The organism is Clostridium sp. YIM B02551 (genome assembly GCF_022324735.1).
Taxonomy (GTDB): domain Bacteria; phylum Bacillota; class Clostridia; order Clostridiales; family Clostridiaceae; genus Clostridium_T; species Clostridium_T paridis.
This window is the reverse complement of the sequence record NZ_JAKGTF010000004.1, coordinates 1-57,671: the sequence shown is the minus strand read 5'-3', so window position 1 is coordinate 57,671 and position 57,671 is coordinate 1. Positions and strand designations below refer to the sequence as shown.

At 29.6% G+C, this 57,671-nt stretch carries 65 protein-coding genes, 1 tRNA gene and 1 riboswitch (1 of these 67 running past the window's edge); of the genes, 10 read left to right on the top strand and 56 right to left on the bottom strand.

All coding sequences use genetic code 11. The features are described from left to right. From L1S47_RS06040 to pta, 3 genes are all read right to left on the bottom strand, one after another. Positions 1–218: the start of a DUF177 domain-containing protein gene (locus tag L1S47_RS06040; protein WP_238882558.1), read on the bottom strand. The gene continues 280 nt to the left of window position 1, outside the view; the window shows 218 of its 498 coding nt (coding positions 1–218); the start codon lies at positions 216–218; its stop codon lies off the left edge, out of view. A 163-nt stretch (positions 219–381) separates the two neighbouring features. Continuing rightward, positions 382–1,572, bottom strand: a complete 1,191-nt coding sequence (locus L1S47_RS06035) for an acetate/propionate family kinase (RefSeq protein WP_238882557.1) — start codon at positions 1,570–1,572, stop codon at positions 382–384. 22 nt (positions 1,573–1,594) lie between these two features. Further along, a complete protein-coding gene (pta, locus tag L1S47_RS06030; protein WP_238882556.1) occupies positions 1,595–2,596 on the bottom strand; it encodes a phosphate acetyltransferase in 1,002 nt (333 codons plus the stop codon). Between the two features lie 205 nt (positions 2,597–2,801). On the opposite strand from pta, the gene L1S47_RS06025 reads away from it, so the two are divergent. Together L1S47_RS06025 and ylbJ are read left to right on the top strand one after the other, a co-directional pair. Then, complete coding sequence (locus tag L1S47_RS06025; RefSeq protein WP_238882555.1) at positions 2,802–4,034, top strand: nucleotidyltransferase; 1,233 nt, start codon at positions 2,802–2,804, stop codon at positions 4,032–4,034. Positions 4,035–4,121: 87 nt separating this feature from the next. Beyond that, complete coding sequence (ylbJ, locus tag L1S47_RS06020; RefSeq protein ID WP_238882554.1) at positions 4,122–5,162, top strand: sporulation integral membrane protein YlbJ; 1,041 nt, start codon at positions 4,122–4,124, stop codon at positions 5,160–5,162. Here ylbJ and L1S47_RS06015 read toward each other — a convergent pair. The 6 genes from L1S47_RS06015 to L1S47_RS05990 form a co-directional block, all read right to left on the bottom strand. Then, positions 5,146–5,685: an ATPase gene (locus L1S47_RS06015; protein WP_202766222.1), complete on the bottom strand. Its 540-nt coding sequence runs from the start codon at positions 5,683–5,685 to the stop codon at positions 5,146–5,148. The genes ylbJ and L1S47_RS06015 overlap by 17 nt on opposite strands. Before the next feature lie 11 nt (positions 5,686–5,696). Beyond that, positions 5,697–6,179, bottom strand: a complete 483-nt coding sequence (gene coaD, locus L1S47_RS06010; protein WP_202766221.1) for a pantetheine-phosphate adenylyltransferase — start codon at positions 6,177–6,179, stop codon at positions 5,697–5,699. Position 6,180: 1 nt separating this feature from the next. Further along, positions 6,181–6,738 carry a 16S rRNA (guanine(966)-N(2))-methyltransferase RsmD gene (gene rsmD, locus L1S47_RS06005; protein ID WP_238882553.1) on the bottom strand — a complete coding sequence of 186 codons (558 nt, stop codon included), beginning with the start codon at positions 6,736–6,738 and terminating at the stop codon, positions 6,181–6,183. A 66-nt stretch (positions 6,739–6,804) separates the two neighbouring features. Beyond that, on the bottom strand, positions 6,805–8,838 hold the full coding sequence (gene recG / locus L1S47_RS06000; protein ID WP_238882552.1) for an ATP-dependent DNA helicase RecG: 2,034 nt from the start codon (positions 8,836–8,838) through the stop codon (positions 6,805–6,807). A gap of 122 nt (positions 8,839–8,960) precedes the next feature. Continuing rightward, entirely contained in the window at positions 8,961–10,589 is a 1,629-nt protein-coding gene (locus L1S47_RS05995) for a DAK2 domain-containing protein (RefSeq protein ID WP_238882551.1), read from the bottom strand. Positions 10,590–10,602: 13 nt separating this feature from the next. Then, the gene (locus L1S47_RS05990; protein ID WP_238882550.1) at positions 10,603–10,950 is read right to left on the bottom strand and encodes an Asp23/Gls24 family envelope stress response protein; all 348 of its coding nucleotides are present in this window, start codon (positions 10,948–10,950) and stop codon (positions 10,603–10,605) included. 195 nt (positions 10,951–11,145) lie between these two features. Here L1S47_RS05990 and rpmB point away from each other — a divergent pair, with 195 nt between their 5' ends. Continuing rightward, positions 11,146–11,337: a 50S ribosomal protein L28 gene (gene rpmB, locus L1S47_RS05985; RefSeq protein WP_202766216.1), complete on the top strand. Its 192-nt coding sequence runs from the start codon at positions 11,146–11,148 to the stop codon at positions 11,335–11,337. A gap of 138 nt (positions 11,338–11,475) precedes the next feature. Here the strand turns inward: rpmB and spoVM are convergent, their stop codons facing one another. The 18 genes from spoVM to L1S47_RS05900 all read right to left on the bottom strand — a co-directional run bounded on the left by spoVM (position 11,476) and on the right by L1S47_RS05900 (position 27,487). After that, positions 11,476–11,547, bottom strand: a complete 72-nt coding sequence (gene spoVM, locus L1S47_RS20725) for a stage V sporulation protein SpoVM (RefSeq protein WP_373689038.1) — start codon at positions 11,545–11,547, stop codon at positions 11,476–11,478. 58 nt (positions 11,548–11,605) lie between these two features. After that, positions 11,606–12,241 (bottom strand): thiamine diphosphokinase, encoded by a 636-nt coding sequence (locus L1S47_RS05980; protein ID WP_238882549.1) that lies wholly within the window; start codon positions 12,239–12,241, stop codon positions 11,606–11,608. Position 12,242: 1 nt separating this feature from the next. Beyond that, positions 12,243–12,893, bottom strand: a complete 651-nt coding sequence (gene rpe, locus L1S47_RS05975) for a ribulose-phosphate 3-epimerase (RefSeq protein WP_238882548.1) — start codon at positions 12,891–12,893, stop codon at positions 12,243–12,245. Then, positions 12,887–13,750 (bottom strand): ribosome small subunit-dependent GTPase A, encoded by an 864-nt coding sequence (gene rsgA, locus L1S47_RS05970; RefSeq protein WP_238882547.1) that lies wholly within the window; start codon positions 13,748–13,750, stop codon positions 12,887–12,889. Before rsgA ends, rpe begins: the two co-directional genes overlap by 7 nt. A 122-nt stretch (positions 13,751–13,872) precedes the next feature. Beyond that, positions 13,873–15,777 (bottom strand): Stk1 family PASTA domain-containing Ser/Thr kinase, encoded by a 1,905-nt coding sequence (gene pknB / locus L1S47_RS05965; RefSeq protein ID WP_238882546.1) that lies wholly within the window; start codon positions 15,775–15,777, stop codon positions 13,873–13,875. 1 nt (position 15,778) lies between these two features. Continuing rightward, positions 15,779–16,495: a Stp1/IreP family PP2C-type Ser/Thr phosphatase gene (locus tag L1S47_RS05960; protein WP_238882545.1), complete on the bottom strand. Its 717-nt coding sequence runs from the start codon at positions 16,493–16,495 to the stop codon at positions 15,779–15,781. An 11-nt stretch (positions 16,496–16,506) separates the two neighbouring features. Further along, a complete protein-coding gene (gene rlmN, locus L1S47_RS05955; protein ID WP_238882544.1) occupies positions 16,507–17,541 on the bottom strand; it encodes a 23S rRNA (adenine(2503)-C(2))-methyltransferase RlmN in 1,035 nt (344 codons plus the stop codon). 2 nt (positions 17,542–17,543) lie between these two features. Further along, on the bottom strand, positions 17,544–18,866 hold the full coding sequence (rsmB, locus tag L1S47_RS05950) for a 16S rRNA (cytosine(967)-C(5))-methyltransferase RsmB (protein ID WP_238882543.1): 1,323 nt from the start codon (positions 18,864–18,866) through the stop codon (positions 17,544–17,546). A gap of 7 nt (positions 18,867–18,873) precedes the next feature. After that, positions 18,874–19,557 carry a zinc metallopeptidase gene (locus L1S47_RS05945; RefSeq protein WP_202766208.1) on the bottom strand — a complete coding sequence of 228 codons (684 nt, stop codon included), beginning with the start codon at positions 19,555–19,557 and terminating at the stop codon, positions 18,874–18,876. A gap of 11 nt (positions 19,558–19,568) precedes the next feature. Further along, a complete protein-coding gene (gene fmt, locus L1S47_RS05940; protein ID WP_238882542.1) occupies positions 19,569–20,504 on the bottom strand; it encodes a methionyl-tRNA formyltransferase in 936 nt (311 codons plus the stop codon). Between the two features lie 11 nt (positions 20,505–20,515). After that, positions 20,516–20,959, bottom strand: coding sequence for a peptide deformylase (gene def, locus L1S47_RS05935; protein ID WP_238882541.1), 444 nt, complete (start codon positions 20,957–20,959; stop codon positions 20,516–20,518). A gap of 9 nt (positions 20,960–20,968) precedes the next feature. Next, entirely contained in the window at positions 20,969–23,170 is a 2,202-nt protein-coding gene (priA, locus tag L1S47_RS05930) for a primosomal protein N' (protein ID WP_238882820.1), read from the bottom strand. Between the two features lie 49 nt (positions 23,171–23,219). Beyond that, positions 23,220–24,416 carry a bifunctional phosphopantothenoylcysteine decarboxylase/phosphopantothenate--cysteine ligase CoaBC gene (coaBC, locus tag L1S47_RS05925; protein WP_238882540.1) on the bottom strand — a complete coding sequence of 399 codons (1,197 nt, stop codon included), beginning with the start codon at positions 24,414–24,416 and terminating at the stop codon, positions 23,220–23,222. Position 24,417: 1 nt separating this feature from the next. Next, positions 24,418–24,636, bottom strand: a complete 219-nt coding sequence (gene rpoZ, locus L1S47_RS05920; protein ID WP_202766204.1) for a DNA-directed RNA polymerase subunit omega — start codon at positions 24,634–24,636, stop codon at positions 24,418–24,420. Further along, positions 24,617–25,255: a guanylate kinase gene (gene gmk, locus L1S47_RS05915; RefSeq protein ID WP_238882539.1), complete on the bottom strand. Its 639-nt coding sequence runs from the start codon at positions 25,253–25,255 to the stop codon at positions 24,617–24,619. The genes rpoZ and gmk overlap by 20 nt, the downstream gene beginning before the upstream one ends. Beyond that, positions 25,255–25,524 (bottom strand): extracellular matrix/biofilm regulator RemA, encoded by a 270-nt coding sequence (gene remA, locus L1S47_RS05910; protein WP_202766202.1) that lies wholly within the window; start codon positions 25,522–25,524, stop codon positions 25,255–25,257. Before remA ends, gmk begins: the two co-directional genes overlap by 1 nt. A gap of 14 nt (positions 25,525–25,538) precedes the next feature. Next, positions 25,539–26,420, bottom strand: a complete 882-nt coding sequence (locus L1S47_RS05905; protein WP_238882538.1) for a YicC/YloC family endoribonuclease — start codon at positions 26,418–26,420, stop codon at positions 25,539–25,541. A 92-nt stretch (positions 26,421–26,512) separates the two neighbouring features. Next, entirely contained in the window at positions 26,513–27,487 is a 975-nt protein-coding gene (locus tag L1S47_RS05900) for an asparaginase (RefSeq protein WP_238882537.1), read from the bottom strand. A 152-nt stretch (positions 27,488–27,639) separates the two neighbouring features. Between L1S47_RS05900 and L1S47_RS05895 the strand changes: the two genes are divergently transcribed. Beyond that, positions 27,640–27,942 carry a hypothetical protein gene (locus L1S47_RS05895; RefSeq protein WP_238882536.1) on the top strand — a complete coding sequence of 101 codons (303 nt, stop codon included), beginning with the start codon at positions 27,640–27,642 and terminating at the stop codon, positions 27,940–27,942. A 139-nt stretch (positions 27,943–28,081) separates the two neighbouring features. On the opposite strand, the gene L1S47_RS05890 is transcribed toward L1S47_RS05895, so the two are convergent. Both L1S47_RS05890 and L1S47_RS05885 read right to left on the bottom strand, forming a co-directional pair. Then, positions 28,082–29,290, bottom strand: coding sequence for an EAL and HDOD domain-containing protein (locus L1S47_RS05890; protein WP_238882535.1), 1,209 nt, complete (start codon positions 29,288–29,290; stop codon positions 28,082–28,084). A gap of 79 nt (positions 29,291–29,369) precedes the next feature. Further along, positions 29,370–29,966 (bottom strand): hypothetical protein, encoded by a 597-nt coding sequence (locus L1S47_RS05885; protein WP_238882534.1) that lies wholly within the window; start codon positions 29,964–29,966, stop codon positions 29,370–29,372. Between the two features lie 208 nt (positions 29,967–30,174). Here L1S47_RS05885 and L1S47_RS05880 point away from each other — a divergent pair, with 208 nt between their 5' ends. Beyond that, positions 30,175–30,756 (top strand): hypothetical protein, encoded by a 582-nt coding sequence (locus L1S47_RS05880; RefSeq protein WP_238882533.1) that lies wholly within the window; start codon positions 30,175–30,177, stop codon positions 30,754–30,756. A 54-nt stretch (positions 30,757–30,810) separates the two neighbouring features. On the opposite strand, the gene L1S47_RS05875 is transcribed toward L1S47_RS05880, so the two are convergent. Beyond that, positions 30,811–31,887, bottom strand: a complete 1,077-nt coding sequence (locus L1S47_RS05875; protein ID WP_238882532.1) for a diguanylate cyclase — start codon at positions 31,885–31,887, stop codon at positions 30,811–30,813. 380 nt (positions 31,888–32,267) lie between these two features. Here L1S47_RS05875 and L1S47_RS05870 point away from each other — a divergent pair, with 380 nt between their 5' ends. Continuing rightward, on the top strand, positions 32,268–32,657 hold the full coding sequence (locus L1S47_RS05870; RefSeq protein ID WP_238882531.1) for a hypothetical protein: 390 nt from the start codon (positions 32,268–32,270) through the stop codon (positions 32,655–32,657). 39 nt (positions 32,658–32,696) lie between these two features. Here L1S47_RS05870 and L1S47_RS05865 read toward each other — a convergent pair whose 3' ends face one another. After that, positions 32,697–32,912: a hypothetical protein gene (locus L1S47_RS05865; protein WP_238882530.1), complete on the bottom strand. Its 216-nt coding sequence runs from the start codon at positions 32,910–32,912 to the stop codon at positions 32,697–32,699. Between the two features lie 220 nt (positions 32,913–33,132). Continuing rightward, complete coding sequence (locus tag L1S47_RS05860; RefSeq protein WP_238882529.1) at positions 33,133–33,687, bottom strand: GNAT family N-acetyltransferase; 555 nt, start codon at positions 33,685–33,687, stop codon at positions 33,133–33,135. 163 nt (positions 33,688–33,850) lie between these two features. Between L1S47_RS05860 and L1S47_RS05855 the strand changes: the two genes are divergently transcribed. Together L1S47_RS05855 and L1S47_RS05850 are read left to right on the top strand one after the other, a co-directional pair. Beyond that, positions 33,851–34,171, top strand: a complete 321-nt coding sequence (locus tag L1S47_RS05855) for a hypothetical protein (protein ID WP_238882528.1) — start codon at positions 33,851–33,853, stop codon at positions 34,169–34,171. Positions 34,172–34,193: 22 nt separating this feature from the next. After that, a complete protein-coding gene (locus L1S47_RS05850) occupies positions 34,194–34,511 on the top strand; it encodes a hypothetical protein (protein WP_238882527.1) in 318 nt (105 codons plus the stop codon). Between the two features lie 46 nt (positions 34,512–34,557). On the opposite strand, the gene L1S47_RS05845 is transcribed toward L1S47_RS05850, so the two are convergent. The 4 genes from L1S47_RS05845 to murI all read right to left on the bottom strand — a co-directional run bounded on the left by L1S47_RS05845 (position 34,558) and on the right by murI (position 38,378). After that, the gene (locus L1S47_RS05845; protein ID WP_238882526.1) at positions 34,558–36,351 is read right to left on the bottom strand and encodes a cell wall-binding repeat-containing protein; all 1,794 of its coding nucleotides are present in this window, start codon (positions 36,349–36,351) and stop codon (positions 34,558–34,560) included. A gap of 153 nt (positions 36,352–36,504) precedes the next feature. After that, complete coding sequence (sugE, locus tag L1S47_RS05840) at positions 36,505–36,825, bottom strand: quaternary ammonium compound efflux SMR transporter SugE (protein ID WP_238882525.1); 321 nt, start codon at positions 36,823–36,825, stop codon at positions 36,505–36,507. A gap of 56 nt (positions 36,826–36,881) precedes the next feature. Then, positions 36,882–36,986, bottom strand: a riboswitch (guanidine-I (ykkC/yxkD leader). A gap of 54 nt (positions 36,987–37,040) precedes the next feature. Beyond that, complete coding sequence (locus L1S47_RS05835) at positions 37,041–37,559, bottom strand: GNAT family N-acetyltransferase (protein ID WP_238882524.1); 519 nt, start codon at positions 37,557–37,559, stop codon at positions 37,041–37,043. A 30-nt stretch (positions 37,560–37,589) separates the two neighbouring features. Continuing rightward, positions 37,590–38,378 carry a glutamate racemase gene (murI, locus tag L1S47_RS05830; RefSeq protein WP_238882523.1) on the bottom strand — a complete coding sequence of 263 codons (789 nt, stop codon included), beginning with the start codon at positions 38,376–38,378 and terminating at the stop codon, positions 37,590–37,592. 179 nt (positions 38,379–38,557) lie between these two features. Here murI and L1S47_RS05825 point away from each other — a divergent pair, with 179 nt between their 5' ends. Then, positions 38,558–38,857 carry a hypothetical protein gene (locus tag L1S47_RS05825; RefSeq protein ID WP_238882522.1) on the top strand — a complete coding sequence of 100 codons (300 nt, stop codon included), beginning with the start codon at positions 38,558–38,560 and terminating at the stop codon, positions 38,855–38,857. 208 nt (positions 38,858–39,065) lie between these two features. Here the strand turns inward: L1S47_RS05825 and L1S47_RS05820 are convergent, their stop codons facing one another. The 4 genes from L1S47_RS05820 to spoIVA all read right to left on the bottom strand — a co-directional run bounded on the left by L1S47_RS05820 (position 39,066) and on the right by spoIVA (position 41,941). Next, entirely contained in the window at positions 39,066–39,896 is an 831-nt protein-coding gene (locus tag L1S47_RS05820; RefSeq protein ID WP_238882521.1) for a histidinol-phosphatase HisJ family protein, read from the bottom strand. A 233-nt stretch (positions 39,897–40,129) separates the two neighbouring features. After that, positions 40,130–40,205: transfer RNA gene (locus L1S47_RS05815), tRNA-Pro, on the bottom strand. A gap of 55 nt (positions 40,206–40,260) precedes the next feature. Further along, positions 40,261–40,386: a hypothetical protein gene (locus L1S47_RS20550; RefSeq protein ID WP_274601334.1), complete on the bottom strand. Its 126-nt coding sequence runs from the start codon at positions 40,384–40,386 to the stop codon at positions 40,261–40,263. A 76-nt stretch (positions 40,387–40,462) separates the two neighbouring features. Continuing rightward, positions 40,463–41,941 (bottom strand): stage IV sporulation protein A, encoded by a 1,479-nt coding sequence (gene spoIVA, locus L1S47_RS05810; protein WP_202766184.1) that lies wholly within the window; start codon positions 41,939–41,941, stop codon positions 40,463–40,465. Positions 41,942–42,157: 216 nt separating this feature from the next. Between spoIVA and L1S47_RS05805 the strand changes: the two genes are divergently transcribed. Next, positions 42,158–42,604 carry a GNAT family N-acetyltransferase gene (locus tag L1S47_RS05805; protein WP_238882520.1) on the top strand — a complete coding sequence of 149 codons (447 nt, stop codon included), beginning with the start codon at positions 42,158–42,160 and terminating at the stop codon, positions 42,602–42,604. A 50-nt stretch (positions 42,605–42,654) separates the two neighbouring features. On the opposite strand, the gene L1S47_RS05800 is transcribed toward L1S47_RS05805, so the two are convergent. The 16 genes from L1S47_RS05800 to L1S47_RS05725 all read right to left on the bottom strand — a co-directional run bounded on the left by L1S47_RS05800 (position 42,655) and on the right by L1S47_RS05725 (position 57,467). Then, entirely contained in the window at positions 42,655–43,647 is a 993-nt protein-coding gene (locus tag L1S47_RS05800) for an NAD(P)H-dependent glycerol-3-phosphate dehydrogenase (RefSeq protein ID WP_238882519.1), read from the bottom strand. A 2-nt stretch (positions 43,648–43,649) separates the two neighbouring features. After that, positions 43,650–44,966: a ribosome biogenesis GTPase Der gene (gene der / locus L1S47_RS05795; RefSeq protein ID WP_238882518.1), complete on the bottom strand. Its 1,317-nt coding sequence runs from the start codon at positions 44,964–44,966 to the stop codon at positions 43,650–43,652. A 2-nt stretch (positions 44,967–44,968) separates the two neighbouring features. Then, on the bottom strand, positions 44,969–46,303 hold the full coding sequence (locus L1S47_RS05790; RefSeq protein ID WP_238882517.1) for a DUF512 domain-containing protein: 1,335 nt from the start codon (positions 46,301–46,303) through the stop codon (positions 44,969–44,971). Positions 46,304–46,456: 153 nt separating this feature from the next. Continuing rightward, entirely contained in the window at positions 46,457–47,113 is a 657-nt protein-coding gene (phoU, locus tag L1S47_RS05785) for a phosphate signaling complex protein PhoU (protein WP_202766179.1), read from the bottom strand. Between the two features lie 24 nt (positions 47,114–47,137). Continuing rightward, positions 47,138–47,887, bottom strand: coding sequence for a phosphate ABC transporter ATP-binding protein PstB (gene pstB, locus L1S47_RS05780; protein ID WP_238882516.1), 750 nt, complete (start codon positions 47,885–47,887; stop codon positions 47,138–47,140). Positions 47,888–47,899: 12 nt separating this feature from the next. Further along, positions 47,900–48,784 carry a phosphate ABC transporter permease PstA gene (pstA, locus tag L1S47_RS05775; RefSeq protein ID WP_238882515.1) on the bottom strand — a complete coding sequence of 295 codons (885 nt, stop codon included), beginning with the start codon at positions 48,782–48,784 and terminating at the stop codon, positions 47,900–47,902. Position 48,785: 1 nt separating this feature from the next. Further along, positions 48,786–49,676 (bottom strand): phosphate ABC transporter permease subunit PstC, encoded by an 891-nt coding sequence (gene pstC, locus L1S47_RS05770; protein ID WP_238882514.1) that lies wholly within the window; start codon positions 49,674–49,676, stop codon positions 48,786–48,788. A 71-nt stretch (positions 49,677–49,747) separates the two neighbouring features. Beyond that, positions 49,748–50,638: a phosphate ABC transporter substrate-binding protein gene (locus L1S47_RS05765; protein WP_238882513.1), complete on the bottom strand. Its 891-nt coding sequence runs from the start codon at positions 50,636–50,638 to the stop codon at positions 49,748–49,750. Between the two features lie 228 nt (positions 50,639–50,866). Beyond that, complete coding sequence (pnpS, locus tag L1S47_RS05760) at positions 50,867–52,564, bottom strand: two-component system histidine kinase PnpS (RefSeq protein WP_238882512.1); 1,698 nt, start codon at positions 52,562–52,564, stop codon at positions 50,867–50,869. Positions 52,565–52,566: 2 nt separating this feature from the next. Then, on the bottom strand, positions 52,567–53,265 hold the full coding sequence (locus tag L1S47_RS05755) for a response regulator transcription factor (RefSeq protein ID WP_238882511.1): 699 nt from the start codon (positions 53,263–53,265) through the stop codon (positions 52,567–52,569). 15 nt (positions 53,266–53,280) lie between these two features. Further along, positions 53,281–53,994, bottom strand: a complete 714-nt coding sequence (pgeF, locus tag L1S47_RS05750) for a peptidoglycan editing factor PgeF (RefSeq protein WP_238882510.1) — start codon at positions 53,992–53,994, stop codon at positions 53,281–53,283. Between the two features lie 193 nt (positions 53,995–54,187). Further along, the gene (gene nrdR, locus L1S47_RS05745) at positions 54,188–54,643 is read right to left on the bottom strand and encodes a transcriptional regulator NrdR (protein ID WP_202766597.1); all 456 of its coding nucleotides are present in this window, start codon (positions 54,641–54,643) and stop codon (positions 54,188–54,190) included. Positions 54,644–54,702: 59 nt separating this feature from the next. Further along, positions 54,703–54,963 (bottom strand): YlmC/YmxH family sporulation protein, encoded by a 261-nt coding sequence (locus L1S47_RS05740; protein WP_202766171.1) that lies wholly within the window; start codon positions 54,961–54,963, stop codon positions 54,703–54,705. A gap of 127 nt (positions 54,964–55,090) precedes the next feature. Next, complete coding sequence (gene sigG / locus L1S47_RS05735; RefSeq protein ID WP_202766170.1) at positions 55,091–55,864, bottom strand: RNA polymerase sporulation sigma factor SigG; 774 nt, start codon at positions 55,862–55,864, stop codon at positions 55,091–55,093. 78 nt (positions 55,865–55,942) lie between these two features. Further along, a complete protein-coding gene (gene sigE / locus L1S47_RS05730) occupies positions 55,943–56,650 on the bottom strand; it encodes an RNA polymerase sporulation sigma factor SigE (RefSeq protein WP_202766169.1) in 708 nt (235 codons plus the stop codon). 13 nt (positions 56,651–56,663) lie between these two features. Beyond that, complete coding sequence (locus tag L1S47_RS05725) at positions 56,664–57,467, bottom strand: sigma-E processing peptidase SpoIIGA (protein WP_202766168.1); 804 nt, start codon at positions 57,465–57,467, stop codon at positions 56,664–56,666. Between the last annotated feature and the right edge of the window lie 204 nt (positions 57,468–57,671).

The window sequence follows — 57,671 nt, the reverse complement described above, 5'->3', positions numbered from 1 at the left end:
TTTTCTAAACACCTGGAACATGAAGCTTCTAGAACTGTCTTAATATCTAAATGAAGCTCTAATATATCTCCATATGCCTTAACTAATCCACTAACCTTAATGGATTCTAAAGGAGTAATTATTTCTCCTTCAAAATTAAATGGTTCATGAGTAAATTCAAAGCTAATATTCTTAACCTTATCATTTTTACTTGATAAATCTAAAAGATTAATAATCATAAATAAGACTCTGGAATTTCTTCCTCACACCCATAAGGTGCATTATGTTTTACATAGCTTGAGCCAAAGCTTCTTTTCACTCTCCTTAGTTAGAAATTAGTCCATAACCACAATTTATTATATAGAGGAGATGATTAAAAGTCAAGGGTACTTGGCAAATATTTTAAAGAAATGCTAAAGTATCCTTTGCAATCATAAGCTCTTCGTTAGTAGGAATTAAGAAAGCTTTAACCTTAGATTCAGGTTTTGTAATCTCAGTTAATTTACCTCTAACCTTATTTGCTGACGCATCAAATTGAACACCTAAGAAATCTAAACCTTCTAAAATGCTCTCTCTCATTTCAGGTGAGTTTTCACCTACTCCAGCTGTAAATACTATAGCGTCTACACCACCCATTATAGCAGCATAAGAACCAATATATTGTTTAACTCTGTATGCAAACATATCAAGAGCTAAGATAGATCTATGCTCATTTCTGTTCCATGCAGCATCTTCTACATCTCTAAAGTCTGAGCTTACACCTGAAACTCCAAGTATACCTGACTTTTTATTTAAGATTTCATCTACTTGTTCTGCAGTATACCCTGCTTCTTTAATTAAGTATGTAATTACTGCTGCATCTATATTTCCAGTTCTAGTACCCATTACTAATCCTTCTAATGGTGTGAATCCCATAGAAGTATCAACTGATTCACCGTTTTTAACAGCGGCAACAGATGCACCATTACCTAAATGACAAGTTATGATTTTAAGATCTTTTATATCTTTTCCTAAAGCTTCTGCAGCTTTTAATGATACATATCTATGTGAAGTTCCATGGAATCCGTATTTTCTAATATGTTTTTCTTCATATAATTCATATGGAATTGCATATAAATACGCTTTTTCTGGCATAGTTTGATGGAAAGCTGTATCAAAAACAACAACCATAGGTGTATTTGGCATAAGTGCTTTACAAGCATTAATTCCAATTATATTTGGTGGGTTATGAAGTGGTGCTAGTTTAGCACAATCTTCTAAATCTTTCATTACTTCGTCAGTAATTAAAACGGATTTAGCATAATTTTCTCCACCATGAACAACTCTATGTCCAACTGCTTGGATTTCGTCCATTGATTTAATAACGCCATGAACATCATTTACTAAAGCATCTAAAACAAGCTTAATAGCATCCTTATGATCTTTCATTGGTGATTCAACAACATATTTTTCACCATTAGCTTTTTGAGTTAGTATTGAACCTTCAATTCCGATTCTCTCAACTAATCCAGTTGCTAATGAATCCTCAGTTTTCATATTTATTAATTGATATTTTAAAGATGAACTTCCACAGTTAATTACTAATATATTCATAGTACAATCTCTCCTTGTGCAATTATTTATTTGTTATTGCTTGAACAGCAGTAAGCGCTACAACATTCACTATATCATCTGAGCTACAACCTCTTGATAAGTCGTTGATAGGTTTAGCAAAACCTTGACATATAGGGCCTATAGCTTCTGCATTAGCAAATCTTTGAACTAATTTATAACCAATATTTCCAGCTTGTAAATCCGGGAATACTAGTACATTAGCATTACCAGCTACTGGACTGCTTGGTGCCTTTTGATCAGCAACTTTTCTTACAATAGCAGCATCTAATTGCATTTCTCCATCAATTAATAAATCTGGTCTTAATTCTTTAGCTTTAGCAGTCGCAGTTCTTACCTTATCAACAAGTTCATGGTCAGCTGAACCCATAGTTGAGAATGAAAGCATTGCAACCTTTGGATCTATATTACATAATTTTTTAGCTGTATCTGCTGTAGCAATAGCTATTGCTGCTAATTGATCAGCATTTGGATTAGGATTTACAGCACAGTCAGAGAATAAAAGCATACCACTCTCTCCATACTTAGATCCTGGTACCATCATTATAAAGAAACTTGATACTACTGATACTCCAGGTGCATTTTTTATTATTTGAAGACCTGGTCTTAATAGATCACCAGTAGTGTGAACAGCTCCTGAAACCATTCCATCTGCATCATCCATTTTCACCATCATAGTTCCGAAATAAAGTGGATCTCTAACTATTTTTTCTGCTTTTTCTAATGTCATTCCTTTATTTTTTCTTATTTCATAGAATGCATTAATGTAATCATGAAGTTTAGCAGAAGTCTCAGGATCTTCAATAGATATTCCATCTAAATTAACTCCTATACTTTCAGCTTTCTCCTTTATTTTACTAATGTTACCAACAAGGATTACATCAGCAAGCCCAAGTTCTTTTATTTTTTGAGCTGCTACGACTGTTCTTTCCTCGTCTCCTTCTGGAAGGACAATTCTTTTTCTATCTGTTTTTGCCATCTCCCATATTTTTTTCATAAGTTCCATGTTCATTTCTCCTTTCAAAGCGTAGATATACTACACCTTATAATATACTCCTATTCATATAATCATTTCAATATTTTAAAGATAAAAAATGCCTAGATTATTATAATTTAATTATTATAAATAATATTAATTTTCTAACAATTCAATATGATTTTGATATTTTATGGAATTATAATGTATAATACCTATTGTAAGAGGTGAAATTATGAAAATTGCTGGAATTATAACTGAATATAATCCCTTTCATTTAGGGCATAAATTACATTTAGAAAAAACAAAAAAATTGACAAATTGTGATGCTGTAGTTTGTTTAATGAGCGGCCATTTTGTTCAAAGAGGTGCGCCAGCCATAATTGATAAATGGACTAGAGCCCAAATGGCATTGGATAATGGTATAGATCTTATATTAGAACTTCCAACAGTTTATGCTGTATCTTCAGCAGAATTTTTTGCATCTGGCGCAGTTTCTATACTAAACTCACTTAATGTAATAGATTCAATTGCTTTTGGAAGTGAATGTGGAGATATTAATTTACTAATGCAAATATCTTCTATACTATCTAACGAAAGTAACGAATTTAAAGAAACTATAAAGAAATTTTTAAATGAAGGATATCCTGTTGCAGTTTCAAGGAGCAAAGCAATACTAGAAATTATGCAAAGTTTAAATTTATCTTATGATGAAGACTATTTAAAGAAACAACTAAATTCATCAAACAATATACTTGGTATAGAATATTTAAAAGCACTACTTAGGCTTAAAAGCAATATAATACCTTACACTTTTAAAAGGGAAGGTGCATTATATAATGATAAGGAATTAAATAAGGATTTTTCTTCTGCTTCATCAATAAGAAATTACCTTAAGGCAAATAACGTTGTTGATGATTTAAAATCTCATCTTCCAATGGAATCATATAATATTTTAAGTAAACTTTCATTAGAAAATTATGATTTCGCCTTTGAAGAAAAGATCTTTTCATATGTTAAATATAAAATATTGACTGATCCAAAATCCTTAAGCTTAATTCCAGATGCCTCTGAGGGATTGGATAATAAAATAATAAATGAACTTCAGAATTCAAATAACTTAAATGAATTAATATTGAACTGCAAAAGCAAAAGATATACTTATACTAGAATAAGCAGAATATTAACCCAATTTTTTATCGGTCTTGAGAAGTATCCTCTAAAGGAACTGAGAAAAAAACAGCCTGATAAGGTAAGAATTCTAGGGTTAAATCAAAAAGGTGCTGAAATAATTAAACGAATTAAAAAAGAGAGTTCAATTGAATTTATAAATAAACCTAAAAAACCCTTTAGTGATATCTACACAATAGATATTCAAGCATCAAAAGCTTATAGTTTAATTTGCAAAAATATAAAAATGGATAACGAGTTTAAGCAGTCACCACTAATTAAAATGAATGAAATATAAAATAATAAAGGTTAATTAGAATATTCCCACTTAATATTCTAATTAGATACTAAACATAATATAAATACTATATATGGGGGTGTTCTTATGTATAGTATTTATATTTTATATGGATTAATAATCATCTTAACGATTTCGTTAATCATTCAAATAAAGGGAAAAATAACAATAATGCCAACTGTATTATTGTCTATTTTAATAATATATTTTTTACTAAATCCAAAGCTATGTATTGATGCATCCTTAAAAGGTGCTGAGCTATTTGTACAAGCTGTTTTACCTACAGTCCTTCCTTTTATGGTTCTATGTAATTTGCTCATTGCTTATGGTGGAATCTCAGTATATAGTAAGTTATTTGGTAGATTTTTATGCACTCCTTTTAAATTGAGTAAAAACTGTAGTTTTCCCATTATAGCAAGTATTATATGTGGCAATCCTATTGGTGCTAAATATTCATCTGAACTATATGAAAAAGGTCATGTGCAATTTGATGAATATGTAAGATTAATATATATAGCATCAAATACAGGTCCATTATTCTTAATTGGTTCAGTAGGAAGTGTAATGTTACAAAACAAAACCTATGGATACATACTTTTATTAGGAAATTATATTTCAATGATTTTAATAGCATTTATTACTAGAACTAAAACTATTTCTAGCTATAAAAAAAATGATTCCAAAATCAACATAACCGCTAATTTTGGAACCATTTTTAAAAACTCCTTAGAAAATGCCATTATAAGCACCTTAAATATTTCGGGATACATTATAATATTTTCCGTTATTATATCCATAGTAAGTAATTCCTACTTTTTTAATCTCTCATTAAATAGCATAGCTTCGCTTTTTGGTGTTCCATATGAAATAATGAAAGGAACAGTTCTAGGCATGATCGAAATAACTAATGGATGTAAAATCATTTCTTCAAGTAGCCTGTCCATAAATATGAAGTTATGTATTATTAGTTTTCTAACATCTTTTTGTGGTTTTTCAGTTTTAGCACAAATTAGTTCTTTTTGTAGTCAACATGGAGTCAAATTAAAAAAATATTTTATGTACAAATTACTTCAAGGGAGTTTTGCAACTATTATTACTTATGTATTTTTAACTATTTCATACTTCTAAGCTCTTTAATATTTTCCTTAATAGTTCCACCTATATTTTGCAAAGTACCATCAAGACCTTGTGCAAATGTTTCTACAGAGGCTTTTAGTTCATTCATAAGGGCCTCTTTTTTAATTTCAACTTGCTTATCTAAATCACTTAAAATTTCATCTGCATAATCTCTAGCCCCTAATCTAATAGATTTTGCTTCTCTTTGAGCTTGAGCAATTATTTCTTGAGATCTAACCTTCGCTTCCTTTACGTAATCATGATTTTCTATGTTCTTACGCATTAATTCAGCAGTTTCTTTTCTTGCTGTTTCAAGTTCTACATTGGCTTCTTGTAGTATTCTTTCTCTCTCATTTACAACCCACTGAGCTTTTTTAAATTGATCTGGTAAATAATGAACAATTTGTTCAATTACATCAATCACTTCTTTTTTATCAAGAACTACTTTGCCTGTTATTGGAACCTTAGCAGAATTTTCAACTAAATCTTGTAAGTATTCCAATAGTTCAATAATATTAACATCCATTTTTTCCATTTTAACACCTCTTATAAACTTAGTATTTTTGAGTATACATCATCAATTACCTCATCTGGTACTAATCCCTCAATACGCCCGCCAAATTTAGCTACCTGTTTTACTGCTGAAGAACTTAAATAAGAGTATTGTGCTGAAGTCATCATAAATACAGTCTCGACCTCTGGATCTAACTTATTGTTCATAAGCGCCATTTGAAATTCATATTCAAAATCCGAGAAAGCTCTTAGACCTTTTAAAATTACGCTAGCCTCTTCTTTTTTCATAAAATCAATAAGTAAGCCTTCAAAACATCTTACTTCAACATTTTTATATTTTGCAGTTACCCTTTGTATAAGTTCAACTCTTTCAGGATAGTCAAATAAACCTTTTTTATCTACATTAACTAAGACTCCTACTATAAGCTTATCAAAGACCTTTGATCCTCTTTCGATAATATCTAAATGACCATTTGTAATAGGATCAAAGCTTCCAGGATATACTCCTATTTTCATATTAGTCCTCCTTGTACTTATATAAGCATACAGTAGTATTACCATACTTCCTTGTATCTACTAGCTTAATATCTTTGTATCCATCGCAGATTTCTTCGCTTGTATCAATTTTAGTTACAACGATTCCTTCTGGATGCAGCATATTTTTTTCTTTAACAATTTCTAATGCTTTTGGGATCATATCCTTTAAATAAGGTGGATCAATAAAAATAATATCAAACACCTTATTTTTATCGGCTAAAAAATTCAATGCTGCATAGGCATCTTTATTTAAAGCATAACAAAAATCATCAAATTTTAAAGCTTCAATATTTTGTTTTAGAATTGGAAATGTAACAGGACTTTTATCAACTAGAAATACTTCCTTTGCGCCTCTACTTGCTGCCTCTAAACCAAGAGAACCAGTACCTGCAAATACATCTACAACTGTAGCATCTATTAAATAATTCTGAATAATACTAAACATTGATTCTTTTACGCGGTCTAAAGTAGGTCTTGTTTCATATGTGGCTGGAGAAAGTAATTTACGTCCTTTTGCCTTACCTGCTATGATTCTCATATAAGAACCTCCTCCTATTTATTTCTTTAACATTTTAACACATTGATATATTTTCTACAATTTAATTTAATTAAAACATATATATTTACTGCTATTTTTTAGGGTTTTAAGTATTTCCATACACAAATTCTTATATTCTATATCATTACATAAAATAGCATTTTTAGCCTCATAATTTGCATATTTTAATATGTTAATATCTTCTATAATATCTGCAAGAAGCAAATCTGTTTCTCCGCTTTGGCTATATCCAAACATCTCACCTGAACCTCTAATTTTAAGATCTTCTTCTGCTATATAAAATCCATCATTACTTGAAACCATTATCTCCATTCTTCTTTTAGTTACGGGATTTTTTGCATTTCCTATGAGTATACATTGAGATTGAAATTGACCTCTTCCTACTCTACCTCTTAACTGATGTAATTGAGCTAATCCAAATCTTTCAGAGTTTTCAATAATCATTATTGTTGCATTTGGAACATTCACTCCAACTTCTATTACTGTAGTAGAAATCAAGAGCTTAACTTCATTATTTTTAAAAGCATTTATAATGCTATCTTTTTCTTTTGAAGGCATTTTGCCATGAAGTATTCTTATTTCTGTTTCTTTAAATATTCCATGAGATAATTCATTATAGACTTTTTCAACAGAGTTTAATTTTCCATTCTCATCTTCTTCAATAAGAGGACAAACAATATATGCTTGGCGTCCTTTATCAATTTCTTCTTTAGCAAGTCTATATGCAAGATTTCTTTTTTCCATAGAATAAAAGCTGGTTTTGATTTCTTTTCTTCCTGGTGGTAGCTCATCAATTATTGATACTTCTAAATCAGAATAAAGATATAACGCTAGAGTTCTTGGAATTGGCGTTGCACTCATTACCATGCAATCAACTTCTTTACCCTTATTAATTAACTTACTTCTTTGTTCTACACCAAATCTATGTTGCTCATCAGTTACTATAAAACCTAAATTTCCAAACTCTACATCTTCTTGTATTAAAGCATGTGTTCCTACTACAATTAATGGTTCATTGCTTTTTATTTTTTCTTTTATTCTTAACTTTTCTTTATTAGTTGTACTTCCAGTTAATAATTCAATATCTACATTAAAATCACCTAGTAATTTTTGTGCTTCTACAAAATGTTGATTAGCTAAAATCTCTGTTGGAGCCATTAACACGCTTTGATAGCCATTTTTATAAACGTTAAACATAGCAATTAATGCTACAATGGTTTTTCCACTTCCTACATCCCCTTGAACTAATCTATTCATCGGAATCTTTTTCTTCTGATCTAAAAGAATTTCTCTTACAACCTTACTTTGTGCGTTTGTTAAGGTGTAGGGTAGTTTCTCTTTTAACTTTACTAACTCCTCGCTCATAGTAAATTCAATTCCTGTGGAATTATTCTTCAAATGATATTTTAACATTGATAATTTTAGTGAAAATGTAAATAATTCTTGAAACTTTAGTCTATCTGTAGCCTGTTTCAAGATATCTTTTTCAGTTGGAAAGTGTATGTTTCTTATACTCTCATCTAAAGATGAAAGTTTATATTTCTCAATTATCTCTTTTGGTAAGTTATCTTTAATCTTTATAGAAAATAAGATTTGATTAATTAGCTTAACAATAACAGCATTATTAATATCACCTTTTAAGTGATATTTAGGTATGATTTGGGACTTTAAGGTTTCATTAGAAGTAACTAATGGATTTACAACCTCAAGAACATCTTTATTCTTCTTAAATTTACCTAAAAGATTATACTCTTTACCGATAATAAAATTTCTTTTTATGTAAGGTTGATTAAACCATATTCCTAAAACTATTTGATTTTCATATTTAAAAATGACGGTAGATAATATTTTACGATTTTTAGTACGAACATCACTTTTAAATCCAGTTACTGTGCAAGTAAGAATTTGCTTCTCTTCTTTATTCATATCTTCAACACTTTTATTTCCGTTAACAAATTCATAATCTCTAGGAAAGTATAAAAGTAAATCCATTATTGAAAATATGCCACATTTATTTAGTTTTTCTTTTAGTTTTGGCCCTACTCCTTTTAAAGTAGAAATATCACTATATAGATTCATTTTTCCTCCTAAAAATAGGCCTCAAGATTTTTTAAAAGAAAAAAGCGACATGGTCGCTTTTCCCTTTAAAGTATATGCATAAGGCTTAATAAAACCCTATTAAGTCTTTTGATAAAATACGCTTACTCAACTGACATAATGAAATAGTAAAGAGGTTGATCTCCACTATATAATTGGATATCTAAATCTTCATACTTTTCTTCTAATGTTGAAACAAACTCCTCAGCTTTTTCTTTAGTAATTTCCTCACCATAAAATAAAGTAATTAACTCAGAATCTTCGTCAACCATGTTACTAAGAACTTCTTCTGTAACTTTGAAAATATCTTCTCCAACTTGATTGATTTTTCCTTCTAAAAGCCCAAGTATATTTCCTTCTTTTATCTCTATACCATCCATTTCAGTATCTCTAACTGCATAAGTAATTGAAGCTGATTTAACCATACCTAATGCTTCTATCATAGCTGCTTCGTTTTCTTCTACATTAGCTTCAGGATTGAACATTGTAATTGCTGTTATTCCTTGAGGAATAGTTTTTGAGGCAATTACACGAACATCTTTATCTGAAATTTCTGCAGCTTGTGTAGCCGCCATTTGAATATTCTTATTATTTGGTAAAATAAAAATGTGTTCGGCATTTATCTTGTTTATTGCTTCAACCATATCCTGTGTAGAAGGGTTCATAGTTTGACCACCTTCTATTATATAATCAACGCCTAAGTCTTTAAAAATATCACTGATACCGCTTCCCATAGCAACTGAAATAAATCCATATTCTTTATTTTCAGCAACTGATGCAACTTCTTCTTCACCTTCTGAAGATTCAGTTAATAAACTCCTATGCTCTTCTCTCATGTTATCAATTTTTATTTTAGATAATTCTCCAAATTGAACAGCATGAGTAAGAACTGCACCTGGATCATTAGAATGAATATGAACTTTAATCACATCCTCATAACCAACTACAATCATTGAATCCCCAAGAGAAGATATCTTTTCCTTTAAAATATTAGCTTTAGATGCATCACCCAATACAATAAATTCAGTACAATATCCAAATTTAATATCTTGACTTACAAGTTCTTGAGCTTTTACATTCGCAGCTGGAGCTTTACTTACTGCTCCTATTGTTGGTTTTATATCTTCAGCTAAAGCTTCATACATTCCTTTTAATATTATAAGTAGTCCCATTCCACCAGAGTCTACAACCTTAGCTTGTTTTAATGCTGGAAGCATATCTGGAGTTTTATTAAGCATTATTTCAGAGGCTTTGCATATTTCATTCATAAGTGAAGTTATATCACTTTGAGAAGATGCTACTGCGGATTCTGCAGCTGCTCTAATAATAGTTAATATTGTTCCTTCAGTTGGCTTCATAACAGCCTTATACGCTGATTTTGAACCTTCTTGAAATGCAATAGAAAGTTCTTTTGACGATACCTCAATCTTACCCTCTAAACCTTTTGATATTCCTCTTAAGATTTGAGATAGAATAACACCTGAGTTACCTCTAGCTCCCATAAGGGCACCTTTAGCTAATTTTTTAGAAACTTCCCCAATATTATCTGAGTTTATATTTTCAATTTCTTTTGCGGCAGCTTTAAATGTCATTGACATATTTGTACCTGTATCTCCATCAGGAACTGGAAAGACGTTTAGCGAGTTTACATAGTCACTTTGCTCCTCTAGTTTATTACTAGCATGTATAACCATGCGATAAAATTCATGTCCGTTAATTTTAGTATACTTCATTGTATATTACCTCCTAGACCCTAACTGCCTGAACGTTAACAGTTATAGAAGAGACCTTTAATCCTGTGTAGTTCTCAACATTATACTTGATCTTTTGTATTATGTTATTTGAAATAGTTGATATATTAGTTCCGTATTCTATCATTACGAAAACCTCTACATCTAATTTCTCTTCCTTATAAGAAATCTTAACGCCTTTACTTAAGTTCTCAATTCTAATTAATTCCCAAAAACCTTCACTAGCATTTTTAGAAACCATACCTACTACTCCATAACATTCCATTGTAGATAGGCCAACAATTTTAGAAATGACTTCTTCATTGTATGTTATATTTCCATTATTATTTTCAAATCCTAACATATAATTATCCTCCTAATCATTATCCATATAGTATATTCTATATTAATTAATTACATTATTCAAGGATTTCATTTCCTTTCTTCTTCTTCTTTCCATTTTCTTTGATAATTTACTTGATTTTTATATAAACTCTATGCTAGAATATAAAGGTCTTATTTAGAAGCCTATCTTCATGAAGCAGGGAGGTGTTTTCGGATGTCAAGAAAGTGTGAAGTTTGCAATAAGGGTGTTATCGCTGGAGTACAATTCAGCCATTCTCATAGACAATCTAAGAGAACTTGGGCTCCAAACATAAAAAAGATTAAAGCTATAGTTAATGGAACTCCAAAAACTGTACATGTTTGTACTAGATGCCTTAGATCAGGAAAAGTTCAAAGAGCTATTTAGTATAGAAAGCGTCAATTGGCGCTTTTTTTCTTTGTAGAAAAAAGAGATGGTATTACCATCTCTTTTTTTGAATTGTAATTTAATTTAAGTAAATTTTAGCCCTACTCTTAAGTAAAATTTTATGTTCTTGCCCTAGTTCTAATGACGTCTATAAAAGATTTTAACTATCTTAGAAAGAAATTTAGGTAGTTTTATTGTAACAATCTTCATTTTACCTCCAAGCATAAATAGTTCTATATTATTCTATGAGGTTTATAAAAAATTGTTACTAATCTTTTGAAAAAAATATTAAAACTAAACCTTTATTAAAAGTTATTTTAATATCTTCATCTAAAAATTCATTTGACACGGTAAGACCATCAAAAGGAATTAGTTTATGGTTAAACAGTTCATATTTAGCTCCATAAATACAAAAATCTTCAACAACCTTTTCATATGCATAGAAAGAAATAAGTTGTCCTCTTTTTCCTTTTAAAGTCATTGGCTTGTTTGTTAGCTGAATTACATTGTTATTATCAATAATTTTACATAGAATATTATTCTCAATGGCTTTTTTGAGAAGGCCTATATTAGAAAACAAATGATCAATTCTTGTTCCAGTACATCCAAGTAGTGTGATTTCTGTAGCTTTAAGCTCTTTAGCTTTATTAAATGCACTATCAGTATCCGTAAAGTCCTTAATAGGATTATGTTTAATGATATTAACTTTTTTCAATGACAAATCATCTAAAAATTTTTTATCAATGGAATCAAAATCACCTAATACATAATCAGGTACAATGTTATTAGTTAATAATACCTCAGTCCCTTTATCTGCAGCAATAATGTAGTCAGCATCTTTAACAGATTCTAATAATAACTCTTTAGAAGGAGGGGTACCTCCTGCAACAATAATTATTTTCATTTTATATACTCTCTCTAAGTAAAGCTATATTTTCTTTAAGTTTTCCATCTTTAAATATTGCTGAACCAGCCACAATTACATTAGCTCCTGCATCAACAACACTTTTAATATTGGTACTATCTATTCCACCATCTACTTGAATTAATAAATCTTTGTTAGCATTCTCGCTAATTTGTTTTACTTCTTTTACCTTATCAATTGAATAAGAGATGAATTTTTGTCCACCAAAACCTGGGTTAACGGACATTATAAGTACCATATCAAGTGATGGGATTAAGTCTTTAATAAGTGATACAGGAGTTCCAGGATTTAATGAGATTCCTGCTTTAATTCCCTTGCTTTTTATGTAATTAATGGTTCTATCTATATGTTTATCTGCTTCATAATGAACTGTAATTAAATCAGCTCCAGCAGAAATAAAATCATCGATAAATTTAGAAGGTTCATCTATCATTAAATGTAAATCAAAAACCTTTTTAGTGTAGCTTCTAATTGCTTTTATTACTGGCATACCAAATGTAATGTTTGGAACAAAACTACCATCCATCACATCTATATGTATAAAATCTGCTCCGGCCTCATCTACTTTTCTAACTTCTTCTCCTAATTTAGCAAAATCTGCTGATAAAATTGAAGGTGCTATTTTTACCATTTGTTTTTCCTCCCTATTTCTTCTAATGTTTTAATATAAAAATCGTATCTAAATTCATTTATTTTTCCTTCTTCTAAAGCTTTTTTAACTGCACAATTTGGTTCTTTATGGTGTAAACAACCTGTAAATTTGCAATTATCATTGTATTCCTCAAAATCAGGGAAGTAGTACATTAATTTTTCTTTTTCTATAAAAGATATATCTAAAGTTGAAAATCCAGGTGTATCAACCACATATCCATTTTCAATTGTTAGTAATTCACTATGTCTTGTTGTATGTTTTCCTCTACCTATCTTTTCACTAACTTCTCCAGTTTCCATTTTGGTTTCTTGACTAAATACATTGATTAATGTAGATTTGCCAGCTCCTGATGGACCACATAAAACAGTAACATTATCATTTAATCTTTCATTTAATTCCGAGATTCCTTCATTAAACTTTGCTTTGATAAATATTACTTCATAACCTATATTATTAATTTTGGTTTTAATGTACTCTCTTTCTTCACCATTAATTAAATCACTTTTGTTTAAGCATACTATAGCCTTAATATTGTTATATTCGCAAAGCAATAAAAATTTATTTAATAGATCATAATTAATATCAGGGTTCTTAACAGCAAAAACTACAAAAGCCTGAGTTACATTTGCAACTGTTGGTCTAATTAATTCTGAAGTTCTATCATATATCTTCTCAATTACACCTTTATTGTTCTCAACTTCAATCTCTACCCAATCGCCCACCATAGGCTTTAAGTCGTTATGTCTAAACTTACCTCTGGCTTTACATTCAATTATACCTTCATTTGTTTTTATATAATAAAAGCCGCCAATACCTTTAATTATTATTCCCTTCATATATCCTCCAATTATTTTATTCACATATCTATAATAAACACTTTTACTAATAAAATGCAATAAAATAATAAGAATTATAAAAAAAGAAAGAGCCTCAAAATGAAACTCTTTCTAAAAAATTATTAATGTGTTGTTGGTTGTGATTGAATAACATAAATAACTATCGCTTCGCTTGGCTTAGCAGATGTTTTATTTAAACTTGATACTTTGTCACCATTTCCTTGAATTGTTACATTATTAAATCCTTTTGATTGAATAAACGCTTTTGCATCTGCTGGTGACATTGATAATGCTGGTGTTAAATCTACATTTGCCTCAACAAATCTTCCTACATTTATTGTAACAGTTGTACCTTCTTTAACACTAGTTCCTTCTGCTATATTACTTGAAGTTACTTTTCCATTATCACTTTGCTTATCTGTATCTACATAGTTAACCTTAACTTGAAGCTTTGCTTGAGATAATGCGTTTCTAGCATCAGCTTCTGATAATCCAATTACTGGTGGAACATTTGTATTTTTTATTTCAGGCCCTTTACTTACTACTAAATTAATCTTATCATTTTCTGACATGTCTGCATCTTTCTCTGGACTTTGCTTAATTACTTGGTCCTTTGGATCTGTATCAGAATATTCATAAGTTACATTACCTAATTTAAGATTTTGATTATCTAAATATTTCTTTGCATCATCTAATGTTAAACCTACTAAACCAGGAGCTTTAAGCTTATTTTCTTCACCACTTATTACTACTCTAATATGATCGTTCTTTTTAACAGTTGAACCTTCACTTGGAGTAACACTTAATACTGTACCTGCTGGCTTATCACTCTTCTCTTCTCCGCCTATATCCATAATTAAGCCTAAAGCTTCTAATTTTTTCTGAACATCTTCTTTTGGAGAATTAACTAAGCCTGTTGGGACAGTTATGCTTTGATTTGAGGTCGTATTTCTAGTTATAAAATATGTTCCTACTCCAGCAGCAACTAATATTAAAGCAAAAACTAAACCTAATATTATACGAATCTTAGTCTTTTTGCCCTTATTTTCTTCGTCATCTTCATCATCCCACTCATCCTCTTCGTCATCTTCCCAATCATTGTTAGAAATTTTTGAAGCAGTTGACTTTGGTGTTGGTGGTACATTTACTGGTGCCATAACTCTAGTAAACTCATCTTGATTCACTGGTATGCTTCCAATAACAACATTTGGATCATTTTTTATTTTTTCTAGATCACCAATTAATTCTTTAGCAGATTGGTATCTTTTTATTTGAGCCTTTTCCATTGCTTTTAAAATCAATTTATTTAATGATTCTGGAATTGTAGAATTTATATTTTTTGGTGGAACTACATCCTCTTGTATATGTTTAAGAGCTACTGAAACTGGTGAATCAGCATCAAAAGGAAGTCTTCCAGTTACCATTTCATAAATTACTACTCCTAATGAATAAAGATCAGTTCTAGAATCTATATAGTTTCCTTTAGCTTGCTCTGGCGAAAAATAGTGTGCAGAACCAATTATATTTGAAGTATTTATTATGGTTGATGAATTTGTTGATTTAGCTATTCCAAAATCAGTTACCTTAATAGTACCATCTTCTGTGACTAAAATATTTTGTGGCTTTATATCTCTATGAATTATATTATTTTTATGTGCGCAATCAAGAGCTTTTGCAACTTGGATAGCTATATTAATGGATAAATCGTAAGGCAATCTACCTTTATCTCTAATAAATTCTTTAAGCGTACTTCCTTTTACATATTCCATTACAATGTAATGAGCTTGATCTTGAGTTCCTACATCAAGAACATTAACTATATTTGGATCGCTTAAATTAGCGATTGCAGTAGCTTCTTTTTTAAATTTTTCTACAATGTCTGCATTGTTAATAAAATCTTTTTTTAGTATCTTCACTGCTACAAATCTGTTTAATTTTTTATCTCTTGCTTTATAAACAAAAGACATTCCACCTTCACCTATTTGTTCAAGCAGTTCGTATCTTTCCCCCAACAATATAGTTTCCATACTAATTCTCTCCTCCAAACACTAATACTGTAATATTATCTCTTCCTTCTCTTTCATTAGCCAAAATAACTAATTGTTTTGCTGCTTCTTCATTATTATACGAAATTAATACATTTGTAATTTCCTCTTTATTTACTTCATTTAATAATCCATCTGAGCAAATAAGAAATTTATTTTCCTTCCTATCTGGAAGTTTAAAAATATCAACTTCTAACACTTCATAAGCACCTACAGCTCTAGTTATTACATTTTTTCTTGGGTGATTCCTGGCCTCTTCCTCTGTAATTGAACCACTATCTAATAATTCTTGAACCAAAGAGTGATCTTTAGTAATTTTTACTAGTTGTTCATTTTCAAGAACGAAGCATGCACTATCACCTACGTTAGCTATATAGGTATATCCCCCTAATACTAAACATGCTGTTACAGTTGTACCCATACCATTTAATTCTACGTTGTTACTTGCGTATTCTAGAACTTTCTTATTAGCCGCAAGAATTGCATCTTTAAGTAACATTCCATCACTATGGTTATTCCAGTTCTCTTTTATATATTCTTTAATAACATCTACAGCTATTTTACTAGCTACTTCTCCTGCGTTATGTCCCCCCATACCATCAGCTACAATATAAAGCTCATAGTTAGGTGAAATAAAATAATCTGCATAATCTTCATTGATCATGCGTTTTTTACCCACATCACTTATTACTCCAATCATGAGTATTCCCCCTAATTTGAATTACGAGTTTCTAAATAGCTTCTTCTTAATTGCCCACAGGCTGCATTAATATCAGAACCCATTTCTCTTCGAACTGTTGCTTCAATTCCATGAGATTTAAGTATTGCTTCAAAAGCTTTTATATCTTCTTTTGAAGATTTCCTATATTCTTTCTCTTTAATCTCATTTACTGGAATTAAATTAACATGACAAAGTACTCCTCTTAATAAGCTTGCTAAAGCTTTCGCGTCTTCCTTTGAATCATTCACACCCTTAACTAATGAATATTCAAATGTGATTCTTCTATTAGTTTTATCAATATAGTAAGCACAAGCGTCCATAATTTCCTTTATGGAATATTTATTTGCAATAGGCATTATTTCTCTTCTTTTTTCATCTGAGAAAGCATGAAGAGAAATAGCTAAAGTTATACTTAAATCTTTATCTGCTAATTCATAGATTTTAGGTACAATCCCACAAGTTGAAAGTGTAATATGTCTTTGACCAATATTTAATCCATATTCAGCATTCACAAGCTCTAAAAACTTCATAACATTATCAAAATTATCTAATGGTTCCCCACTGCCCATTAAAACCACATTTGAAATTCTCTCTCCAAGTATTTTTTGAGCTAATAAAATTTGTCCTATCATTTCTCCAGAAGTTATATCTCTTATAACTCCACCAAGGGTTGATGCACAAAACTTACACCCCATTCTACATCCTACTTGTGTTGATATACAAATTGTGTTTCCGTGGATATACTTCATAATAACACATTCAATCAAATTACCGTCTTCCAAAGAAACCAGCAGTTTTTTTGTGCCATCATTTGAAGTATACTCTTCAACTACTTTAGGAATTCCAATTTTAAAACCATCCTTAAGCTTATCTTTAAGGGCTTGTGGAATGTTTTTCATATCATTATAATCAAATACTCCTTTGTATATCCAATCAAAAACCTGCTTAGCTCTAAAGCCACTTTCTCCTAGAGAAATTAATTCGCTTTTAAATTCATCTAGAGTTAAATCTAATAGATCTTTCATCTTTACACCTGCCTTTTTCTTAGTTTTCCAATGAAAAATCCGTCCATGTATTCATTTGGTAAAATTGTTAAAGTTCCATCTACATTATATATAAAATTCGGAAGAGTACCAATATATATTTTTTCAATTTGACAATCTTCATTATTATTTAATAAATACCTAACATTTTCTTCATTTTCTTCCTTGTTTAATGTACATGTAGAATATACCATTACTCCGCCAGGCTTTAAGTACTTCCATGCATTATCTAATATTTTTTTCTGAATGCTTTGGATTTCTTTAAGAGATTTTAAATCTTTTTGCCACTTAATTTCAGGCTTTTTTCTTATTATTCCTAGACCTGAACAAGGAACATCAAGTAAAACTCTATCAAAAGCATTTTCTAAAGATGAATTATATTCTGTAGCATCTTGTTTTTCTGTTTTTATTATTTCTATTCCAAGTCGTTTAGCATTATCTTCTATAAGTGAAAGTTTATTTGAGTGAATATCAAAAGAATATACTTCCCCCTTGTTATTCATTAATTCTGCCATATGCGTTGATTTTCCGCCCGGAGCAGAACATAAATCAGCAACTTTCATGTTTTCCTCTAATTCTAATAATGAGGATACAAGCATTGCACTCTCATCTTGAACAAATATTTTTCCATCCCTAAATGCTTTATTTCCTTCAATAGAACTTCCCCTATTAATCACTATAGCATCTGGTGAAGCAAACCCCTCTGAAACATCATAACCCTCAGTTTCTAATTCCTCAAGAAGCTCCTCATAACTTGACTTAAGGGAATTTACCCTTACAGTTAACTTAGGTGTCATATTTAATCCTTTTAGAATATCTAAGGCTTTATCTTCACCATATTGCTTAGTAAAAAACTCAACAAGCCATTTAGGAAAAGAATACTCAAAAGCTATTTTAGACTTATTGTCTTTAAATCTAGGTTCCTTTTCTTTATTTCTTAAAAAGTTTCTTAGCACACCATTTACAAATTTTGATGAACCCATGGAATGCTTTTTTGCAATATTAACAGCTTCATTTACTGCTGCATATGGCGGAATTTTATCTAAATATTTTATTTGATAAATCGCACTTCTTAGTACATTAATTATTTCTTTATCAATTTTGTTTATGTCCTTAACATATAATGCTATGATATCATCTATTGATTGTTTATATTTAATTGTACCATAAACAATTTCTGTAACTAGACCCTTGTCTTTTACATCTAAATCAGCTGTTTTAAATGCATTATTTAACGCTATATTAGAATAAGCGCCACCATTTAAAACTGAGTCCAATACCTTAGTTGCAAGTTTTCTACTATTCATTTTTACCTCAATCATCATTTCTACTTACAATCGCAAGTAATCTAATAAGTTGTAATATTGCATTTGCTGCAGCAGCTACATAGGTCATAGCAGCAGCTTTAAGAACTTTCTTAGCTCCATTAATTTCATCACCAATAAGTAGATTTCTACCTTCAAGCTGAACTATTGCTCTTCTAGATGCATCAAATTCAACTGGTAAAGTTATAAGTTGAAATATTACAACTGCAAGGAAGAAAACTATTCCTAGATACATAAGATTAGTAGCAGCAAAGAAAATACCTATTAATATTAATATCCAAGAAAAGTAGTTTCCAAAGTTTGCTACTGGAACTATTGCATTTCTTATTAATAGTGGCGCGTACTTCTCATTATGTTGAATTGCATGACCAACTTCATGAGCAGCTACTCCAATTGCTGCTACAGAAGTACTGCTATATACATCTTCAGATAATGCTAAGACTTTTGTTCTTGGATTGTAGTGATCAGTTAATGAACCTCTAACTTGTTCAATAGATACATCAAATAAACCAGCTGAATCTAATATACTTCTTGCTACTTCTGCTCCTGTGAGTCCATTAAAGCTACGAACTCTACTGTATTTATTAAAGGTTGAAGAAACTTGACTTTGTGCCCACATTGCTAAAATAATCCCTGGTATTAAAATTATCATAGTTGGATCAAAATAAAACATTTAAATCACCTCTATATTCCTAAAATTATATTTTTATTTATTTCATTACCATTAAGATATTGCTCGATAGTAAGAGGTTTTCCATTAGGAAATTGTACTTTCTTTATAAGCAAAGTTCCTTTCCCGCAATTTACCTTAAGTCCAGTTTTACCTACTTCAATAATTTCACCGACTTTTGAGTTTGTTTTTTCATTTTCTAAAACTTCACTTTCAAAAATCTTCATATTTTGATTATCTAAAGTTGTAAAAGTTATTGGCCAAGGATTTAATCCTCTTATCATGTTATGAATATCAAGTGCACTTTTATTCCAATCTATTTTAGCTAAATCTTTATTTAACATTGGAGCATGGCATGTGTTTTCGTTATCCTGCTTTTCAGGAATTATACTGCCATTAGCGAATCCATCAATTGTATCAATAAGTAACCTAGCTCCTCTTTCCATTAATATATCGTGTAAATCACCTGCAGTCATATTTTTTGTAATTTCAACTGAATCCTTTATTAGCATATCTCCTGTATCTATCCCAACATCCATTAACATTGTTGTATTACCTGAACACGTCTCACCATTTACTATTGCCCAATTTATAGGTGCTGAACCTCTATACTTTGGTAAAAGAGATGCATGTAAATTTATACAAGCATATTTAGGTATATCTAATATTTCTTTTGTAAGTATTTGTCCATATGCAACTACTATTATAAAATCAGGTTTTAAGTTTTTTAAATACTCAATAGCTTCTAAATCTTTTCTTAGCTTTTCAGGTTGAAATATTTTCACATCATGTTTAATTGCTTCTTCCTTAACAGCTGACATAGCTAATTTTTTACCTCTTCCTTTTGGTCTATCAGGTTGAGTAAATACAGCTTTCACATCATAATTTTCTATAATCGCCTTTAGAGAAGGAACAGCAAAGTCAGGGGTTCCCATAAAAACAATATTCATTCTATTCCCTCCTAATTTTTTTTAATTTTATCAACAAATAGAACACCGTTTAGATGATCATTTTCATGTAAAATAGCTCTAGCTAATAGTTCTTCTGCTTCAAGTATAAATTCTTCTCCCTTTTCATTTAAGGCCTTAACCTTTACTTTAAAAGGTCTTTCAACCATTTCTTGTCTATTAGGGAATGAAAGACATCCTTCCACATCAGTTTGAGAACCTTCTGTCTCAAGTATTTCTGGGTTTATAAAAACTAGTGGATTGTCACCAGTATCTACTACAAATAATCTTTTCAAAATACCAACCTGAGGTGCTGCAAGTCCTACCCCATAGCTATCATACATAGTTTCAAACATATCTTTTATTAAAGTTAAAATTCTTTCATTAATTTCATCTACAGGTCTGCTTTTTTTTCTTAAAAGTTCATCTCCTGCAAATCTGATGTTTCTCTTTGCCATCTTTTCCTCCTAAATTAAACTATTTGGATTAATATCAATAGATATCTTTATATCATTATATACATTTGAGCCTAATTGATAAACCCTATCTTTTATATTTCTACATAGATTTAAGTCTAAATTTCCCTTAAAAACTAGCTGCCATCTGTAGTTTTCTTTAATTTTTCCTATTATACATGGACTTGGTCCTAAAATGTCAACATCATTTTTATCAATTAATGCGCTTACTTCCTTATTTACTGTCCTCATAAAATCCTTTAACAATGCTTCATTTTTTGATGTACATTGCACTAAAAGTATATCTCCAAAAGGAGGATATTTTAGAAGCTTTCTTGCACTTATTTCTTCATTATATAAATTATCATAATTTTCATTTAAAGCATTTGTTAAGGAATAATGCTCTGGAGAATAACTTTGAATAATTACTTCCCCTAGCTTATCTCCTCTTCCAGCTCTACCTGCTACTTGTGTTATTAATTGATAAGTTCTTTCTCCAGATCTATAGTCTGGAAGATTAAGAGTAGTATCTGCTGCTACCACTCCTACTAAGGTCACGTTTGGGAAATCAAGCCCTTTAGATATCATTTGAGTACCTATTAAGATATCAGCTTCTCCATTTTTAAAACTATTGTATATTTTTTCATGAGAATCCTTGTTTCGTGTAGTATCAACATCCATTCTTAGAACTCTTGCATTTGGAAATAATTTTTTAATTTCCCCTTCAACCTTTTCAGTACCAGCACCGAAATGCTTTATATATTTGCTACCACATTTAGGACATAATTTTTCTATCTTTTTAGCAGTACCACAATAGTGACAGATTAAATATCCATTATTATGATAAGTCATAGAAATATCGCAATGCGGACATTTGTATACATAACCACAACTTCTACAGGATACAAAGGTAGAAAAACCTCTTCTATTTAAAAATATTATACTTTGCTCTTTTTTATCTAAATTATGAGAAAGTTTTTCAAATAATTCTCTAGAAAACATATTCCTATTATTATTTTTAAGTTCTTGTCTCATATCAATAATTTTCATTTTAGGCATTGGTTTGTTATTTACTCTATTATTTAGTTGAATTAACTTATATTTACCGTTTAATGCATTATAATAACTTTCCACAGAGGGAGTTGCCGACGCATATACTACTTTACAGTTATTTATTTGACTTATAAAATCTGCAACTTCTTTAGTTTGATACTTAGGATTTTGCTCTGATTTATATGTTCCTTCATGTTCTTCATCTATAACAATTAAGCCTAGGTTTTTAAAAGGCAAAAAAATTGCACTTCTTGCACCAACAATCAGCTTAACCTTACCTTCTTTTACTCTGAACCATTCATCATATCTTTCACCTAAGGACAGCTTAGAATGAAAAACAGCTACATCTTTTCCAAATCTTCCTTTAAATCTTTCAATCATCTGAGGTGTTAATGAGATCTCTGGAACTAATATTAAACTAGTTTTATCTTTACCGAGCATTTCTTTCACTAACTTCATATAAATTTCCGTCTTTCCACTGCCAGTAACACCCTTTATAAGAAATAATCTTTCATCCGAATTAATTATCTCATCATATGCTTTTCGTTGTTCTTCATTTAATTCAAACGAATTGTAGAAGTTATAATTCTTGTCATTGTATCTTTCAATTTTTTCTTTAGTTACTGAAAGATATCCTTCCTTTAATAACTTACCAAGCATATATGAAGATAGATTGAATTTTGAAATTAATTCACTTCTTGTGTATAGACCTTCATTTATAGAAATGAAATTTATAATAGAAATATACGCTTCCTTTTCCTTGAACTTTCCATCTAAATTTTTTCCTAATATGACTACTTCCTTGCTTTTTTCCTTAATGCCCCTCATAACTCCAGTAGGTATAATTAAACGAATTGCTTCGATTCTTCTGCACAAATAATTATTAACTAAATAATTAAATAATAATATACCTTTTTCGTCTATAAGAGGTTTATCATCTAGTGCTTTAATAATACTTTTTAGATTTTTAAATTCAGTATCTGGCTCGTAAGATAGGCTTAGAACAAATGCTTCATAGGCTCTATTTCCCATGCCAAAAGGTACTAAGACTCTTGAACCCACGAAAATATTTTGAATAATGTCTTCAGGAATCTTATAAGTAAAAAGCTTATCAATACTAACTGCATCACTATTTATAACAACTTTTGCATACAAATAAATCACCCTTTATAAAAAGACTCCCTACGAATACATAGAGAGTCTATAGTACTTAATTTTCACTAATCTTCATTACTTCATCTAAAAGTTTTTTACTAATTTCACGCTTACTCATTTTATCTAAAACGGTACTTTCATTACTTTTAGTGATAAATATGACTCTGTTATCATCAGATGCAAAGCCAGTCTCATTAGAGGTTATATCATTTGCTACAATTAAATCAAGATTTTTATTTGCAAGTTTTCTTCTTGCATTTTCAATTAAATCATGACTTTCAGCAGCAAATCCTACTAATATTTGACTTTCTGATTTTTTTTCACCTAAGATTTTTAGTATATCATTATCTCTTGTGAATTCAAGATTTAGATTACCTTCACCCTTTTTAATTTTCTTATCAGAGTATTCAGCAATCTTGTAATCAGCTACAGCAGCTGCCTTAATTACTATATCACTTGTAACAAAATTATCTAAAACAGCATCCTTCATTTCTTCATTAGTATTTACTTTTATGAATTTTATTCCGTAAGGCGGTTTTATATTTGTTGGACCTGAAACCAAAACTACTTCAGCTCCACGATCTCTAGCTTCCTCAGCAATTGCATAACCCATTTTACCAGAACTTCTATTCGTAATAAATCTAACAGGATCAATAGGTGAAATTGTAGGTCCTGCAGTAATTAGTATTTTCTTTCCTTTTAAATCTTCATTTTTATTTAGAAGACTTAAAGTAACTTCAAGTATATCATCTACAGCCGCAAGCTTTCCTGCTCCTACATCACCACAAGCTAGTCTTCCGCTATCTGGATTTATAAAACCGTATCCATACTCTTTTAGTTTTGAAATATTTCCTTGAACTATTGGATTCTCATACATATTTGTGTTCATAGCTGGTGCAAAATACACAGGTGATTTAGTTGCCATAATAGTAGTAGATAACATATCATCTGAAATACCATTAGCTACTTTCCCAATTATATTTGCAGTTGCTGGAACAATAAGTACTAAGTCTGGCCACTTAGCTAAAGAAATATGCTGAATTTCCCAAGCTTTTGGTTCTTGAAACATATCTGTTGTAACCATATTTTGACTTAATGATTGAAAGCTAAGAGGAGTTACAAATTTCTCTGCAGACTCAGTCATAATAACCTTAACTTCGATATCATGTTTTCTTAATTTGGAAATAAGATCTAGTGCTTTATATACAGCTATACCACCAGTTACCCCAATTAGTACTTTATATTTATTCATTTTATTTATAACCTTCTTTTACTTGCTCAAAAGTTATTTCTAGATCATTAACTTCATTTATTGCTATTGTTAATGGTTTCTTAGAATCTACATCTACACGTGGCTCTTGTCCGTCTATTAATTGTCTAGCTCTCTTTGAAGTAACAATTACCAAAGAATATCTGTTATCAACCTTATCTAATAGGTCTACAATTGATGGATTAATCATAGAGTTGTTCATGAATTAAGCCCTCCTTTGAATCTAATATATTTTCTTTAATTCTATCTACTCTACATCTTTCAGCTGTAAGAATACTTTCAATTTTCTTAACAGCTTCATGAACTTCGTCATTTACTACAGCATAATTATATGTTGAAACATAATTAATTTCTTGATACGCTGACTTAAATCTAGTCATTAGGGATTCCTCAGTTTCACTACCCCTTTTTATGATTCTTTTCTTTAGTTCTTCCATTGATGGAGGAAGAATAAATACGAAAATACCCTCTTGAGAATTTTCTTTTACTTTAAGTGCGCCTTGAATATCAATTTCTAAAATAACATCTTTACCACTTAGAAGCATTTCTTCTACCTTTGATTTAGGAGTTCCATAGTAATTGCCGTATACTTCAGCATATTCTAGAAAATCACCAGAATTTATTTTTTCCTTAAAACTATCTTTATCTAAAAAATAGTAGTTAACTCCATCAATTTCTCCTGCTCTAGGATTTCTAGTGGTTGCTGATACAGAAATAAATAAGTCATCATTTTTTTCTAATAACGCTTTACAAATTGTGCCTTTACCAGCTCCTGATGGTCCTGAAATCACTATAAGCAATCCTCTGTTATGTTCCTCCATTATTCATCAACCTCATCAATTATTTCGTCTTTGGCTGATAATCTATGTGCAACAGTTTCAGGCTGAACAGCTGAAAGAATTACATGATCTGAATCAGTTATAATAACTGCTCTTGTTCTTCTTCCATATGTAGCGTCAATAAGCATACCTCTGTCCCTAGCTTCTTGAATTATTCTTTTGATTGGCGCAGATTCTGGACTTACTATTGCAACTAATCTGTTAGCTGAAACAATATTACCAAAACCTATGTTAATTAGTTTTATTCCCATCTCTCTCCTCCTGATTACTCGATGTTTTGAATTTGTTCTCTTATTTTTTCAATAGTATTCTTTATATTAATAACAATGTTAGTAATATCTATATCATATGACTTTGAAGCAATAGTATTAGCTTCTCTATTTAACTCTTGAATTATAAAATCCATCTTTCTTCCAATTGGCTCATTTAGTGAAAATGTGCTTGAAATTTGATTTAAATGTGAATATAGTCTAGTGATTTCTTCATCCACTGCAGATTTATCTGCAAATATTGCTATTTCTGTAGCAATTCTATTTGGATCAATATCCATATTAGAAGTTAATTCTTTAATTCTTTCTTCTAATTTTATCTTATAGTTATCTACAAGCTTGTGTGAAGCTGCTTCTATTATTTTAACATTTTCTTTAATTTCATTACATTTAACTAAAATGTCTTCCTTTAACTTTAAGCCTTCAACTTCTCTCATTTCTACCATAACATCAACTGCTTCATTGATTAAAGGTTCTAGTTCTGTCCAAAGTTCTTGTAGATTTTGTTCCTTTTCTTCTATTGTGATAACTTCTGGGAATCTAGCTATTAAGGAAAGGGATATATCATTTTTAACTGGATATCTTTTTTCAATTTCTAGTAATGAATTATAGTAGCTATCAGCTAGGGTTTCATTAAATCTTGTAACCTGATCTCCCTTATGATAATCTTTCAAGTTAATGAAAATATCTATCTTGCCTCTATTAATCTTTTTAGAGATACATCTTCTAATTTTATCCTCAAAGCTTATCATAGATTTTGGCATTCTTATGTTTAAATCAAGATATCTGTGATTTACACTCTTCATCTCTACAGTAAAAATTCTTTCACTACCTTCTTTACTAGTGGCTCTTCCGAATCCAGTCATACTTTTTGCCATTTAATACTCCCCCTTAAATTAATTATGTCATACAAAAAATATAATATAATTAATTTTGTAGGTCAATGGTTTGTTAACAAAATGTTTACAAATTATTTTTCAAAATATCCTCGGATGGTTTCTATTCTTTTTGTAATACTTAAGCACATCATAAGTAAGATTCGAGCTTTTTGTCCTGGTAAAGTATCTCCAAATATAACACCCATCTCATGTAGTTGTTGTCCACCACCTAAGTATCCATAAGATTCATGCACTCTACCTTCAAAACATCTTGAGACTACAACTACTGGAATATTATTTTTTATAGCTAATTCAATTCCAGAAACCATAGCTGGAGGAACATTTCCTCTACCTAAAGCTTCAATTACTATTCCTTTTTCTCCAGATTCAATTAGGAACTTTATAAGCTTTGAATCCATACCTGCTGCACATTTTATCAATGCTACTCTGTCCTCAATTTCATCAACTTCAAAGGTTCTTCCTTTCATTTTATCTCTATAAAACATAACTTTATTATCATCAACTATACCTATTGGTCCAAAGTTTGGAGTTCTAAATGCATTTAAGCTCATAGAATTTGCTTTAGTAACTTCTGCAGCTGTGTGTAATTCACCATTTAAACAAACTAAAACCCCTCTTCCTCTTGCTTCTTCAGAAATTGCAGTACATATTGATGCAGCTAGATTAGATGGACCATCATATCCTAGTTCTGAACTACTTCTCATTGAACCTGTAATTACAACAGGCTTTTTTGATGCAATAGCTAAATCTAAAAGATATGCAGTTTCCTCTAAGGTATCTGTACCGTGAGTTACTACAACACCATCAATGTCCTCTTTTTTAAGTAAGTCTTCAATAAATTTTGCAAGCTGAAGCATCATATTTGGAGTCATATGTGGCGAAGGTAAGGAGGAAAATGTATAAGTTTCTAACTTTGCAAACTCCTCAATTCCTGTAACCATAGACATAATTTCTTCACCTGTTAAGGATGGAACTGCTGCTTTAATTCTTTCATCTACTTTCATCGAAATGGTTCCACCATTAAAAACAACTGCTACTTTTTTCATTATATATTTATCCTCCTATAACAAATTTATAATAATTTTAATTAATTCTATCACAAAAGCCCAAATAAAATGTATCAAAAATATTTTTTCTTTTAAAATTTTTTATATTAACATATAATTAACTAAGGATAATATTTGTTTGGAGGGTAACAATGATAACTATAGTTAGTTTAATTTTATTGATAGCTGGTATTGCTCAAATATCTAACGCTATCATAAACAAAAAAAATATGCCACTTCCTAAGAAGGGCAATTACAAGGTTATGAAAAAAGCAGAATATAATACCATTCTCTTTTATCAAAGAGTGTGCTATGGTTTATGTACTCTAATTGCAGGTAGTGCTATTTTCTTTACTAAAGACGTGAGATTTTTCTTACTTCTTATTATATCACCTGTACTAGCATTTATTTTCAACCTAGTTTCAATTAATAAGAAATACGTTGTTTTTAAATAATATAGGGTTTTTATAGGAAACTTAATTTATTTTTACATAAATAAGTTATTAGTTGAATTTATGTCCCTTTATTATAATTAGTTTACTTAAGTTTTAAAAGTTTTGTAGAAATGATTTTAGTCCTTTCTACAAAACTTTTTTATATATTAAAATCATTTACCCATTTAATAGAATTTAAATAAGCACTTGTAAGTTCCTTTTCTTTAATATTAAATTCCTTTACTAATGAATCAACTTTCTCCCAAGCACCACATTCATAGGCTATTACTAGTGATAATATATCATTTTGCAAAGACTTTTGTCCAAGTAAAACGCCTTTAATATGGTCACTTATAGCGATTTTGTCCAATATATACTTCATAGGTTTATCGAAAATAGCATCAAGTAGTGAGAACATTCCTATAAGATATGAATCATAAGACAATTCTTCTCTATTAATTAATTGAGCAATACTTTCACTAAATTTTGCTCTAATAAGAGCTGTATTATATAGTTCACTAGGCTTATTTTCGTTTATTCCCCTTAATAAAGCAAAATGAAGCCATTTTTTTATTTCCTTCTCTCCTAAAAGATTTAAAGCACTTCTTATTGTATTAATTTTTGAAACAAGACCAAAGGCTGCAGAATTTATATACTTTAAAAGTTTAAAAGAAAGAGCGACGTCTGATAATATAATCTTTTCAATTGTATTTATATTGAAAGAATTGCTATTAAGCTCATTCATAATATTAATTGTAGCATAATCAGATTCCGTAATATCCTTTCCTACTAATATTTGAGGCTTACTAAAAAAGTATCCTTGAAAAAAATCATATCCAAGGTTAAGAGCTTCTTTATATTCTTCATGAGTCTCTACCTTCTCCGCTAAAAACTTCACTCTTGGATTAGATACTTTTTTGATAATTTCTTTTCTCCCTATTGGACCAGTAGCTCTAAAATCAACCTTTACAATATCTGCATAGTTAATTAATTCTTTATATTTATCATCATATATAAAGTCATCTAACGCAATAATATAACCCAATTCCTTAAGATGCTTACATATCTCAATTACTTCTTTTGTAGGTTCAACACTCTCTAAAATTTCTACTGCGACTTTATCAGGGGAAATAATTAAAAAAATATTCGTATGCATCATTTTTTCAGTAAAATTAATAAATGCTTTCTTACCTTCTGTTACCTCATTAGATCCAAGAGTATAAAAAGTATTTAAAATTACTTCCAAGGTAGCTCTTTCTCCATCTTCTTCACTATATTCATTTCCCAAACTATTTCTAAATAAAAGTTCATATGCAACCACCTTATTTTTATTGTCAAATATGGGTTGCCTTCCAACATAAACTTCCATATTCCCCTCCATTTAAATAACAAATAATTAAACTGTAATGTATTTTGTATGTAATATGATTCTAACATATAATAATAGGCTATGGTGTTAGAGATCTTTTGAATGCAAAATACTCCGGCTCTAGTTTTTTAGCTAACCCCTTAACAGGTTTATTGTTCTCCTCAAGCCATTTCAAATAATGATTTTTAGGTATTTCAATCGAATTAGCTAAATCAAATGAAATATAATGCTCTATTCCTAAAATTCTAAATTTAATTTCAGGTGGTAACTTTAAGCTGTTATTTAGATATATAATTAATGAATCGATTTCATAAAGTTCCTCTGCTTTATACTCTTTAAGTTTAAATAAATTATCTGTATATCTTAATTTATAAAACTCAGAAATTTTTCTTATTAATCCAGTGTAAATTGCTAAATCTAACCCATTTTTCTTAGCATTTTCCACTAATTCCTCCAAGGTGAATTTTTTTCCTCTAGGATCAAAATTTTCATCATTTATCCAAATATATGCCTTAAGATATTTATCGATTGCTTCTTTCACTAATATAAGCCCATTATTTAAAATTCCATTAATTATTAAGCATCTTGCTGAAATATAATCCTCTGTTGCTTTTGGAATAGTACTTAAAATATATTTATTTTTATCACTATAGTTCTTTAATTGATTAAAATCCATATTTCCACCTCAGTTATGCCAAGCTTATTATTATTATTAGTTTTCCAACAACTCAAAACTTTATTATAAATGCTTAACCAGAGTAAGAGGTATTGATAAATAAATTATATGGTATTTTATACTATTTATATTTACAATTATACCCAACCCTGTTATAATTATATACATGATAATCAATGTTAAATATATTATAAAGGGGATATTTATTATGAGTGAAAAAACACACGCTCAAGAGTTCATTAGTCATTTAGAAAACTTAGATGAGTCATTAAAAAGCGGAACGGTGGCAACTATTGTTGAGATTAATGGAGAACGTTATCCAAAGCTTTCATCTACAACATTTGCAACTTGTATTTGTGAATTTACTCAAGAGGAAATAATTTTAAAACACCGTGAATTAAGTTCTTTTATGATTGAAAAAGGTATCAAAACTATTAAAACCATAACTTATAAAGACATATCATCTGTAGAGCTTGGTATACTTAGAAAATTAAACACAGTTTTTGGAGGTTTTCCGGCAACTTTCCTTAAATTGTTTATAGAGATAAAGCAGAAAGATAATACAATATATTCATTTGAATGCTCTGACTTTGAGCAGCTTCCTATAATATTTAACACCCTTAAATCAAATAATGTTACTATTCTCGATCCATTAAGCTTGAATAAGCTTTATAATGAAAAACCTGTTGATGAAGTTACAAAATATCTTCATGAAAATTATGAGGAAATAGTTAAAGATATTGATTCAGATAGATATACTGAAAATTTATCTTTTGTAAAAAGATATTAAGATATCAATAAATAATAAAAAGCCTCACCTATCCAATAGATGAGGCTTTCATTATTAACAAACTTTATTTCTTCCTAAACGTTTTGCATTATATAGTGCATCATCTGCAACTTTTAAAATAGTGTTAATTTCTCCTGTAGGATAAGGATAAGTACCTACTCCTATAGAAACAGTTATATGTATTTCTTTATTATTTTCTATTATAAAAACATATTCTTCTACTGCTTTTCTCATTCTTTCAGCTATATTAAAGGCATGTTCATAATCACAATCTAGTAAAATAGTAGTAAACTCTTCTCCACCATTACGAGACACTATATCGAAACTTCTACAAGATTTAACCAATAAATTTGAAAGTTGTTTTAAAATTAAATCCCCTGAGGAATGTCCATATGTATCATTAATATGCTTAAAGAAATCTATATCTATCATAAGAATTGATATGTTTTCATTTTTTTCAACTGCACTATTTATATGCATATTCAATAACTTGTCAAATTCCCTAACATTATTAAGACCTGTAAGATAATCCTTAGTGGATTCTAATCTAAGCCTTCTATATAGTTCATTAGTTTTAGAAATGTATTTTAACGTATAATATACTATGATTGAAACTATAATTGTTGATATTGTAAAACTAAAGTTAACCTTGGATAGAACTTTTGAATCATCCACTAATACTGAATATAAAATTACCCCATATATAATATTTACAAGTGACATAATTATATATTTCTTTATAAAACTAAGTCTAGTTTTAGATATATAAGAAAAAATAATTGATATTATAAAAAGCGATATTGATGCTATAACTGATATATAAGTTATTCCATAGTATCCTATTCTAAAAAATACAATTATAAAAGTTGCTATAATGCTTGAAATATATCCACCGTAAAAAGCTGCAATCAATACGGATATTACTCTTAAATCTATTAGAACGTTATTATAAGTATGGATGCTATAGAATATTAAAATACATCCAGCTAGTCCACATAGAATTCCTAGTAAAGTTTTATCTTTAATACTAATATTCTTAATAAAGTTTTCACTTTTAAGTATTTGGCTACCTAAGTATAGAAATGAAATAATTATAGTTGCGTTTATGAATAATGAACTAATAATATGCATCCCTCCTTATAATTCATATTTAAATTTATACATAAATTCTACCACATCATGAAGAAATAATCATTATTAATAGAGTTAAATTTTCCATTATTTTTTAAAAATTAGTATGTTAGTTTGAATTGGATTTTTAAGCATGCTTACAGGAACAATTTCACCCTTCTTTCTAAAGAAGAATAGTATAAGCTATAATGATGCAGCTATTAAAATATCTGTGCAAAGTTAGAAAGCTTTAATGAGCTTACTGAAGAGGATATTGAAAATATCCATAAACCGTTATTGGCTTTGAAGAGATAAAAAAATGTTTATTAACTAATTTAGGTTTCACATTTATGGATTAAAAACATATATCAGTATTGTGATAAATTTTAATGGAGAAAGTAATGAATAATCCTCTATTCTATCCTCAAAACTATCCTCAAGAAGTTATAATTCCTCCTGCTAATCCAGAAGGTATGCATGAAGAGGATAAAAAGAATAAAACTAATAAGCAATATACAACACCATACATGCAAAATCCTTATAATATGCAAAGTATGCAAAATATGCAACAACCTATGAATGTACCTATGCAGTATCCATATAGTAATATGTATCCTGGAACTCAGATTGGAACTTATAATATGCCAATGGGAAATTATTCTCGTACACCTTATTTTTATTACGGTTATTATCCTTATTACAACTATTACCCATATTATAATCCGTATATGTACTATAACTACGGATTTAATCCACTTCCTTGGTTTTTACTAGGAACTGCAATTAAATAATAAAAGGTAGTTTATAAAACTACCTTTTTATCCAATCTTCTAAAGCTTTGAATTATTTGACTTTTTCACCCTTTGGGTATAAGGAGTTGAGCTTTTATTTGCTTCCTTTGCTAAATCTAATCCTAAATATCCAACTTGTTCTAATCTTCCTTTACAAATCCTGCATCTTCTTCCATCCTTTATATGATTATCTGCCCTAACAATCTCTTGTTTATCACACTCTAAACATTTATATAACAAATCTCTCATATCCATTGATTTCCCCTTTCTCCTCATGTGTTTTTTGTTTATGCTTATAATGCACTTTGTATCCTTGCTTATTATTCATTAATTCTACATACCAGACATCCATGGTGCTCAGTATCAAATATTTTTTTCAGTAATTATTTATATAAATACGAAAAGAGTACCTCATATATAAAGGTACTCTTTTATATTTTCATACTAATTTTGCTTTAGAAATTTAGTTAACAAATTAAAATCTATTTTTTAATAATGAATGATCTGCCCTCTCTTCTTCATTACCATCTTCAGTTACAACTTCATATTTCTTAATAACTTCAAATCCACTTTCTTCTAAAACTTTCATTGATTTAATATTTTCTGTTCTAACTTCTTTAGCTACTATTTTACGAAAGTTCAATTCATTAAATGCATAGCTTATTACTACTTTGATTGCTTCTTGAATATATCCTTCTCCTCTAAATTCAGGTAGAAGATCATATCCTATTTCTGATTGTTTCTCTTCTTCTTTAATATCCCATAAGCTAATACCTCCAATAAATTCATTTGTATCTTTACTGCAAATTGACCATAAGATACATTCTTTACTTTCAATATCCTTATGAATTCTATCTATGTATTTTATAGCTTCATTAATATCCTTGTACTTTTTAATTCCAGTAAACTTGCAATATGTTTCATCAGAACGAAGTCTAAATATATATTTAGCATCTGATCTTTCTACTCTTCTTAATAAAAGTCTTTCAGTTTCTAACACAGGAAATGGAGTAAAACTTATATGATCCATCTAAAGCCTCCTTAATTAGCTATATAGCAGTTATTTCAAAAGTTTATAAAACTTATATTTAGTATATAGCTTACATCAACTAATTAAAAGATATATATAAGAAAAGATAAAAGTATATTATGAAGTATTTTGCTCATAATATGCTTGAAAGGTGGTAGGCTAGATGAAAAAATTTTGTGCTCTTATTATATCTATTTTATTTATTTTATTAATTTTTTTAAAAACAACTCCTGTTTCTGCTATAACTACAAACACCTTTAAAGAGGGTGTTTATAAAGTATCTGATTTTAATTTTTCTCCAAATAATATTTATTATGTTCAAAATGTTTCTAGTAAAAGCATTTATATTGCTATTTATGATGAAAATCAACATAGAATCCAATGTATTCAACTAGAACCGAACTCAGATAAATATAAATTAACACCTCTTAAAGATTCATATAAACTCATGATTGTCGGTGATGGAATGGTCTATATTTCATGATATAATTTAAAGGAGGTTTAAAATGAAAAAATTTACTTTATTATTTATTTTATTTTTATGTCTGTTTATAAACATTTTCTGTTTAGAACCTGCATATGCACATGCTGTGCTTAAAGAAGGCATATATAAATTTTCAGATTTATCCCTTCCATCAAAGAATGAATATGAATTTCAAAACATTTCACCTACAGAAACTGCTGTTGTAGATATAATAGATGGGACTAAAGAAATACTTACATCTAATGAATTAAGCCCTAACTCTCTAAAATTTAAATTGCCACCTATGAAACCCGATTATAAAATTGTTATTATAGGAAAAGGCCTTATAAAAATAGAATAAAACCCCTATGAACTCATTTGTTCAAAGGGGTTAAAAATACCTAGATTTACTTCTTTATAAATTTAGTTTCTCCATTTTCATTAAATTTAACTAAGTCTCCAACTATATTAAATGCTTCTATAGTTTTATCACTTATTTTAGTTTTAGAACTTCCATCTAGTTTCATTTTATATAATTTATAATTATCACTTTTATTGCTATAGTAAATCCATCCTTCAGTAACTAATAGATTTTCTGCTTTATCTGTTCCTATTTGAGTTCTATTACTCCCATCAGTGTTTATTCTAATAATATAATGATCTGAATTTGTAAAGTATATTCTATCATCATATAAATTAAGATTATAGGAATGTTCGTTATTTAGTTGTTTAGTCTCAGGTCCAGATACATATATATAGTCTTCAAAATCACCCATATTATTAAAGTAAAAATTTTCTCCAGAGACTATGAAATCTCTCCCATTTCCCCACTGGACACCAATACAACTTCCATCAAGCGTTAATAATGTCATTCCACCACCATATTCTTCTTCTACATATATAATGTCACCAACGATAATCATCTTATTTACTACTTTTCTATCCGATATTCTTTGGTTATTTGTCCCATCAGTCTTTATCTTAGATATATGGTCATCTGCAATATAATACAGCCAATCTCCTTTTATGTTTAAATCTAGGGCGTTTGCTGTAACTAATCTTGTTTTATAACTTCCATCAGATTTTATTTTATAAATTGCGTAGTCAGCCCCAGCATAATAAATCCAGTCACCTTGCCTAACTGCAGAACCTCCATTTACTATATTAGCTTGAATATTTCCTAATGATGGATTATTATCTTTTAGTATATCTTCTGTGGCAAGTGATACTACTCCATTTCCACCTAATATTAGGATATTGTTTATTCCTTGTGAATATAGATAATCTTTTTGTTTAGGAATATCATTTGATACGAGTACAATTGGTGCATTATATTTTACAGCTAGTACACTTCCTGATAGTGCATCTGGGAAGTCTTCACCTGTTGCTATAACTGCATTACTTGTACTTAAATTGAATTCTTTAGCAACTGCCAGTGAAGTATCATATCTATCACTACCTGAAAGTCTAACAATTGAACTATCTTGTAATCCTAATTGAGTTTTTATTTGAGATCTGACATCTTCTGTTATAACTCCTGTTCCACCAACAATATAGACCTTTGATGGTTTAATAGTATTAAGAAGATCTATTGTAGCCTGAGGCAAGCTATTTTTTAACGTTAATAGTATTGGATATTGTTTAATACCAGCTACTGAAGATACACTTAATGCATCTGGAAAGTTATCATCTATAGCAATAAATACTGGTGTTCCTACTTTAACGCCTATAGATTCATCAATTAACTTTGCTGTTTCATGTCTAGTGCTGCCACCTAATCTAACAAAATTATTAAATCCTTTTGATTTTAAGTAAGTTATTATTGAATCCCCAATAACTCCATTTCCACCTAGAATATATATTCCCCCGCTTTTTGAGAGGTGTGCTTTTACATAATCTAAAGTCTTTTGGCAATCTTTTGGTTCTTTCCCTGCAAGTAATATTGGTGCTTTTAACTTTGCACCTAATACACTTCCAGTTAAAGCATCTGGAAAGTCGTATGCAGTTGCTAAAACTACATTCTCAAGGATTCCACTATTATAGTCATTTGCTATTGCTAATGAGGTTTCAATTCTTTCTGAACCACTTAATCTTTTGCTAGTAATAGTTTGTGCATTAGCACTTATCATCTTAGTTCCCACGACTATGTTAGTAATTATTATCATAATAGTAACAACTAGAGAAGTTAATTTGTTTTTCATTATTCGCCCTCCACTAAAAATCATATGGCTTTTAAAAAAGATACATATCTCACCCAATAATACAATCACTACATATATATATGTAAACTATTCCTTTTATTCTTAATGAATCCTAAGATTAAGGGTTTTTTAAATATTTATAAATTAGCCTAATTAATTTGGAGATACAATCTTTAATCCTACTATCCCTACTATAATAAACCCAATACAAATTAACCTAATAATTTCAAAAGGCTCTTTAAATAGTATTATTCCTAAAATTACAGTACCAACTGTACCTATACCAGTCCAAATTGCATATGCTGTTCCCAAGGGAATATTCTTTAATGCTAATGATAGAAAATAGAAACTTGCTATCATCCCAGCAACAGTCAGAACACTTGGAATAAACTTTGTAAATCCTTGTGAATATTTGAGCCCTATAGCCCACCATACTTCAAACATACCTGCTAAAATTAAAAATAACCATTTCATAATTTTCACTCTCCTTTTCACTATAAAAATAAGAAAAGCCAAGGCGATATAAATATATCTCCCAGGCTTTTATCCTTCCGTGAATACAGTTAAACTGTACGTTTTATCTTGGACCAGTCCAGTGATTAATTTAAAACTGCGGAACCCTATAAAACTTTAAAATATAATATTTTGTTTACAGATAAATATTATCATAGATTTTATAATAAGTAAAATTACAATATTAATTTCATTAAATTATCTGTCTGTTCATCATCACCTAACTTGAAAATATGTGTATCAAATTTTTCAAGTCCTAGTTTCTCATAAAATCTTATGGCATTTAAGTTGTGTTCCCAAACACCTAACCAAATATAATTTATATTATTTTCTATCCCAACTTCTATTGCTTTTTGCATTAATCTTTTACCGATCTTTTTGCTTTTATAATCTTGTAATACATATATTCTTTGAACTTCAATAGTATTAGGATGCCCAGTCTCTGTTTGCGATTTATCAAAATTAAGCTTCATGTAGGCAACTACTTCTTCGCTATTTTGAACTATATAAAATCTTGAAGAATTATTCTTGATTTCACTTTCTAACTGCTCATAAGAAAAATTCTCTTTCAGATAATTATCCATATCTTCTTTAGTATTCTCATTAGAAAAGGTTTCATAAAATGTTTTTTCACTAATATATTTTACTTTTTCTATATCATCTAAATTACATTCTTTAATTCTAAGTTCTTCCATAAGGTTTATTCCTCCAAATGTAAAAATACTTTAAATTGATTTATTTATATCATGAAGTCTTTTAAATAGCTTATCATATCTAGCTAATTCAATTTTATCTTCAACCTTTACTCCAGAATTATAGAATAAAATATTTCCGTTGCCGTTACTTAAAGAATTCGTTTCTTTCAAAATCCTTTTTAAGTTTTTAGCAGTACCGTAATTTCCATCTATAATATTAACCTGTGGCGTAGCTAACTTCTTAAACATATCTTTATAGTATGAGAAATGAGTACATCCTAAAACAATAGTTTCATAGTTTTTTATATCATATTTATTTAGTTCTTCTTTAAGATAAGGTAGTACAATTTCATCACTAAATTCAAGCCTTTCAGAAAATTTAACTAATCCCGGAAGTGGCAATAAGTCTACAACATGTTCGTTATCTAATTTACTAATAAGATTCTGTAGTCTTTCTTCTTTTATAGTTAATTCTGTAGCTGTTACCAAAACTCGCTTATTTATATCTTTATTATTTTCAACTGCTGGCTTTACTGCAGGCTCCATTCCGATTATTGGGATGTCATATTTAGCCCTCAGTTCTTCAATTGCTACACTTGTTGCTGTATTACATGCAATAACTACAGCCTTAACCCCCTGCTTAATAATAAAATCCACTGCATTCAAAATATATTTTTTAACTTCTTCTTTTGGCTTTGGCCCATATGGAACATTTATAGTATCTGAGTAATATATGTAATCTTCATTAGGTAGGATCTTTAAAGTATCATACAATACAGTCATACCACCTATACCCGAGTCAAAAAAACCTATTTTCATGTCAATTCCTCCAATAACTAAAAGCTATAAATAATCTTAACATATATGAAATTATATTTCAGCAAATTAGATGTTATTATTTTTTAATTGCAAATAAAGTGAATATTGAGATTTAAAAATTAAAATACTATTACAATGGAGGTGTTCCTATGAATATAAAGAAATTTTTATTATTTTTTTTGATATCAATATTTACATTTGTTGAGTTTCCGAGAGCTCAGGTTCAACCACCACCTATCGCAAACACTTATAAACAAGGTATCTATGATATCTCTCAGTATTCAGGAAAATTTGTTACATCAAAACTTACAACTCCTGATGCACCAGTTACAGTGATTGTGCTTGATTCAGATGGAAATCAAAAAGTACTATTAAGAACTATTAATCCAAATGAAATTGTAAAATTGGGTCCTATTAAAAATGGTGATCTTATGATAATAGTCGGCACAGGTGAGATATCTTTTTCTCCTGTTCAATAAATTGCTAATATAGAATTTATTGAACCTATAATCACTGCATATTTTTATATTTATTACTTACTATTAAATAAATATTGTGTATTATCTCTATACCATTAATATAAACACATTCTAACTTTTAATATTCCATCAAAAGACAAAAGCCCTGCAAACTATCATGTTTGCAGGGCTTTTGTCTCTAGGAATTGTCAACCAATCTATATTTATCCTACAATTCATGGTAAATTGGCTTCATATCTTTAAAAGTGCAATAATATTTGAATCCAAGTTTTTTTAATTCTAATCTCGTTTCTTTAATATATGCTCCTAAATCTTCATGTACATGACTATCACTACCAATCGTAATGATCTTTCCGCCTAATTCTTTATAGATTTTTAGTATTTCATGTGATGGTGTTAAATCATCCAGTTTATATCTATGAGAGCTTGTATTTATTTCAATTCCTTTGCCATCTTTAATGATATATTTAAGAATTTGTGTGATAATCTCTTTATTATTCTTAAAAGGAAAATCATCTTTGTTATCATATCTTCGTATTAAATCAATATGACCAATGACACTATAATTATGATAGTTTTGTATTATATCATACATTGCTTGGTAATATTCATCATAATATTCTTTCTCTGTTTTTCCTTTTTGAAATTCATTAGTCCAAAATTCCTTATCATTAATTTGATGAATTGATAAAATAACAAAATCCATTGGATATAAATTAAATATTTTTTGAAAACACGGAATTGTGTGCATTTGTATCCCAAACTCAAGGCCCTTTTTTATTTTAATATCACTACAATATTTGTTCTGTAATCTTTCAATTTCTTTAAAGTATAAAGGATAGTTTACATTATGAATAGACGTATTTCCATCATACTTAATCTTATCTGATTGTTCCCAATCTACCTTAATACCATAATCAACATGATCCGTAAAACAAATTTCACCTATTCCCATTTTTATTGCATCAATAATGACCTTTTCCATAATGTATTCAGAATCATCACTAAAGTTTGAATGCACATGATAATCACAAATCATAATATACACCTCTTCTATACTATCATTTTTTATCTATATAATTGCAGCATAAGTATACAATTATTATATATCTACGCATACTTATATACTTTTCAAAAATTGAAAACATTGAAGTAATGTACTTGTTTTTTGACCAAATAAAAATTTCGGCACCTTTTTGTCCACTTTTGAATATTTCTAAGAAAAACAAAGAACCCTGCAAACTCCATGTTTGCAGGGTTAAATGCCAATTTTGGTCTGAGTAGCGGGACTTGAACCCGCGACCCCAAGACCCCCAGTCTTGTACGCTACCATCTGCGCTATACCCAGACATCATTACCAGCATATTATATACCAAATTTCCAGTTAAATCAATTTACAAAACCTACTTTTTCTTCTTTTCTTGATTCTTATTTGTTTGCTTTTTTGTATCATTTTTTGAATTCTTAGTGGTCTTAGTATTTTTATTATTCTTACCTGAACCACTTTTGCTTTTCCCTTTATCTGGCATAGTATCCTCCTAAAAAATTAATAGGCCATAAAGCTATTTAAAACTCACCTTAAGGCCTATATTAATTAGCATTTAGCTATAAAATTATGCAGATTAATCCGCCATTGCCCTCATTGATTATTTTTTGTAGAGTTTTTTGAATTTTAACTTGTACATCCTCTGGCATTTTATATAGTTTATTTTGTAAGCCCTCTTTAACTAAAACTTCTAGAGATTTACCAAACATATTACTTTGCCATAACTTTGATGGATCATTCTCAAATTGGTTTAATAGAGATTTCATAAGCTCCTCAGTTTCCTTTTCAGAACCCATAATTGGTGATATTTCTGTTTCAATATCAGCCTTAATTAAATGCAAGCTTGGAGCGCTAGCCTTTAATTTCACTCCATATTTTGATCCTTGCTTAACAATTTCAGGTTCCTCAAATTTCATTTCAGTTAATTGAGGTGCTACTAGTCCATATCCAGTGTTCTTTACATCTTCTAAGGCTTGTGATACTTTATCGTATTCAACCTTAGCTAAGTGTAATTCCTTTATTAATTCCATTAGATGAGAATCTGATTTTATTTCTGTGTCACATAATTCGCTAAGTATTTTATAGAATACTCCATCCTTAGGTTTCATCATTATCTTTGCACTACCGTCACCTAAATTCATTTCTGAAATATCACTTTGTGCATAGTAATCTTCTCCTGAGGTACTATCTAAACACCCTTTTATATCTCTAACTTTATATATGTTCTCACACATTGATCTGATTATGTTTATAAAGTTTGCCTTTAGCCAATGAGAACCATCAAGTTTTTCAATCCATTCCGGCATATCTATGTTTATTTCTTTAACAGGGAATTCTTTAAGTACTTGTTTAAATAATTTTTGAATTGAACTCTCATCCATTTTTTGAACATCTAATATTTGAACAGATACATTGTATTTTAACTCCATGCTCTTTCTTAATTCTTTTGTTTCAGTTGAATTTGGATTTATAGTATTAAGTACAATTATAAAAGGTTTATTTATAGATTTAAGTTCATCTATAACCCTTTCTTCAGCTTCAACATAGTCTTCTCTTGAAATACCAGTTATTGAGCCATCAGTTGTTACTACTAAGCCTATAGTAGAATGATCAGTTATTACTTTTCTTGTGCCAATTTCTGCCGCATCTTCAAAAGGAATTTCATTGTCATACCAAGGAGTGTGAACCATTTTAGGTGTATCCTCCTCCATATATCCTAGTGCTCCTTTTACAATGTAACCAACACAATCAACTAATCTCACTTTAAGCTTTAAGTCTTCTTCAATTGTTATATCTACAGCTTCATTTGGTACGAATTTAGGTTCTGTAGTATGAATTGTCTTCCCTGAACCACTTTGAGGTAATTCATCTTTAGCTCTTTCTTTTTTATAAGTATTTTCGATATTAGGAATAACCATAAGGTCCATAAATCTCTTTATGAATGTAGACTTACCAGTTCTTACAGGTCCTACTACCCCAACGTATATATCCCCTTGGGTTCTTTCTGCTATATCCTTATAGATATTAAAATCCTCCAAGCTAATCCTCCTAAAATATTATTAACAATATATATATATTAATGAGCAACAAAAAGTATACTGATTTTATAAATTATTTATATGGATTTAGGTACTGAACAAATAACATTTTTAGTAACTTTGATACATGTTCTGGGTGTTTTTTCTTTTATTTATAGTATAATTATGTTTATATTCTTAAAGTTATTAATATTTTTGTGAGTTGGGGTATGAAATATGAAAATAATAAAGAAAAGTCCAAAAGACGTTGATGCAATTATGTTAATGGATGAGCTATCTAAAAGTTTAGAAAATATAACTGGAGCTAGTGGGAAAAACTCTTTTGATCCAAATGATGTGCTTGTTCCTCGTTCATTATTTGTAATAGCCTATGATGATTCTGGACAAGCTATAGGCTGTGGAGCTTTTCGCCCAATTAGTCAATACTCTGCTGAAGTTAAAAGAATGTTTGCTATGGTTAAAGATACGGGAATTGGAACAATAATTCTAAAACATTTAGAAACAGAGGCTAGAAATATGGGATATAACTTTTTATTACTTGAAACTAGAGTAACCAATAAAGCTGCAGTAAACTTTTATAGGAAAAATAATTATATCCAAATAGAGAACTATGGTAAATATGCTAATAATCCTGAAGCAATCTGTTTTCAGAAGAATTTATAACAATAAATAAAACTCCAGAGGAACTAAACTTTTTCCTTCTGGAGTTTATATTAATAGCTTTCGCTTTTTTTATCTCTTTGCATAAGCTCTTCAATAGCTTTAATTGGATCTTTTTCTTCAAATATAAATTTGTAAAGTACATCTGTTATTGGCATGCTTACACCTAAGGATTCCTTTAAAGTATAGAATGCGTGACAAGCTTTTACCCCCTCAACTACCATTCCAACTTCCTTTAAAACCTCATCTAGTTTTTTACCTTTTCCAAATAAAATACCAGCTTTTCTATTTCTTGAATGCATTGATGTACAGGTAACTATTAAGTCTCCCATGCCTGTCAACCCATAGAAAGTTTCTTCCTTACCACCTAGCTTAATTCCGACTCTAGAAATTTCTTTCATACCTCTAGTCATAAGAGCAGCCTTTGTATTATCACCATACCCTATTCCATCAAGGATACCAGCTGCAACTGCAATGATATTTTTAACTGCTCCCCCAACTTCCACACCAATTAAGTCTTCATTTGTATAAATTCTTAAGGTTGGTGTCATAAACAGTTCTTGAACTTCTTCAGCAAGCTTCATATCTTTGCTTGAAGATACTATTGTAGTAGGTATTAATGCTGCTACTTCCTCTGCATGAGATGGACCGGATAAAACTACTGGCTTTTTATCTAAAACTTGTTCAATTACCTCTGAAAGTCTTAAATTCGTGCCATCTTCTATACCTTTTGCTAGTGAAATTATAACACTATCATCATTTATATATTCCCTTATTTGCTCACAAACATTTCTAATAGATGATGAAGGTATTGTAAGAACTATATACTTAACATCTGTTAAAGCCTCTTTTAAATCACAAGTGGCTTTAACATTAGTTGGAATCTTTACACCTTTTAAATATTTCTCATTAGTTCGGTTTTGATTGATTTCTTGTGCTATTTTTTCATTTCTTAGCCAAAAATTTACGTTATAGCCTTTATTGGCTATTACTGTAGCTAGAGCTGTTCCAAAGCTACCTCCTCCAAGAAAAGCAACCTTCTCCATAACTATTCCTTCCTTTCTCTGTATTCTATCTCTATTCCAGTTCCTTTAAAGTCAAAACTTTCTCTTAACTGATTTTCAAGATATCTTTCATATGAGAAGTGAGAAGCATTACTATCATTTACAAAGAAAATAAACTTTGGTGGTTTTGATGCAACTTGAGTAGCATAGAATATTTTCAATCTCTTTAAACCAACAACTGGCGGCTCTTTCATAAGAACTGCTTTATTTATAACTTCATTTAATATACCTGTAGAAATTCTCTTAGAGTAATTATCGTAGCAATATTTTGCAACTTCTAATACCTTATGAACCCTTTGACCAGTTAAAGCTGAAATAAATAGGTATTGAGCATATGACATAAACTTTAAGTTTGCCATTAAATCTTTTTGGTAGTTAGCCATAGTCTTGTCATCTTTCTCAATTAAATCCCACTTGTTAACTATAACCATTATTGCTTTTTTAAGTTCATGGGCATATCCAATTATCTTTTCATCTTGATCTGTTACTCCTTCTTGAGCATCGACCATAAGTATACATACATCAGCTCTTTCAATAGCGGTATATGTTCTAATTACTGAGTATCTTTCTATTTCTTCTTTTACTTTACTTTTTCTTCTAAGACCAGCTGTATCTATTAAAGTAAACTTACCTATATCAGTTTCTAAGTAACTATCAATTGCATCTCTAGTTGTACCAGGAACGTCTGATACAATAACTCTATCTTCACCTAAAAGTTTATTAATTAAAGAAGACTTTCCTACGTTTGGTTTTCCAAGCATAGCAATCTTTATGTATTCATCTTCTTCCTCATCTTCTCCAATAGTTTTAAAGTGTTCTACAACCCTATCAAGCATATCTCCAAGACCTAAACCTTGTGAAGCTGAAATTGTAACTGGGTCACCTATTCCTAAGTTATAGAATTCCCATGCGTTATCTTCTTCTTTTAATGAGTCAACTTTATTTACAACTAAAACTATTGGTTTTTTACTTTTTCTAAGCATTTGAGCAACTTCTTTATCTGCTCCAGTTAATCCTTCTTTTCCATCAACTATAAAGACAATAACATCTGCTGTTTCAATAGCTATTTGTGCCTGTCTTCTCATTTGCTTAACAATAATATTTTCATTTTCTGGCTCTATTCCACCTGTATCAATCATAGTGAAATTATGAGTTAACCACTCTGCTTCTGCATATACTCTATCTCTAGTAACTCCTGGAGTATCCTGTACTATTGATATTCTTTTTCCTGCTAATCTATTAAATAATGTAGATTTACCTACATTTGGTCTACCTACTATGGCAACAATCGGTTTTCCCATTATTAACCCTCCTCTAAATGTTTATTTATATTTTGAATTAAGTCTTCTCCAGTATAGTCCACAACTATAACCTTAACACCTAATTCTTTTTCAATATCATCAATTTTAATATCATCTAGCATAACTAGTTCTTTTGAATTTGAAAGCTCGTAACCTTTTCTAAACATATTACTAGACATAATTAAATATTTGGATTTTATTTTATCCTTAATTTGTTCAATTATATCTCTTCCAGTTAATAAACCTGCAACAGTTATAGTTTCACCAAAATGATCATTTTTAATTTTAAAAACTTCTATATTTATGTTGTTACTTGCTTCTTTAATTTTATTTGAGGCCCATAAGATTTCATCATAAGCTGAAACACCTGTTATCATGGTAAAGCTGCCTTTTATGTCTTTCTTTAAGCTGTCTAAGTTATCTAAAACATATTGCCTAAATAATCTTATCATACCTATACCATCTTCAAGCTGTTCGTATTCTCCATAAAAATCTTCTTCTGGTACATCTATTCCTGCCATAACGTAAAATTCATCTGACAAACGTACAAAAGGGGCTCCAATCTCATTCATATACTTTTTTTGTAATTCTTTAAGGTCCTCAATTTCTTTTAACGCAGAATTTTTATCAAAAGTTTTTAACTTTGCTAAACCTTCTCTATATTTTGTAACACCTATTGGGACAGCTGCAATATTTTGCACATGCGGATAAAGCTTATATAAGTCCTCTACAGTCTTTTTAAGCTCTTCTCCATTATTTACTCCAGGTACAACTACTATTTGAGCATTCATTACAATCTCTGCTTCCGCTAGTCTTTTAAGTCTATCATATATATTACCTGCAAAACGATTGTTTAGCATCTGAACTCTTAGTTCGGGATTTGTAGTATGTACACTTACATTAATAGGACTTATTCTATAATTGATTATTCTATCAATATCTGATTCTTTCATATTTGTAAGGGTTACAAAGTTACCTTGTAAAAAAGATAATCTTGAATCATCATCCTTAAAATAAAGTGTATCTCTCATTCCCTTTGGCAATTGATCTATGAAACAAAAAATACATTTATTAGAACAACTCTTTGCTCTATCCATTATGGAACTTTCGAAATCCACGCCTAAGTCTTCTTGTATTTCCTTATCAGCCTCAAGAATCCAAACTTCTCCGTTAGGCTTTTCTATTTCAACTTCTATATATTCATCCGACATTAAGAATTTATAATCCATAATATCTTCTATAGCAGTACCGTTTATAGATAATAAAAAATCTCCAGCTTCAATTCCAAGTTCTTCACCTAAACTATTAGCTTCAACCTTTAAAATTTTATTTTTCATAACTTTCTCCTAATTTTTTGGCTTATTAACCCATACTCTTTCATTATGTAATCTTAACTTAATTCCTAAATTAAGTCAAGAAATATGAATTTCTACAAATTAATAAGCAGAAACCCTTTGGTTTCTGCTTACCTTAAATAATACTAATCACATTTATTCATTTAAATCAACATATTTACCTGTCTTTAAGTAGATAGTCCATTCACAAACATTAGTAACATGGTCTGCAATTCTTTCTAGATATTTGCATACAAATAATAATTGAGCTGATTGACCAATGTGTTCAGATTGATTGCTCATTATACCTAAGAGTTCTTCAAATACCTTCTTATATAAAGCATCTATTTCATCATCCATCTTACATATACTTAATGCTTTTTTCTCATCTAAAGCTATATATGCATCAATAGATAGCTTTATCATATTTTGTACCTTTGCCGCTATCTCTCCTATGTCCTTAAGCTCTTTAACATGTTTTTGATCCTTTGTTCTTTTGACAATTTTACAAATGTCAACTGCATGGTCAGCCATTCTCTCTAAGTCTGTAACGATCTTAGCTGCAGTAAATATATCTCTTAAATCAACAGCTAAAGGTTGTTCAGCTGCTATAAATTTTATGCAGTCTTCCTCTATTTGCTTTTGTAGATTATCAACTAAATCATCTTTCTTAATAGTTTCATTGGCCAAATCTACATCCTTACTTTTTAATGCTTCGATTGATAGAAAAATTTGTTTTTCAACTATGCTACCCATTTTTATTATATCTTCGTGTATCTTTTTTAGTTTTAAATCTGAAGAAGTTCTTGTCATATAAATCTCTCCTTTATTCTGTTTTTAACCAAATCTACCAGTAATATAGTCTTCTGTTCTCTTATCGGTAGGTTTATAAAATATGTTTTCTGTTAAATCATATTCTACTACTTCGCCGTTTAAGAAGAAAGCAGTCTTATCAGCAATTCTACCTGCTTGTTGCATATTATGTGTTACTATGATAACTGTATACTTCTTTTTAAGTTCATCCATTAGCTCTTCTATCTTACTAGTTGAAATTGGATCTAGTGCTGAAGTAGGTTCATCCATTAGAAGTACTTCTGGTTCAACAGCTAAACTTCTTGCTATACAAAGTCTTTGTTGTTGCCCTCCTGAAAGACCTAATGCACTCTTCTTTAATCTATCTTTAACCTCATCCCATAAAGCTGCCCCTTTTAAACTATTTTCCACAATTTCATCAAGCTCTGCTTTATTTTTTATACCGTGTATTTTAGGACCATATGCTATATTATCATAAATAGACATTGGAAATGGATTAGCTTTTTGGAATACCATTCCTACTCTTTTTCTTAATAATATCTCATCGTAGTCGCTATATATATTCTTTCCTTCAAAAAATACTTCTCCAGATATATTTACACTATCTATCAAATCATTCATTCTGTTTAAGGTTCTTAAAAAAGTTGATTTACCACAACCTGAAGGTCCAATTAATGCTGTAACTGAATTTCTATCAATTTCTAATGTTATATCTTTTAATGCTTGCGATTTACCATAATATAAATTTAAGTTTTTAGTATCTATAATTCCCATACTTTTTTCCTCCTATTTACCACTATATGACTTATATAGTGCATTTCCAATTACTCTTGCTAGAATATTAAATAATAGTACAGCTATAATTAAAACAGCTGATGTACCATTTGCTATTTTTGCAGCATCTGGCACTAAACCTTCAGAGTTTAATTTCCATATATGAACTGCTAGGGTTTCAGCTGGTTTAAATAATGAAAATGGTGATGTATTATTTACAAGACTTATATCTGTAAACTTAAGTCTTCCTGAACTAAGTCCAGCAGTATATAAGAACGCTGCAGCTTCACCAAATATTCTTCCTGAAGCTAATATAATTCCTGTTAATATTTGTGGCATAGCAGAAGGTAATACAACCTTTTTTATTGTTTGCCAATTAGTAGCCCCAAGTCCTAAACTAGCTTCTTTAACTTTTTTTGAGGATGCCTTTATTGCTGTTTCACTTACTCTTGCAAGGGAAGGTAAATTTAGTATGGAAACTGAAATAGCTCCAGCTAATATTGAATATCCCCAATGTAAATATGTTACGAAAACTAATAATCCAAACAAACCTATTACTATAGAAGGTAAAGATGCCATTGTTTCTATGGATAATCTAACAAAACGAACAAATCTACCTTCTTTAGCATATTCTGCTAGATATATTCCTGCTCCTATTCCAAATGGAACAGTAATAATTAATGAAATTACAAGCATATATAATGAATTAAATAACTCTGGTCCAATTCCACCACCAGAAGATGTGGTCTTTGGAGCTGAAATTAAGAAATTTATATTTAATGAGGACGCTCCCCTATAAATTATATATCCCATAAATGCTACTAGTAGTAATACTACTAAACTGGAAATAATATACAAAATTACTGTTGCAATCTTATCTTGGGTTTTTGCTTTCATATTACTCACCTCTTGATCCAATCTTTCTAATTATTAATATAAATAAGAAACTAATAACTAGAAGTATTAATGCAAGTGTCCAAAGAGCATTATTCCATGGGGTTCCTGTTGCTGTATTAGCCATATCCATTGTTATAATACTTGTTAATGTAGCTGTTGAATCTGTAAGACCAGCTGGAATTCTTGCACTATTTCCTATAACCATTTGTACCGCTAAAGCTTCTCCAAAAGCTCTTGCTATTCCAAGAACTACTCCAGTTAATATTCCGCTTTTGGCTGCTGGAATTATTACCTTACTTATAGTTTGCCACCTAGTAGCCCCTAATCCATAAGAAGCTTCTAAATAGTCTCTTGGTACTGTACTGATTGCATCTGAGGCAAGTGACGCAATAGTTGGTAATATCATTATACTTAAAACTAAAATACCTGATAACAAACTAAAACCTAAACCTCCAAAGGAGTTTTTGATTAATGGTACTAAAATTGATATACCTATCCATCCATAAACTACTGATGGTATTCCAACAAATAATTCTAATGCAGGTTGTAATACTTTTTTACCAAATTTACTTGAAATAAGATTCATAAATATTGCTAATGCTATAGCAATAGGGGCGCTAATTATAACCGCGCCTACTGAAACAAATGTTGATCCTAGTATAAACACCAAAGCCCCATACTTAGGAGTGCTTGCATCTGGTTTCCAAGTAAGTCCAAATAACACATCCTTAATGCTTTGTTTATCTGTTATAAAGGTTTGAAGTCCCTTTGATGCAATAAAAAACATTATAGAAAGTGTTAATATGATAATAATTATTCCACATAAATAAGCATATATTTTCCCTGTATATTCTGTTCTTAATTTTTTTACAAAACTTCTTGAGCCTTCCATACTTTTAATTATCCCCCTCCATCAAATTTAGGGCTGAAACTAATCAGCCCTTGGAGAATTCTCTTTAATTATTATTTAACCTTCATTTCTGAACCGTTGATATATCCTTGTTTGCTTATAACGTCTTTGTTTTTGTCACTTCCAACATAATCTAAGAATGCTTTTACTACTTCACTTGGTTCACCCTTAGTGTACATATGTCCCCAAGACCAGAATATATATTTACCAGTTGTTATGTTTTCTTTAGTTGGTGCAACATTTTCAATGCTAACTCCGCTTAGTTTATCTTTTGCTTCATCACTTTGTAAGTAAGCAAGTGAAACATAACTGATAGATCCATCAGACTTCTCCATAGCTTGAACTACAGCTCCATTACTATCTTGAGTAACACCAAGCTTATCATTTTCTAAATCTTTGTTTCCATCAAGTACAACTTTAACGAAAGTCTTTCTTGTTCCTGAAGAACTTGGTCTGTGAACGATTATGATTTCCTTATCTGGTCCGCCAACTTCTTTCCAGTTTTTAATTGTTCCAGCAAATATGTCTTGAATTTGTTTCTTAGTTAAGTTTGTAACATTTAAGTTTTTATTAACTACTACAGCAAATCCTTGAGCAACTACTTTATGATCTACAAGAGCTTTTGCATCTTCTGGCTTTAAACTTTCTTCTGCAAATACATCTGAATCTCCTACATCAACTGCTCCTTGAGATACTTGAGTTAATCCTGTACCGGATCCACCACCTTGAGCGTTAATTGTTATATCTGGATATTCAGAATTAAATCCATCTTTTGATGCTTCAACTAATGGTTGTAAAGCAGTTGATCCAGCTGAAGTTATGCTTCCTGATAACTTTTTAGTTTGGTTTGCAGTATCATCTTTCTTTGCACATCCAGCGAAAGCTGAAAGTCCTAATACTAGAGACATACCTAAGATTGTAAATTTTATTCCTTTTCTTTTCATTTCTATTCCTCCAAAACTTTATTTACATATTTATTATTCCTTACAAGATTAATAATAAACCTACAAAGTTAACCCACTATTAGATAAATGTAAATTAGTATTATGCTAATGTTAATTAAAATTAACATTAGCTATATTGACAAGGAATTTTACAATTTAATCTTTATTTAAATTACTTACATATTCTTATTTAATAATAAAAAAAAGAGGCCATTGCCTCTTTTTTTATTATAAATGTTTAATTTTAACTAAGAACTTACTTCCTTTTCCTACTTCACTTTGAACATCAATTGTTCCATTATAACTCTTTATGATATGTTTTACTATTGCAAGACCCAAACCAGTTCCACCTTTAGCTCTGCTTCTAGCTTTATCAACTCTATAAAATCTTTCAAAGATTCTTGTTAATTCATTTTCAGGTATTCCGCAACCGGTATCCTCTACTTCAAAATAATATTCCCCATCCTTACTATAACTTCTGCAGTTTACTGTATCTCCCTCTTCTGAATATTTGATTGCATTTTCCAGAAGATTAATAACCATCTGTTTAAATCCATCTTTACTTCCATATAAATATACAGAAGAAACATTAGAAGTGTTTAGTTGTATTTTTTTATCATCAGCAAGTTTTTTCATTAATAATGTTACATCTTCAACTATTTCTTTAGGATGGAATTCTTCTTTTACAATATCGTTGTTTTGTTCAATATTTGATAAAGTTAAGATATCATTAATTAATCTTGTTAGTCTTTCTGATTCATCATCAATAATACCTAAGAACTTTTGTCTAGTTGCCTCATCTTCAACATATTTTAAGGTTTCAGCAAAACCTTTTATTGAAGTAAGTGGAGTTTTAAGTTCATGAGAAACATTTGCTACAAATTCAGATCTCATATTTTCTAGTCTTCTGATATCAGTTATATCTTGTAGAACAGCAACTGTCCCTATGAATTCACTTCCATTTATAATATCTGTAGTTCTTATTCTTAATATTCTTTCACTTGGCCAAATAATTTTAATCTCATGTACGCCTTCTGATTTCTCTTCAAAGAGAAGATCTAATTCAAAATCACGAATATGATCTAATAGGGGTTTGCCTATTATGTCATCCTTAATGCTAAATATATTTTTTGCATATGGATTTATCATTATTATATTATGCATTCTATCAACTGCTATAACACCGCTGTCCATACTAGTTAAAATAGCTTCAAGTCTATTTTGTTTTTCTACAACTTCGTTTATCTTAGATTGTAATTGTTCTGCCATATTATTAAAAGTTTTTCCTAGCGAACCAAGTTCATCTTTTGAGAAAATTCTAACTCTTCTATTATATTCACCTTGAGCAATTCTCGAAGTTATAAATTCCATTTCCTTAACTGGTTCAACAATAACTTTAATTAATTTAAATGATAACCAAATTGTAACTAAAATTACAATTAAAAAGACTAAAATATAATACTTAAAATATCCATTGTAGAATAACTTAGTATTTTCTAATGGAATTGAAGTTCTAATTATACTTCCATCATCTAATTGGGTTGCATAATAAACCATAGTTTTGTGTAAAGTATTTGAAAATCTAATAGCTGAACCCTCACCATTTTGCCTTGCAGCTTGAACTTCCTCTCTTGTATTATGATTATCGAGTTTTGAACTATCTTCATCGGTGTCAAAGACAACCTTCCCACTTTTTAAGATATATGTAATTCTTATTTCTGGAGTATCTTTATCTGCTGCTGCTAACTTAGGGATGTTTTCTATATTTTTTAAGTCAGAATACTTAACTAATTCATTGTAAATTTTCAAGGTTTCTTTTGCATTATTTACATATTGATAGTTTACCATAGTTATAAATGCTGTACTTACAACTATAAGTGCAAACAGAACGGTTACTATTATAGAAAATAAGATTTTTTTTCTCATATTTAATCTCCGCTGAAGAATCTATATCCTATACCTCTTATTGTTTCAATTAGTTTAGGATTTTTATCATCTTCTTCAACTTTCTTTCTAAGGTGTCTTATATGCACATCAACGGTTCTAGTTTCTCCAATGTATTCATATCCCCATATTTTATCTAATAATGTCTCTCTAGTTAATACTTTTCCTCTATTTCTAATTAATATTTCTAATAATTCGAACTCCTTAAGCGTTAAGTCTACTTTTTGCCCATCTTTAAGTACTTCATGCTTAATAAAATCTACTGATATATTGTATACATTAAACGCTCTTTCAGTTGTTGTATTTGAAGTTGTTCTTCTTAATACTGCTTTTACTCTAGCAAGAATCTCTCTAACTGAAAAAGGTTTAGTAATATAATCATCTGCTCCTAGTTCGAGGCCAAGAATTTTATCAAGTTCTTCACTCTTTGCAGTAATCATTATTATAGGAATATTTTGAGTTGCGCTTTCCCTTCTTATCTCTTTGCAAACATCATAACCATCCATACCCGGAAGCATAACATCTAACAAAATAAGTTTAGGTGGTTCAGCTTTAATCTTTTTTAATGCATCAACCCCATTGGTTGCTGTATCTACCTTGTAACCTGCATTTTCAAAATTAAATTTCAAAAGTTCTAATATATGTTCTTCATCATCAACAATAAATATTTTCTCGCTTGACATTTTTATTACCTCCAGCTATTTTTTTACTATAAATCCATAGCATCTTCCTGAATTAATCCCATCTCTTCTGTAAGAATGTAATTTAATATCTTTTTCACAACAAGTACAGTAATCTAATGTAAATATATTTTCGTCTTCTATTCCTAAGTCATTTAATCCTTTTATAATGGCTTTTTTAAGAGATAAATTTCTACCTTTGAATAAATTTACTCCTTTAAATGAATCATTCGTTGTAAATTGTTTTTTAAGCTCTTCACTTACTTCATAACAGCAGTCATGAATATGCGGTCCTATTATAACCTTTATATTTGATATCTTACAGTTGTATTCATTCCCCATTGATAAAACTGTCTTTTTAACAATTTCTTCGTAGGTTCCTCTCCATCCACTGTGCACTGCTGCAATTATTCCAGTTGATTTATCATAAAGTATAACTGGTACACAATCTGCATAAAAAACTCCTATTCCAGTATTTTTTAAACTAGTTATTATAGCATCTGCCTCTAATTTTGAAGTATCTTCTTCAATGTTAATCAATTTTATTATCTTATCTGAATGGACCTGAGATATATATTTTATTGAATCCATTGAGAAAATATCCTCTAAACTTTTTATATTGGCTCTACCACTCATTGTACTTTTACTATAATTTTTATCTCCAATTGAGAAATATACTTCATAATTTTCATCTACTATACTTATAAAATCCTTCATAGTTTTATTTTGCATACTTTCTTACCTCTTAATTTTAACATTTTATATGTATATCTTATTGTATATATAACAAAAATTAACACATCTTAACTAAACTATAACACAAATTTTTAATATGTATATAATAAAAGGACTACTTACAAAGTTACTAAAATGATATATACTTATCTCTTTTTAGTACGCTTTAAATTATGTAGTCCTTAATTCACTATTTATTTAACATTAATCGTTCAATTTCTTGAAGGAAAGTATTTATGTCTTTAAACTGTCTATAAACTGACGCAAACCTAACATAAGCTACTTCGTCAATGTCTTTTAATCTATCCATTATCATTTCTCCAATAAGGTCAGACTTTATTTCAGAAATCATCTTATTACTTATTGCTTTTTCTATATCACTTGCAATTTCCTCGATTTGAGCTCTAGAAACAGGTCTTTTCTGACATGCTTTTATTAACCCACTAATTATTTTATCCTTATTAAAGTTTTCTCTGCTTTGATCTTTCTTTATAACAAGAATTGGAATATCCTCAAGCTTCTCATAGGTTGTATATCTTTTACCACAGCTTAAGCATTCTCTTCTTCTTCTAATTGCAGCAAAATCATCAGTCGATCTTGAATCAACTACTTTACTTTCTTCATAGGAACAATATGGACATCTCATTCTATTCACGCCCCTCATATATGATGTAAATATATTATACCTATAAAATGCTAAATTTGCTAGAGTATTTCTTGAGCAATTTCCTTGAGATTTACAAGTATCACATCTTCACCTATTTTAATAATATCGCCCCAAGCTATTTCTATATATTCCATCTTACCGAACCAATTTCCTTTTTGTATTGGAATAAGAATAGATTCAATAGAATTATTATCACAATTTATCTTAAAGTCTCTCGCAAATCCAATCTTTATTCCTCTTTCTATATCAATAACTTCCATAGTTCTTATAGCATTTAATGAATGTAATATTTCTTCCATTTTTTAATCCCCCTAATTTTAAAACCTTATACTACATAATATTCAAATAATATTGTAATATAACTTTATTTTTAATAATAAAATTAAGGGAACTCATAATTCTGAATTCCCTTAATTCAAGCTGTTCTTAAACATATTTTCTCATATGCTTTAATGCAGTTTTTTCTAATCGACTAACCTGTGCTTGTGAAATACCAATTTCATCTGCAACTTCCATTTGTGTTCTTCCATTAAAAAATCTTAATGTAAGTATTAATTTTTCTCTTTCATTAAGCTTTTTCATTGCTTCTTTAATAGATATGTTCTCAAGCCAATTATCGTCACCATTTTTGGTATCACTAATTTGATCCATAACAAAAATGGCATCTCCACCATCATGATATATAGGCTCAAATAACGATACTGGATCTTGAATAGCATCCAGTGCAAATACAACTTCCTCTCTTGGCAATTCTAGTTCTTTTGCAATTTGAGAAATTGTAGGTTCTTTATTATCTTCATTAATTAATCTATCTCTTACAAGTAGAGCTCTATAAGCAATATCTCTTAATGATCTACTTACTCTAATTGAATTATTATCTCTTAAATACCTTCTAATCTCACCAATTATCATTGGTACTGCATAAGTGGAAAACTTAACATTTTGCTCTAAGTCAAAATTGTCAATAGCTTTCATTAATCCAATGCAACCCACTTGAAAAAGGTCATCTACATTTTCACCACGGTTGTTAAATCTTTGTATTACACTTAATACTAGCCTTAAATTGCCTTTAATAAAAACTTCTCTAGCACTTTCATCGCCGTTTTTCATTCTAATTAACAACTCTTTCATTTCCTTTGACTTTAGCACTGGTAGTTTAGCTGTATTTACTCCACAGATTTCAACCTTATTAATAATCAAAATGACCAACCCCTTAGGACGTAATAAATGACTGCATTAAGAGTATATCCCTTAGGAGGTTTTTTTATACTAAACATATTAAATCATTTTATTCATTTCTTTTTTCAATCTATTAATTATCTTCTTTTCTAATCTAGAAATATATGATTGAGAAATACCTAACATGTCGGCTACTTCCTTTTGAGTCTTTTCTCTAGAGCCATATAATCCAAATCTTAATTTAACTATTTCCTTCTCTCTGTCATTCAAATTTTTTAGTACCATGAATAATAATTGTTTATCAACTTCATCTTCAATTAAATTATATACAATATCATTTTCAGTACCTAATATATCTGAAAGCAATAATTCATTTCCATCCCAATCAATATTTAATGGTTCATAAAAAGAAATCTCAGCCTTCACTTTGGAATTTCTTCTTAAATACATTAGTATTTCATTTTCTATACAACGTGATGCATAGGTGGCTAATTTAATTTTCTTTTCTGGATTAAAGGTATTGACTGCCTTTATTAAACCAATAGTTCCTACTGATATTAAGTCTTCAACTCCAACTCCAGTATTTTCAAATTTTCTTGCTATATAAACTACCAATCGCAAATTTCTTTCTATTAGTGTACTTCTGACTTTTTCATTTCCATTCATTAAATTTGAAACTAATTGTTCTTCTTCTTCCTTTGAAAGCGGAGGTGGAAGTGCATCATTTCCTCCAACGTAATATACTTTTTTTCTAAATAATTTTAGTTTGCTTAATATTCTATTTATTATAATTAGAATTTTATTCATAACGTCAACACCCCTATACTATTCCTCTTGATAATAAAGCTCTATATTCACCATCCTCTGCCAGTGAATGCTCGGTAAAACATACAATTCCTTCTCTTAACAATTTACAGCTTTCATTTTCTATAATTATTTCATCTACTCTTATTCCTCTTAACATTCCGTCAACACCATTAACAGCTTTAAAATTAATATATAGTAGTTTCTTTGGGTCTAAATCCACATCATCATATAACGCCTTTTCAATAATTATTACTGGTAGATTTGTGATCGGTTCTTTTAGTTCATTTCCTGTATCTAAAAACCCTTGTGTGTGAATCTCTTTATTGTTAATTTTAATTGTTAAGTCATAAGTGTAATTACTAACAAAATATTTATCTTTAATTATGTCTACAATTCTTTCAGTAAATATTAAAATACAAAGTATAGCGAGTACCAAGTATTTAATAGGATATGAATTTAAAGTGTATCCCGAATTCAAACTATATCCATTTGAAAAAAATGATAAACCAAAACACACGCCACTTAATAAAAAGGACAGCATTATTAATACCCCTGTTCCTTTAATTAAATTCTTTATATGTGTTGTTCCAATGGTTATATATACCATAATTATTGAGACAATTATCTTAAAAGGTATTAATGTAAAGAACTTTAAACTTGGGCTAATCATGACTAAAACATAGAAGGCTCCTAAAGTTGCTGCAAAAACTTCTTGTTTTCTCCTCTTTTTAACCTTTAATAATTTTGTCATTACCATTAATAGAAATAAATTTATTATAAAATTCTCTATAAGTAAAATATCTATGTATATTATCATAATTATCACCCCATTTAAATTATAAAACTAGTCATAGGAAAATATTGTCATTTTAAAAAGGATATTTATGATTATTTTTTTCTTATAATTTACAATTAACTACATTTAATATAAAAAAAAGAACCGTTGCTTTTTGATATGCTCCCTTTATAGTAGACAGTTAAAATAATAAAACTGTAACTATAGAGGGAGCATTTTATTATG

Bases quoted from the DNA above. Each gene is read 5' to 3' on its own strand.
- L1S47_RS06035 (WP_238882557.1), bottom strand. From the start codon at position 1,572: ATGAATATATTAGTAATTAACTGTGGAAGTTCATCTTTAAAATATCAA.
- pta (WP_238882556.1), bottom strand. From the start codon at position 2,596: ATGGAACTTATGAAAAAAATATGGGAGATGGCAAAAACAGATAGAAAA.
- L1S47_RS06025 (WP_238882555.1), top strand. From the start codon at position 2,802: ATGAAAATTGCTGGAATTATAACTGAATATAATCCCTTTCATTTAGGG.
- ylbJ (WP_238882554.1), top strand. From the start codon at position 4,122: ATGTATAGTATTTATATTTTATATGGATTAATAATCATCTTAACGATT.
- L1S47_RS06015 (WP_202766222.1), bottom strand. From the start codon at position 5,685: ATGGAAAAAATGGATGTTAATATTATTGAACTATTGGAATACTTACAA.
- coaD (WP_202766221.1), bottom strand. From the start codon at position 6,179: ATGAAAATAGGAGTATATCCTGGAAGCTTTGATCCTATTACAAATGGT.
- rsmD (WP_238882553.1), bottom strand. From the start codon at position 6,738: ATGAGAATCATAGCAGGTAAGGCAAAAGGACGTAAATTACTTTCTCCA.
- recG (WP_238882552.1), bottom strand. From the start codon at position 8,838: ATGAATCTATATAGTGATATTTCTACTTTAAAAGGAGTAGGGCCAAAA.
- L1S47_RS05995 (WP_238882551.1), bottom strand. From the start codon at position 10,589: ATGAAGTATACTAAAATTAACGGACATGAATTTTATCGCATGGTTATA.
- L1S47_RS05990 (WP_238882550.1), bottom strand. From the start codon at position 10,950: ATGTTAGGATTTGAAAATAATAATGGAAATATAACATACAATGAAGAA.
- rpmB (WP_202766216.1), top strand. From the start codon at position 11,146: ATGTCAAGAAAGTGTGAAGTTTGCAATAAGGGTGTTATCGCTGGAGTA.
- L1S47_RS05980 (WP_238882549.1), bottom strand. From the start codon at position 12,241: ATGAAAATAATTATTGTTGCAGGAGGTACCCCTCCTTCTAAAGAGTTA.
- rpe (WP_238882548.1), bottom strand. From the start codon at position 12,893: ATGGTAAAAATAGCACCTTCAATTTTATCAGCAGATTTTGCTAAATTA.
- rsgA (WP_238882547.1), bottom strand. From the start codon at position 13,750: ATGAAGGGAATAATAATTAAAGGTATTGGCGGCTTTTATTATATAAAA.
- pknB (WP_238882546.1), bottom strand. From the start codon at position 15,777: ATGGAAACTATATTGTTGGGGGAAAGATACGAACTGCTTGAACAAATA.
- L1S47_RS05960 (WP_238882545.1), bottom strand. From the start codon at position 16,495: ATGATTGGAGTAATAAGTGATGTGGGTAAAAAACGCATGATCAATGAA.
- rlmN (WP_238882544.1), bottom strand. From the start codon at position 17,541: ATGAAAGATCTATTAGATTTAACTCTAGATGAATTTAAAAGCGAATTA.
- rsmB (WP_238882543.1), bottom strand. From the start codon at position 18,866: ATGAATAGTAGAAAACTTGCAACTAAGGTATTGGACTCAGTTTTAAAT.
- L1S47_RS05945 (WP_202766208.1), bottom strand. From the start codon at position 19,557: ATGTTTTATTTTGATCCAACTATGATAATTTTAATACCAGGGATTATT.
- fmt (WP_238882542.1), bottom strand. From the start codon at position 20,504: ATGAATATTGTTTTTATGGGAACCCCTGACTTTGCTGTTCCTTCTCTA.
- def (WP_238882541.1), bottom strand. From the start codon at position 20,959: ATGGCAAAGAGAAACATCAGATTTGCAGGAGATGAACTTTTAAGAAAA.
- coaBC (WP_238882540.1), bottom strand. From the start codon at position 24,416: ATGAATAAATATAAAGTACTAATTGGGGTAACTGGTGGTATAGCTGTA.
- rpoZ (WP_202766204.1), bottom strand. From the start codon at position 24,636: ATGAACAACTCTATGATTAATCCATCAATTGTAGACCTATTAGATAAG.
- gmk (WP_238882539.1), bottom strand. From the start codon at position 25,255: ATGGAGGAACATAACAGAGGATTGCTTATAGTGATTTCAGGACCATCA.
- remA (WP_202766202.1), bottom strand. From the start codon at position 25,524: ATGGGAATAAAACTAATTAACATAGGTTTTGGTAATATTGTTTCAGCT.
- L1S47_RS05905 (WP_238882538.1), bottom strand. From the start codon at position 26,420: ATGGCAAAAAGTATGACTGGATTCGGAAGAGCCACTAGTAAAGAAGGT.
- L1S47_RS05900 (WP_238882537.1), bottom strand. From the start codon at position 27,487: ATGAAAAAAGTAGCAGTTGTTTTTAATGGTGGAACCATTTCGATGAAA.
- L1S47_RS05895 (WP_238882536.1), top strand. From the start codon at position 27,640: ATGATAACTATAGTTAGTTTAATTTTATTGATAGCTGGTATTGCTCAA.
- L1S47_RS05890 (WP_238882535.1), bottom strand. From the start codon at position 29,290: ATGGAAGTTTATGTTGGAAGGCAACCCATATTTGACAATAAAAATAAG.
- L1S47_RS05885 (WP_238882534.1), bottom strand. From the start codon at position 29,966: ATGGATTTTAATCAATTAAAGAACTATAGTGATAAAAATAAATATATT.
- L1S47_RS05880 (WP_238882533.1), top strand. From the start codon at position 30,175: ATGAGTGAAAAAACACACGCTCAAGAGTTCATTAGTCATTTAGAAAAC.
- L1S47_RS05875 (WP_238882532.1), bottom strand. From the start codon at position 31,887: ATGCATATTATTAGTTCATTATTCATAAACGCAACTATAATTATTTCA.
- L1S47_RS05870 (WP_238882531.1), top strand. From the start codon at position 32,268: ATGAATAATCCTCTATTCTATCCTCAAAACTATCCTCAAGAAGTTATA.
- L1S47_RS05865 (WP_238882530.1), bottom strand. From the start codon at position 32,912: ATGGATATGAGAGATTTGTTATATAAATGTTTAGAGTGTGATAAACAA.
- L1S47_RS05860 (WP_238882529.1), bottom strand. From the start codon at position 33,687: ATGGATCATATAAGTTTTACTCCATTTCCTGTGTTAGAAACTGAAAGA.
- L1S47_RS05855 (WP_238882528.1), top strand. From the start codon at position 33,851: ATGAAAAAATTTTGTGCTCTTATTATATCTATTTTATTTATTTTATTA.
- L1S47_RS05850 (WP_238882527.1), top strand. From the start codon at position 34,194: ATGAAAAAATTTACTTTATTATTTATTTTATTTTTATGTCTGTTTATA.
- L1S47_RS05845 (WP_238882526.1), bottom strand. From the start codon at position 36,351: ATGAAAAACAAATTAACTTCTCTAGTTGTTACTATTATGATAATAATT.
- sugE (WP_238882525.1), bottom strand. From the start codon at position 36,825: ATGAAATGGTTATTTTTAATTTTAGCAGGTATGTTTGAAGTATGGTGG.
- L1S47_RS05835 (WP_238882524.1), bottom strand. From the start codon at position 37,559: ATGGAAGAACTTAGAATTAAAGAATGTAATTTAGATGATATAGAAAAA.
- murI (WP_238882523.1), bottom strand. From the start codon at position 38,378: ATGAAAATAGGTTTTTTTGACTCGGGTATAGGTGGTATGACTGTATTG.
- L1S47_RS05820 (WP_238882521.1), bottom strand. From the start codon at position 39,896: ATGATTTGTGATTATCATGTGCATTCAAACTTTAGTGATGATTCTGAA.
- L1S47_RS20550 (WP_274601334.1), bottom strand. From the start codon at position 40,386: ATGCCAGATAAAGGGAAAAGCAAAAGTGGTTCAGGTAAGAATAATAAA.
- L1S47_RS05805 (WP_238882520.1), top strand. From the start codon at position 42,158: ATGAAAATAATAAAGAAAAGTCCAAAAGACGTTGATGCAATTATGTTA.
- L1S47_RS05800 (WP_238882519.1), bottom strand. From the start codon at position 43,647: ATGGAGAAGGTTGCTTTTCTTGGAGGAGGTAGCTTTGGAACAGCTCTA.
- der (WP_238882518.1), bottom strand. From the start codon at position 44,966: ATGGGAAAACCGATTGTTGCCATAGTAGGTAGACCAAATGTAGGTAAA.
- L1S47_RS05790 (WP_238882517.1), bottom strand. From the start codon at position 46,303: ATGAAAAATAAAATTTTAAAGGTTGAAGCTAATAGTTTAGGTGAAGAA.
- phoU (WP_202766179.1), bottom strand. From the start codon at position 47,113: ATGACAAGAACTTCTTCAGATTTAAAACTAAAAAAGATACACGAAGAT.
- pstB (WP_238882516.1), bottom strand. From the start codon at position 47,887: ATGGGAATTATAGATACTAAAAACTTAAATTTATATTATGGTAAATCG.
- pstA (WP_238882515.1), bottom strand. From the start codon at position 48,784: ATGAAAGCAAAAACCCAAGATAAGATTGCAACAGTAATTTTGTATATT.
- pstC (WP_238882514.1), bottom strand. From the start codon at position 49,676: ATGGAAGGCTCAAGAAGTTTTGTAAAAAAATTAAGAACAGAATATACA.
- L1S47_RS05765 (WP_238882513.1), bottom strand. From the start codon at position 50,638: ATGAAAAGAAAAGGAATAAAATTTACAATCTTAGGTATGTCTCTAGTA.
- pnpS (WP_238882512.1), bottom strand. From the start codon at position 52,564: ATGAGAAAAAAAATCTTATTTTCTATAATAGTAACCGTTCTGTTTGCA.
- L1S47_RS05755 (WP_238882511.1), bottom strand. From the start codon at position 53,265: ATGTCAAGCGAGAAAATATTTATTGTTGATGATGAAGAACATATATTA.
- pgeF (WP_238882510.1), bottom strand. From the start codon at position 53,994: ATGCAAAATAAAACTATGAAGGATTTTATAAGTATAGTAGATGAAAAT.
- nrdR (WP_202766597.1), bottom strand. From the start codon at position 54,643: ATGAGATGTCCATATTGTTCCTATGAAGAAAGTAAAGTAGTTGATTCA.
- L1S47_RS05740 (WP_202766171.1), bottom strand. From the start codon at position 54,963: ATGGAAGAAATATTACATTCATTAAATGCTATAAGAACTATGGAAGTT.
- sigE (WP_202766169.1), bottom strand. From the start codon at position 56,650: ATGAATAAAATTCTAATTATAATAAATAGAATATTAAGCAAACTAAAA.
- L1S47_RS05725 (WP_202766168.1), bottom strand. From the start codon at position 57,467: ATGATAATATACATAGATATTTTACTTATAGAGAATTTTATAATAAAT.